Annotated in this window: 38 protein-coding genes and 1 tRNA gene; 22 read left to right on the forward strand and 17 right to left on the reverse strand. The window is 61.4% G+C overall.

The window, feature by feature from the left end:
* Positions 1 to 235 precede the first annotated feature (235 nt).
* Genes IGW03_RS28940 through yjgA form a run of 3 tightly spaced genes read right to left on the reverse strand, consistent with a single transcriptional unit; the run spans position 236 to position 2156 of the window.
* The gene (locus IGW03_RS28940; RefSeq protein ID WP_194725965.1) at positions 236 to 910 is read right to left on the reverse strand and encodes an alpha/beta hydrolase; all 675 of its coding nucleotides are present in this window, start codon (positions 908 to 910) and stop codon (positions 236 to 238) included.
* Between the two features lie 45 nt (positions 911 to 955).
* Complete coding sequence (mog, locus tag IGW03_RS28945) at positions 956 to 1573, reverse strand: molybdopterin adenylyltransferase (RefSeq protein WP_194725966.1); 618 nt, start codon at positions 1571 to 1573, stop codon at positions 956 to 958.
* A complete protein-coding gene (yjgA, locus tag IGW03_RS28950) occupies positions 1551 to 2156 on the reverse strand; it encodes a ribosome biogenesis factor YjgA (RefSeq protein WP_194725967.1) in 606 nt (201 codons plus the stop codon). Before yjgA ends, mog begins: the two co-directional genes overlap by 23 nt.
* A gap of 71 nt (positions 2157 to 2227) precedes the next feature.
* Here yjgA and pmbA point away from each other — a divergent pair, with 71 nt between their 5' ends.
* A complete protein-coding gene (gene pmbA / locus IGW03_RS28955) occupies positions 2228 to 3592 on the forward strand; it encodes a metalloprotease PmbA (RefSeq protein WP_194725968.1) in 1365 nt (454 codons plus the stop codon).
* Between the two features lie 130 nt (positions 3593 to 3722).
* Here pmbA and IGW03_RS28960 read toward each other — a convergent pair whose 3' ends face one another.
* A complete protein-coding gene (locus IGW03_RS28960; RefSeq protein ID WP_194725969.1) occupies positions 3723 to 5063 on the reverse strand; it encodes a dicarboxylate/amino acid:cation symporter in 1341 nt (446 codons plus the stop codon).
* Positions 5064 to 5509: 446 nt separating this feature from the next.
* Here IGW03_RS28960 and IGW03_RS28965 point away from each other — a divergent pair, with 446 nt between their 5' ends.
* Positions 5510 to 6589 (forward strand): TRAP transporter substrate-binding protein, encoded by a 1080-nt coding sequence (locus IGW03_RS28965; RefSeq protein WP_194725970.1) that lies wholly within the window; start codon positions 5510 to 5512, stop codon positions 6587 to 6589.
* Between the two features lie 242 nt (positions 6590 to 6831).
* Complete coding sequence (locus IGW03_RS28970) at positions 6832 to 7911, forward strand: TRAP transporter substrate-binding protein (protein ID WP_194725971.1); 1080 nt, start codon at positions 6832 to 6834, stop codon at positions 7909 to 7911.
* A gap of 219 nt (positions 7912 to 8130) precedes the next feature.
* Here the strand turns inward: IGW03_RS28970 and IGW03_RS28975 are convergent, their stop codons facing one another.
* From IGW03_RS28975 to ppc, 4 genes are all read right to left on the reverse strand, one after another.
* Positions 8131 to 9852 (reverse strand): TRAP transporter large permease, encoded by a 1722-nt coding sequence (locus IGW03_RS28975; RefSeq protein ID WP_194725972.1) that lies wholly within the window; start codon positions 9850 to 9852, stop codon positions 8131 to 8133.
* A 17-nt stretch (positions 9853 to 9869) separates the two neighbouring features.
* A complete protein-coding gene (locus tag IGW03_RS28980; RefSeq protein ID WP_194725973.1) occupies positions 9870 to 10454 on the reverse strand; it encodes a TRAP transporter small permease subunit in 585 nt (194 codons plus the stop codon).
* Positions 10455 to 10924: 470 nt separating this feature from the next.
* Entirely contained in the window at positions 10925 to 12319 is a 1395-nt protein-coding gene (argH, locus tag IGW03_RS28985; protein ID WP_194725974.1) for an argininosuccinate lyase, read from the reverse strand.
* 95 nt (positions 12320 to 12414) lie between these two features.
* Positions 12415 to 15330: a phosphoenolpyruvate carboxylase gene (gene ppc, locus IGW03_RS28990; protein ID WP_438943682.1), complete on the reverse strand. Its 2916-nt coding sequence runs from the start codon at positions 15328 to 15330 to the stop codon at positions 12415 to 12417.
* A gap of 59 nt (positions 15331 to 15389) precedes the next feature.
* Between ppc and hemC the strand changes: the two genes are divergently transcribed.
* From hemC to ppa, 5 genes are all read left to right on the forward strand, one after another.
* On the forward strand, positions 15390 to 16340 hold the full coding sequence (hemC, locus tag IGW03_RS28995; protein ID WP_194725976.1) for a hydroxymethylbilane synthase: 951 nt from the start codon (positions 15390 to 15392) through the stop codon (positions 16338 to 16340).
* Positions 16341 to 16419: 79 nt separating this feature from the next.
* Positions 16420 to 17202, forward strand: a complete 783-nt coding sequence (locus IGW03_RS29000) for a uroporphyrinogen-III synthase (RefSeq protein ID WP_194725977.1) — start codon at positions 16420 to 16422, stop codon at positions 17200 to 17202.
* Positions 17199 to 18362, forward strand: a complete 1164-nt coding sequence (locus IGW03_RS29005; RefSeq protein ID WP_194725978.1) for a uroporphyrinogen-III C-methyltransferase — start codon at positions 17199 to 17201, stop codon at positions 18360 to 18362. The genes IGW03_RS29000 and IGW03_RS29005 overlap by 4 nt, the downstream gene beginning before the upstream one ends.
* A 2-nt stretch (positions 18363 to 18364) precedes the next feature.
* On the forward strand, positions 18365 to 19558 hold the full coding sequence (locus IGW03_RS29010; protein WP_194725979.1) for a heme biosynthesis protein HemY: 1194 nt from the start codon (positions 18365 to 18367) through the stop codon (positions 19556 to 19558).
* 184 nt (positions 19559 to 19742) lie between these two features.
* Positions 19743 to 20285, forward strand: a complete 543-nt coding sequence (gene ppa, locus IGW03_RS29015; RefSeq protein ID WP_194725980.1) for an inorganic diphosphatase — start codon at positions 19743 to 19745, stop codon at positions 20283 to 20285.
* A gap of 81 nt (positions 20286 to 20366) precedes the next feature.
* Here the strand turns inward: ppa and IGW03_RS29020 are convergent, their stop codons facing one another.
* On the reverse strand, positions 20367 to 21251 hold the full coding sequence (locus IGW03_RS29020) for an EamA family transporter (protein ID WP_194725981.1): 885 nt from the start codon (positions 21249 to 21251) through the stop codon (positions 20367 to 20369).
* Between the two features lie 104 nt (positions 21252 to 21355).
* On the opposite strand from IGW03_RS29020, the gene IGW03_RS29025 reads away from it, so the two are divergent.
* Both IGW03_RS29025 and IGW03_RS29030 read left to right on the forward strand, forming a co-directional pair.
* Entirely contained in the window at positions 21356 to 22255 is a 900-nt protein-coding gene (locus IGW03_RS29025) for a LysR family transcriptional regulator (protein WP_194725982.1), read from the forward strand.
* A 142-nt stretch (positions 22256 to 22397) separates the two neighbouring features.
* Positions 22398 to 24014: an HDOD domain-containing protein gene (locus tag IGW03_RS29030; RefSeq protein WP_194725983.1), complete on the forward strand. Its 1617-nt coding sequence runs from the start codon at positions 22398 to 22400 to the stop codon at positions 24012 to 24014.
* Between the two features lie 27 nt (positions 24015 to 24041).
* Here the strand turns inward: IGW03_RS29030 and IGW03_RS29035 are convergent, their stop codons facing one another.
* Both IGW03_RS29035 and IGW03_RS29040 read right to left on the reverse strand, forming a co-directional pair.
* Positions 24042 to 25097, reverse strand: coding sequence for a serine/threonine-protein kinase (locus tag IGW03_RS29035; RefSeq protein ID WP_194725984.1), 1056 nt, complete (start codon positions 25095 to 25097; stop codon positions 24042 to 24044).
* Positions 25098 to 25179: 82 nt separating this feature from the next.
* Positions 25180 to 26316, reverse strand: a complete 1137-nt coding sequence (locus IGW03_RS29040; RefSeq protein ID WP_323745040.1) for a GNAT family N-acetyltransferase — start codon at positions 26314 to 26316, stop codon at positions 25180 to 25182.
* A gap of 70 nt (positions 26317 to 26386) precedes the next feature.
* On the opposite strand from IGW03_RS29040, the gene IGW03_RS29045 reads away from it, so the two are divergent.
* Both IGW03_RS29045 and IGW03_RS29050 read left to right on the forward strand, forming a co-directional pair.
* A complete protein-coding gene (locus IGW03_RS29045) occupies positions 26387 to 26590 on the forward strand; it encodes a hypothetical protein (protein WP_194725986.1) in 204 nt (67 codons plus the stop codon).
* Positions 26591 to 26600: 10 nt separating this feature from the next.
* The gene (locus IGW03_RS29050; RefSeq protein WP_194725987.1) at positions 26601 to 26939 is read left to right on the forward strand and encodes a P-II family nitrogen regulator; all 339 of its coding nucleotides are present in this window, start codon (positions 26601 to 26603) and stop codon (positions 26937 to 26939) included.
* Positions 26940 to 27048: 109 nt separating this feature from the next.
* Here IGW03_RS29050 and IGW03_RS29055 read toward each other — a convergent pair whose 3' ends face one another.
* The 3 genes from IGW03_RS29055 to trxB form a co-directional block, all read right to left on the reverse strand.
* A complete protein-coding gene (locus IGW03_RS29055; RefSeq protein ID WP_194725988.1) occupies positions 27049 to 27651 on the reverse strand; it encodes a trimeric intracellular cation channel family protein in 603 nt (200 codons plus the stop codon).
* 135 nt (positions 27652 to 27786) lie between these two features.
* Entirely contained in the window at positions 27787 to 28425 is a 639-nt protein-coding gene (locus tag IGW03_RS29060; RefSeq protein ID WP_194725989.1) for a Smr/MutS family protein, read from the reverse strand.
* Positions 28426 to 28571: 146 nt separating this feature from the next.
* Positions 28572 to 29528, reverse strand: coding sequence for a thioredoxin-disulfide reductase (trxB, locus tag IGW03_RS29065; protein WP_194725990.1), 957 nt, complete (start codon positions 29526 to 29528; stop codon positions 28572 to 28574).
* A 235-nt stretch (positions 29529 to 29763) separates the two neighbouring features.
* Between trxB and IGW03_RS29070 the strand changes: the two genes are divergently transcribed.
* From IGW03_RS29070 to serS, 4 genes are all read left to right on the forward strand, one after another.
* The gene (locus IGW03_RS29070; RefSeq protein WP_194725991.1) at positions 29764 to 32103 is read left to right on the forward strand and encodes a DNA translocase FtsK; all 2340 of its coding nucleotides are present in this window, start codon (positions 29764 to 29766) and stop codon (positions 32101 to 32103) included.
* A gap of 16 nt (positions 32104 to 32119) precedes the next feature.
* Positions 32120 to 32779, forward strand: a complete 660-nt coding sequence (gene lolA / locus IGW03_RS29075; RefSeq protein ID WP_228536168.1) for an outer membrane lipoprotein chaperone LolA — start codon at positions 32120 to 32122, stop codon at positions 32777 to 32779.
* 99 nt (positions 32780 to 32878) lie between these two features.
* Positions 32879 to 34174, forward strand: a complete 1296-nt coding sequence (locus tag IGW03_RS29080; protein ID WP_194725992.1) for a replication-associated recombination protein A — start codon at positions 32879 to 32881, stop codon at positions 34172 to 34174.
* A 181-nt stretch (positions 34175 to 34355) separates the two neighbouring features.
* The gene (gene serS / locus IGW03_RS29085; RefSeq protein ID WP_194725993.1) at positions 34356 to 35651 is read left to right on the forward strand and encodes a serine--tRNA ligase; all 1296 of its coding nucleotides are present in this window, start codon (positions 34356 to 34358) and stop codon (positions 35649 to 35651) included.
* An 86-nt stretch (positions 35652 to 35737) separates the two neighbouring features.
* Here the strand turns inward: serS and IGW03_RS29090 are convergent, their stop codons facing one another.
* The gene (locus IGW03_RS29090; protein WP_228536171.1) at positions 35738 to 37507 is read right to left on the reverse strand and encodes a GGDEF domain-containing protein; all 1770 of its coding nucleotides are present in this window, start codon (positions 37505 to 37507) and stop codon (positions 35738 to 35740) included.
* 432 nt (positions 37508 to 37939) lie between these two features.
* On the opposite strand from IGW03_RS29090, the gene IGW03_RS29095 reads away from it, so the two are divergent.
* From IGW03_RS29095 to IGW03_RS29110, 4 genes are all read left to right on the forward strand, one after another.
* Positions 37940 to 38030, forward strand: a tRNA-Ser gene (locus tag IGW03_RS29095).
* A gap of 620 nt (positions 38031 to 38650) precedes the next feature.
* Complete coding sequence (locus IGW03_RS29100) at positions 38651 to 40105, forward strand: Ppx/GppA phosphatase family protein (RefSeq protein WP_194725995.1); 1455 nt, start codon at positions 38651 to 38653, stop codon at positions 40103 to 40105.
* A 98-nt stretch (positions 40106 to 40203) separates the two neighbouring features.
* A complete protein-coding gene (locus IGW03_RS29105; protein ID WP_194725996.1) occupies positions 40204 to 40680 on the forward strand; it encodes a hypothetical protein in 477 nt (158 codons plus the stop codon).
* Between the two features lie 183 nt (positions 40681 to 40863).
* Complete coding sequence (locus IGW03_RS29110; protein ID WP_194725997.1) at positions 40864 to 42111, forward strand: DUF445 domain-containing protein; 1248 nt, start codon at positions 40864 to 40866, stop codon at positions 42109 to 42111.
* 69 nt (positions 42112 to 42180) lie between these two features.
* Here the strand turns inward: IGW03_RS29110 and IGW03_RS29115 are convergent, their stop codons facing one another.
* Both IGW03_RS29115 and ppk1 read right to left on the reverse strand, forming a co-directional pair.
* On the reverse strand, positions 42181 to 42648 hold the full coding sequence (locus tag IGW03_RS29115; RefSeq protein ID WP_194725998.1) for a SixA phosphatase family protein: 468 nt from the start codon (positions 42646 to 42648) through the stop codon (positions 42181 to 42183).
* A 26-nt stretch (positions 42649 to 42674) separates the two neighbouring features.
* A complete protein-coding gene (gene ppk1, locus IGW03_RS29120) occupies positions 42675 to 44768 on the reverse strand; it encodes a polyphosphate kinase 1 (protein ID WP_194725999.1) in 2094 nt (697 codons plus the stop codon).
* A gap of 207 nt (positions 44769 to 44975) precedes the next feature.
* Between ppk1 and pstS the strand changes: the two genes are divergently transcribed.
* Both pstS and pstC read left to right on the forward strand, forming a co-directional pair.
* Positions 44976 to 46019, forward strand: coding sequence for a phosphate ABC transporter substrate-binding protein PstS (gene pstS / locus IGW03_RS29125; RefSeq protein WP_194726000.1), 1044 nt, complete (start codon positions 44976 to 44978; stop codon positions 46017 to 46019).
* A gap of 154 nt (positions 46020 to 46173) precedes the next feature.
* Positions 46174 to 47126 (forward strand): phosphate ABC transporter permease subunit PstC (gene pstC, locus IGW03_RS29130; RefSeq protein WP_438943683.1); only part of this gene is annotated, 953 nt, incomplete at its 3' end.

Genomic DNA, 47126 nt, shown 5'->3' on the forward strand with positions numbered 1-47126 from the left:
TTGCCTGGCTTAACAAGTTCAAGCGTGTCATTACACGTTGGGACCGCTGCATCGAACATTACACCGCCTTTGTTCATCTCTCACTCATCATGATTCTGCTTCGCCGCCATTTATGAAATGAGTTCTAATCACCTCTGCTGGCCATCGGCCGTCGGGCATAAAGAAAGGCGGCTCCGCATTGCGCGGAGCCGCCTTTTTCACATGTCAGTCAGTGAGTCAGACCGGAGCAGCCGATTCACTCTGCCAGTATGCGCTTGAGCCACGCGCTGATATCGTCGATCTCTTCCTTGCATACCGAGTGCGGCATCATGTACTCATGCCATTCGACCTTGTAGCCCAGCGAGCTCAGGATGCTGTGCGATTTCTCGGCGAGGGTGATCGGCACCACCGGGTCGCTGCGGCCATGGGCCAGGAAAATCGGCGTTTCGTGATTTGCACTGTGGCGCTCGTCCGGCACGGCCTGATGCAGGGGCAGATAGCCCGACAGGCAAAGCAGTCCGGCAAGCTTCTCCGGATGCCGCAAGCCGGTCTGCAGCGTCATCGCACAGCCTTGCGAGAAGCCGGCGAGGATGATGCGGTTCGCGGGAACGCCGCGCGCCTTTTCGTTGGCGATCAGCGCCTCCACCAGCGCCTGGGACTTGCGCAGGCCGGCCATGTCTTCCCGTTGGCCGATATCAAGGCCGATTATGTCGTACCAGGCGCGCATCACATAACCGTTGTTGATCGTCACCGGCATGGTAGGAGCATGCGGGAAGACGAAGCGGATCGCCGGGCAGCCGTTCAGATCAAGCTCGCGTACGATGGGCGCGAAGTCGTTGCCGTCGGCACCCAGGCCATGCAGCCAGATTACGGACACCGAAGGATCCGGTGCGGTTTCGATTTCTATGGCTTCCAGTTGGTGTTCGCTCATGCGCTTGCTTTCTTGCTTTTGTCGCTGCATCCAGTGGATGCAGCATCATTTTTGCCGGATCGCGGATTTGGGCCGGAATGCCTTGCAGACCGCCTCGTTCGTTTCGATGTAAGGGCCGCCGATCAGGTCGATGCAATACGGCACGGCGGCGAAGATGCCGGGCACGATCTGCTTGCCGTCGGCATCCTTGAGTCCTTCCAGCGTCTCCTTGATGGACTTCGGTTGGCCAGGGAGGTTCATGATCAGCGCCGCATGATCTTCCGTTTCGCGAATCACCGCCACCTGCCGGGAAAGGATGGCTGTCGGCACGAAGCGCAGGCTGATCTGGCGCATCTGCTCACCGAATCCGGGCATTTCCCTGGTGCCCACCGCTAGCGTGGCTTCGGGGGTGACGTCGCGCCGCGCCGGTCCGGTGCCGCCGGTTGTCAGCACCAGGTCGCAGCCGGCATTGTCGACCAGGTCGATGAGCGCCTGCTCGATCTGCGAGCGTTCATCCGGAATCAGCCGGGTTTCCATCTGCCATGGACTGGTCAGCGCCGACGCGAACCAGTCGCGCAGCGCCGGGATGCCCTGATCTTCGTAGACGCCGGAAGAGGCGCGGTCGGATACCGACACCAGCCCAATCAGCAGTTCGTCGGGATTACTCTTCTTCCGTGTCGTCATCTTCATTCCCGTCCGCGGCTGGCGCCGCTGCAGAAGACGCTGCGCCAGCCTGCAGCTGCTTGAGAATCTGGAAAATTTCGCGATAGGCCTTGGGCGGCTTGTTTTCCGCCTGCTCCTTGCGGGCATTGCGGATCAAGGTGCGAAGCTGCTGCACGTCGGCCTGAGGGTATTGTTCCTTGAGCTCGGTCAGCGCCTTGTCGTCGGCCAGCAGCTTGTCGCGCCGCTTCTCCAGCGCGTGCATGGCGGCGGTTTCCGACTTGGAAGCGCCTTTCCAGCTGTCGATCACTTTCTGTATCGCCGTGACTTCGTCTTCTTCCAGCGTGCGCATTTTCTTGCCGACGAATTGCATCTGGCGGCGGCGGCCCTCGTGATCCTTGATCTTCTGGCATTCGAGAATCGCTTCCCGCACATCTTCCGGCATGGGGACCCGCATGACGCGGTCTTTGGGTTGGGAAACCAGTTCTTCGCCCAAGTCTTGCAACGCGGTCATTTCGCGCTTGAGTTGGGATTTTGACGGGCGATCGTACTGCTGTTCGAATTCGCTCGACTTGAAGCCGACCGCACCTCGATTTGGATTAACCATGATGAACCTGAGCCATTCTGTAAACGGCTGATATGATAACTGTTTTAAAACGAACTCCAAAAAAACAGCCTATGAGCACCTCCGACTTTACCCATGGTCATGATCAGCTGAAGCAGCTTGCCGAAGACGTACTGCGTTTCGCCAAGGAAAAAGGCGCTTCGGACGCCGTGGTGGAGATCAGCGAGGGTAGCGGCCTGTCGGTTTCCGTGCGCAAGGGCAATATCGAGACCATCGAGCAGAACAAGGACAAGGGCATCGGCGTCACCGTTTATCTTGGCGAGGCTGGCCACATCCGCCGCGGCAATGCCAGTACCTCGGACTTTTCGACGCAGTCGCTCAAGGATACCGTCGAGGCGGCGTACAACATCGCCCGTTTCACCGCCGAGGATGACTGCGCCGGCTTGCCCGACGAGGACATGCTGGAGATGAATCCGCGCGACCTGCAGTTGTTCTATCCGTGGAACGTCTCCACCGAGGAGGCCGTGGAGCTGGCGAAACGCTGCGAAGCCGCTGCCTTTGCGGTCGACAAGCGCATCTCCAACAGCGAAGGCGCCAGCGTGTATGCGCAGCAGTCGCACTTCGTTTCCGCCAACACGCGCGGCTTCATGGGCGGCTATCCCTATTCCCGCCATACGATCTCGGTCGCGCCGATTGCCGGCAAGGGCGGCAATATGCAGCGCGACGACTGGTATTCCTCCTCGCGCGATCCGGCCAGGCTGGCCCGGCCAGAAGATATCGGCCGCTATGCCGCCGAGCGCGCGCTTGCGCGCCTGAATGCGCGCAAGCTCGATACCCGCAAATGCCCGGTCCTGTTCGAGGCGCCGCTGGCGGCCGGCCTGGTCGGCGCCTTCGTGCAGGCGATTTCCGGCGGCGCCCTGTACCGCAAGTCCAGCTTTCTGCTCGATTCGATGGGGCAGCGGGTCTTCGCTCCGCATATTCAAGTGCTGGAAGATCCGCATGTGATCGGCGCCGTCGGTTCGTCGCCGTTCGACGAGGAAGGCGTGAAGACCCTCCGGCGCGAGGTCGTCAGGGACGGCGTCGTGCAGGGCTACTTCCTGTCTACCTATTCGGCGCGCAAGCTGGGCATGAAGACCACCGGGAACTCCGGCGGCTCGCACAATCTTTACTTCACCTCGGCGCTGACGACGCCCGGCGACGATTTCAACGCCATGCTGCGCAAGCTCGATACCGGGCTGCTGGTGACGGAACTGATGGGGCAGGGCGTCAACTACGTTACCGGCGATTATTCCCGCGGCGCATCCGGCTATTGGGTGGAGGACGGCGTGATTCAGTATCCGGTCGAGGAAATCACGATCGCGGGCAACCTGAAGGAAATGTTCCAGCAGATCGTGGCGGTGGGGGCGGATACCCTGGTGCGCGGTACTCGCGAAACAGGCTCCATCCTGGTTGCGAACATGACGGTGGCGGGTAATTAAAGCTCGTCGGTAACAGCAAGGCAGGAATAGAAAAAGGCCGCGAACAACCAGACGTTGTTCGCGGCCTTTTTACTCGGGCCATCATGCGCAGTCCGGCATCAGGCTGCCGGACCGCGGGAACATGAGAACATCAGACGGAGGGCTTGCGTACCGTATTCAGGTGCACGGCGGGCTGCTGGTCGAGAACCTGTTCCGGCGCGTCGGCTTCCTCATCCGATTCCTGGTTCAGATGCTTTTGCAATCGTGCCATGTCCACGTCGCCGGTCCACTTGCCCACCACGACGGTCGCCACGCCGTTGCCGATCAGATTGGTCAGCGCACGCGCTTCGGACATGAAGCGGTCGATGCCAAGAATCAGCGCCAGGCCCGCAACCGGCACGCCGCCCACGGCGGACAGCGTCGCCGCCAGGACGATGAAGCCGCTTCCGGTAATGCCGGCGGCGCCCTTCGACGTCAGGAGCAGCACCGCCAGCAGGGTTATCTGCTGGGTCAGGGTCATCGGCGTATCGGTGGCCTGGGCGATGAAAACCGCCGCCATCGTCAGGTAGATGGAGGTGCCGTCGAGGTTGAAGGAGTAGCCGGTCGGAATCACGAGACCGACCACCGACTTGCGAACGCCGAGGTTTTCGAGCTTGGCCATCATGCGAGGCAGGACCGATTCCGACGATGATGTGCCGAGAACGATGAACAGTTCTTCCTTGATGTACTTGACGAACTTCCAGACCGAGAAGCCGTGAAGCCTCGCAATCGTGCCCAGCACCACGAAGATGAAGACCACGCAGGTCAGGTAGAAGGTGGCCATCAGCTTGCCGAGCGACAGCAGCGAGCCGACGCCGTACTTGCCGATAGTGAACGCCATCGCGCCGAAAGCGCCGATCGGTGCAAACTTCATGATGATGCCGACGATGCCGAACAGGACATGGGACAGCTTTTCAATGAAGTCGAATACGAGCGTGCCGCGGCCGCCGAACTTGTGCAATGCGAAGCCGAACAGCACCGAGAACAGCAGCACCTGCAGGATGTCGCCCTTGGCGAAGGCATCGACCACGCTGGTGGGAATGACGTTGAGAAGGAAGTCCGTGGTCGACTGCATCTTGCCGGGGCCGGTATAGGCCGCGATGCCCTTGGTGTCCAGGGAATTGGGGTCGACATGCATGCCGCTTCCGGGTTGGACCAGATTGACGATGATCAGGCCGACGATCAGGGCGATGGTGCTGACGATCTCGAAGTAGAGAAGGGCGAGGCCGCCGGTCTTGCCGACCTGCTTCATGTCTTCCATGCCCGCGATGCCGATCACCACGGTACAGAAGATGATCGGGGCGATGATCATCTTGATCAGCTTGATGAAGCCGTCGCCGAGCGGCTTCATTTCTGCGCCCAGCGACGGGTAGAAGTGGCCGAGCAGGACGCCGATGACGATGGCGGTCAGCACCTGCACATACAGGGATTGGTAGAGAGGTTTCTTTTGCATTTGGAGTCTGGGTGAAGAAGCGGGGAGACGGCTCACGGAGGACTGGCAGTGCTATCGGGCATGGCGGGATAACGCGCTGAATGAGAGCCGTGGACTTGACCGCGATTTTGCTTTTTCTTACGCCGTCCTTACAATTGTGGATATCCCGCACATAAGGTCAACCCGCTGTGCATGAAAATTTTGGTTTGTTTCCATACAAAATTATTCATACGCTGCCACGATCCCGCCTTCCCGCGTTTTCTCCCGCAATAGCACGGTTTGCGGAGATTTTCCCGGGGCTGCGCCTTTCTCAGTATTACTACTTAAACCCACGCGCTTCGATGTCGGTTTAGTATTGCACCCAGCGTATTTGATCACCTGGAATTGCCAGGCTCGCCGCCCGGCCATCCTCCGGGCACGGAACGCAATCAGAAACAATCCGAATATTCCATCCACCAGGAGACTAAATGGAACGTCGTTCGTTTATCAAAAAGGCTGCTGTCGGCGCGTCCGTCGGCGCAGTGGCCGCTCCGGCGCTGGCGCAAACCCAGCCCACCATCAACTGGCGTCTTGCTTCCAGCTTCCCGAAATCCCTCGACACGATCTACGGCGCTGCCGAAGTGTTTTCCAAGCGCGTCGCCGCGCTGACCGGCGGCAAGTTCAACATCCGTGTCTTTGCAGGCGGCGAAATCGTCCCGGCACTGCAGGTGATGGACGCAGTCCAGGCCGGCACCGTGGAAATCGGCCACAGCGCTTCCTATTATTATTTCGGCAAGGATCCGACATTCGCCTTCGACGGCGTGGTGCCCTTCGGCCTCAACTCCCGCCAGCAGACCGCATGGTGGGACCAGGGCGGCGGCAAGGCGCTGACCCGCGAGTTCTTCAAGGATTACGGCATCATGAACTTCATGGGCGGCAATACCGGTGCGCAGATGGGCGGCTGGTTCCGCAAGGAAGTCAAGACCGTCAATGACATCAAGGGCCTGAAAATGCGTATCGGCGGCTTCGCCGGCCGCGTGATGCAGAACCTCGGTCTCGTACCCCAGCAGATCGCTGGCGGCGACATCTATCCCGCACTTGAAAAGGGCACCATCGACGCAGCCGAGTGGATCGGCCCGTACGACGATGAAAAACTGGGCTTCAACAAGGTTGCTCCGTTCTACTACACGCCGGGCTGGTGGGAAGCCGGTCTGCAGGTGTCGTTCTACGTCGGCATCAAGGAATGGGAAAAGCTGCCCAAGGAATACCAGGCAGCCATTGAAGCGGCTTCCTATGAAGCGCACGTCACCATGCAGGCGGAATACGATGCGCGCAATCCGGCTGCGCTCGCCCGGCTGCTGAAGAACGGTGTGAAGCTGCGCCAGTTCTCGAAGGAGATCATGGAAGCCTGCTACAAGGCGACCAACGATGTCATGGAGGAGGAAGCTTCGAAGAATGCGAAGTTCAAGAAGATCTATGAGCCTTGGAAGCGTTTCCGTCAGGATCAGAACCAGTGGTTCTCGGTCGCGGAAGTGCCACTGCAGAACTTCATGATCACCCGCAAGTAATCGGCAAGCGACCCGGCCGTGGATCAAATGCCATGGCAAACCCGCAGCAGGCAATGCTGCGGGTTTTTTTATTTGGAAAAATTGCATTTCGGTAAGCCAATCCGGAGCCTAAACAAGGTTTTTATGGCATTCTTCGGGGTGGCTTGGTTACGAACAGTACCAGCGTGAAATTTCGTGGCGGTACCGGCAGCGGGCCGTCCGCGACGTGTTTTTGTTTGATGCATCATCCAACAGGAGACAACATGGAACGTCGTTCCTTTCTAAAAAAAGCAGCGGTAGGTGCCTCCGTCGGCGCCATGGCTGCTCCGGCCCTCGCTCAATCGCAGCCCACCATCAACTGGCGTCTGGCTTCCAGCTTCCCGAAATCCCTCGATACCCTGTTCGGCACCGCTGAAGTGTTCAGCAAGCGCGTCTCGCAGCTGACGGGCGGCAAGCTGAATATCCGCGTATTCGCCGGCGGTGAAATCGTTCCGGCGCTGCAGGTCGTCGATGCAGTGCAGAACGGCACCGTGGAAATGGGCCACACCGCACCGTATTACTATTTCGGCAAGGACCCGACATTCGCGTTCGACTGCGCCGTTCCGTTCGGCATGCACTCCCGTCAGCAGACCGCATGGTTCGACCAGGGAGGCGGCCGCGACCTCCTGCGCGAATTCTACAAGGACTACGGCGTCATCAACTTCCTCGGCGGTAACACTGGTGCCCAGATGGGCGGCTGGTTCCGCAAGGAGATCAAGACCCTGAACGACATCAAGGGCCTGAAGATGCGCATCAGCGCCTTCGCCGGCAAAGTCATGGCGCCGCTCGGCCTCGTTCCGCAGCAGCTCGCCGGTGCCGACATCTATCCGGCGCTGGAAAAGGGTACGCTGGACGCGGTTGAATGGACCACGCCTTACGACGATGAAAAACTGGGCTTTTACAAGGTCGCGCCGTACTACTACGCGCCGGGCTGGTGGGAAGCCGGTGCGCAGCTGTCCTTCTATATCGGCATCAAGGAATGGGAAAAGCTGCCGAAGGACTACCAGTATGCGATCGAGGCCGCATCCTACGAGGCGCACGTCGTCATGCAGGCGGAATACGATGCCAAGAACCCGGCCGCGCTGGCTCGCCTGATCAAGAACGGCGCGAAGCTGCGTTTCTTCTCGAAGGAAATCATGGAAGCCTCCTACAAGGCTGCAATGACTACAATGGAAGAAGAAGCTGCGAAGAATGCCAAGTTCAAGAAGATCTGGGAGCCCTACAAGCGCTTCCAGCGCGACCAGAACCAGTGGTTCTCGGTGGCCGAAGTGCAGCTGCAGAACTTCATGACCAGCCGCAAGTAACACCGGCTTGCTTGCGGCTGCCCGCCGCAAGACCACTTCAAGCTGCTTTCATGTTTGCGCATGAAGGCAGCTTTTCTTTTGCCCTCACGTCTTTTTCAATACATCCCGTTGCCCGTGCCGTCGGCTTCGCCAACGCAGTGCGCTTCACATGGCTGTCGGACCCAATAAAAAACCCCGCAGGGCGAACCATGCGGGGTGTCCGATGCAAGACGGCGCGGGTTATTTCTTTTCCGTATCCGTCGAGAAGTTCAGCTGCGGCTCTTCGCTGCTGCTGCTTTCCTTGTTCTCTTCGGTCGAGAAGTTCAGGTTGGGCGCGCCGCTGTCGGTACCGCTGTCGGTGCCGGTGCCGCTGTCCGGGGATTCCTGGGTCGGAATGTCGATCTTCAGTTCGATCTGTTCCTTCATGTCGGTTTTCTTTTCGATGGACACGATGTTCGGGAACGCAATGATCAGGGCCACCATGATGATCTGTATCAGCACGAAGGGCACCGCACCCCAGTAGATGTCCGACGTCTTCACCTCCTTGGGCGCCACTGAGCGCAGGTAGAAGAGGGCGAAGCCGAACGGCGGGTGCATGAACGAAGTCTGCATGTTCACGCCCAGCAGGACGCCGAACCAGATCAGGTCGATGCCGAGCTTTTCCGCTACCGGGCCCACCAGCGGCACCAGGATGAAGGCCAGCTCGAAGAAGTCGAGGAAGAAGGCCAGGAAGAAGAACATGAGGTTCACGACGATCAGGAAGCCCATCGTGCCGCCGGGCAGCGAGGTCAGCAGATGCTCGACCCACAGATCGCCGTTGACTGCGCGGAAGGTCAGGCCGAAGACGCTGGAGCCGATCAGGATGAACACCACGAAGCACGACAGGCGGGTGGTGGAATCCATCGCCTGCTTCATCAGCGACCACGACAGGCGGCGGTTCATCATGGCCAGCACGAGTGCGCCGAAGGCGCCCATGCCGCCGCCTTCGGTCGGGGTTGCGATACCGACGAAGATCGTGCCCAGCACCAGGAAGATCAGCGCCAGCGGGGGAATCAGCACGAACACGACTTTTTCAGCCATGCGCGAAAGCAGGCCGAGCTTGAAGAAGCGGTTGACCAGCGCAAGCACAAAGGCGCCGACAATACCCACGCCTGCCGAGTAGATGCCGACTTCGTCAGGTGCCGCGTTAGGGTGCTTGGCGCCGTAGTAGGACGCGAAGGCGAACGAGGCGGCCGTGGCCAGTACTACCAGCGCCAGCAGCGACACGACGCCGCTGTTGCCGTTCGGTTCGCGCAGGTTGCGCGCTTCGGGCGGCAGGGCGGGCACTGCGTGGGGCTTGAAAATCGATACGGCCAGCACGTAGCCGCCATACATTGCAGTCAGCAGCAGGCCGGGCGCGAACGCGGCCTTGTACATGTCGCCGACCGAACGACCAAGCTGGTCGGCCATCACGATGAGCACCAGCGAGGGCGGAATGATCTGCGCCAGCGTGCCCGATGCGGCGATGACGCCGGAGGCAAGGCGCTTGTCATAGCCGTAGCGCAGCATCACCGGCAGCGAGATCAGGCCCATCGAGATCACGGATGCCGCGACCACGCCGGTTGTCGCTGCGAGCAGCGCGCCGACGAAAATCACCGCATAGGCGACGCCGCCGCGGATCGGGCCGAACAGCTGGCCGATCGTGTCGAGCAGGTCTTCCGCCATGCCGGAACGCTCAAGGATAAGGCCCATGAAGGTGAAGAACGGAATCGCCAGCAGGGTGTCGTTGGCCATGATGCCGAAGATGCGGTTCGGCAGCGCCTGCAGCAGCTCGGGCTTGAGCAGGCCGAGCTCGATGCCGAGCAGGCCGAAGAAAAGGCCGTTGGCGGCCAGCGCGAATGCTACCGGAAAGCCCGATAGCAGGAATACCACCAGGGCGCCGAACATGATCGGCGCCATGTTTGCAATAAGGAACTGCTCCATTTGAATGTCTCCGACGATCAGTTGAGTTTGTTTGCGGCTTTGATCGCCTCGATTTCTTCTTCAGGCGTGGTCGCTTGCTTTTCGAATGCGCTCGCATCCACGTCGCCGCGCAGGAAGCCGATGCGCTTGATCAGTTCGGAGATGCCTTGCAGGGCCAGCAGCAGGAAGCCAACCGGAATCAGGAGTTTCGCGGGCCAGATGATCAGGCCGCCAGCGTTGCTCGAGACTTCCTGGTTCTGAATGGAAACCCATGCGTAAGGAATTGCATAGTACAGAATGATCAGGGTGATCGGCAGCAGGAACAGCAGGAAGCCGAAGATGTCGATCCAGACTTGGGTGCGCTTGGAGAATCGGCCTGCGATGACGTCGATGCGGACATGTTCGTTGCGGCGCAGCGTGTAGGAGGTCGCGAGCAGGAAGATGGCAGAGAACAGGTACCACTGGATCTCCAGCCAGGCGTTGGAACTGGTGTTGAAGGTGTAACGGACCAGCGCATTGCCTGTGCAGATCAGTACCGAAACGAGAAGAGCCCAGCTGATGCCGTTCCCTATTTTTTCATTGAGGGTATCAATGAATCTCGATAACGAGAGTAAAAAAGACATGATTGTGTCTCCATGAATGAAAAATCATTGCTGTCGGCCGCTTTGTTTTTGTAGGCGCGGTCCGTGGCGCGTGAGTGTCGATTTGTAGCTAAAAGTAAGGCTACTTTCAGGCTCGGGCAGTATATGTCATTTCAACTTGCGAACGAACACTTCCCCGCTGCGGGCGCAATACTTTTCATGTTGCGCGGCAAAAGCGGCCCGTTTTTTTCATTAATCGAGTATTAGCGCCTACGTGGTACTACTGAAGTTGGGCGGCTGGAGAACGAGAAGGAGGATGGAGAGGAGGGCAAGGCGTAAAGCGACAGAGCGCAGTCGCAAGCTTATCTCGTTTTACGGGACGAGCATTGATTTAAGCCGTTTTCGAGCGTGTGCCTGCACAGGATCGCGGCAAGTGTGCAACAGGGTGAAGCATTGAACCGGTGACGGCGGTGCCCGCGCTGCGAGCGCCGCCGATTTTACCCGGGTTGCAGTCAGCCCAACTGGCTGCGGACGTGGGCGATCGCCGCGCGCACCTGCGCAGGCGCGGTGCCGCCGATGTGGTTGCGTGCCGCCACCGAACCTTCCAGCGTCAGCACCTCGAAAACGTCTTGTTCGATCAATGAGGAGAAGGCGCGCAGCTCGTCCAGGCTGAGGTCGGTGAGATCGCAGCCGCGCTGCTCGCAGGCGCGCACCGCATGCGCCACCGCTTCATGCGCATCGCGGAAAGGCAGCCCCTTCTTCACAAGGTAGTCCGCAAGATCGGTCGCCGTGGCATAGCCCTGCAGCGCGGCTGCGCGCATGGCTTCCGGCTTGACGGTGATGCCGCGCGCCATGTCGGCGAAGATGCGCAGCGTATCGGTCAGCGTGTCGACGGTATCGAACAAGGGTTCCTTGTCTTCCTGGTTGTCCTTGTTGTAAGCCAGCGGCTGGCCCTTCATCAAAGTCAGCAGGCCGATCAGGTGGCCGTTGACGCGGCCGGTCTTGCCGCGGGCGAGTTCGGGAACATCCGGGTTTTTCTTCTGCGGCATGATCGAGGAGCCGGTGCAGAAGCGGTCGGCGATGTCGATGAAGCCGACGCGCGGACTCATCCAGATCACCAGTTCTTCCGACATGCGGGAGATGTGCGTCATCACGAGTGCGGCGGCGGCGCAGAATTCGATGGCGAAGTCGCGGTCGGAGACGGCATCGAGCGAATTGCGGCAGACGTCGTCGAAGCCCAGCGTCTTCGCCACGCGCTCGCGGTCGATCGGGAAGGTCGTTCCGGCCAGCGCGGCGGCGCCGAGCGGCAGGCGGTTGACCCGCTTGCGGCAGTCGGCCATGCGTTCGGCGTCGCGGTTGAACATTTCCACATAAGCCAGCATGTGATGGCCGAAGGTGATCGGCTGCGCCACCTGCATGTGGGTGAAGCCCGGCAGGATGGTGTCTGCATGCTGCTCGGCCAGGTCCACCAGAGCCAGGCGCAGGTCGCGCAGCAGGGCGGCGATGTCGTCGATCGCGGAACGCAGGTAGAGGCGGATGTCGGTCGCTACCTGGTCGTTGCGGGAGCGGCCGGTATGCAGGCGCTTGCCGGCGTCGCCGACCAGTTCGGTCAGGCGTTTCTCGATGTTCAGGTGCACGTCTTCCAGGTCGAGCAGCCATTCGAACTGGCCGGAGGCGATTTCCGACTGGATCTGCGCCATGCCGCGCTGGATGGCGGCGTAGTCCTCGGCGCTGATGATGCCCTGATGCGAGAGCATCTCCGCGTGCGCCAGCGAGCCCTGGATGTCGGCGTCGGCCATGCGCTTGTCGAAGAATACGGAGGCGGTGTAACGTTTGACCAGGTCGGAGACCGGTTCGGAAAAGCGCGCCGACCAGGCTTCGCCCTTTTTGGAAAGTTGTGCTGTCATGATGTGGATTCCGGTGAATCCGAGATTATAAAACAAGCGGGGACGCGCGGACATGCGGGCGCCCGGCAGCGCCGCATGTCTTCGTCCGGTCCGGGTCAGCCGGTGTTGCGCAGGCCCGCCGCAATGCCGTTGATCGACAGGTGGATGCCGCGCCGCACCCTTTCATCGGTCGTGCGGCCGTCCGCGACGGAAGCACGGTGCCGCTTGATCAGTTCCACCTGCAAATGATTCAGCGGGTCAAGATAGGCAAACCGGTTCTTGATGGAACGGGCCAGCAGCGGATTGCCGGCAAGGCGCTCCCTGGCGCCGGTGATCGCGCCCAGGCAGGCGGCGACGCGTTCGTGCTCTTCGACGATGCGCTTGAAAATGCTGTTGCGCAGCCGCTTGTCGCTGACCAGTTCGGCATAGCGGGACGCCACCGCGAGATCGGTCTTGGCCAGCACCATGTCCATGTTCGACAGCAGGGTGGCGAAGAACGGCCATTCCTTGAACATGGTGCGCAGCAGGTTGATGCGCCGCTTCTGCTCCTTGCCGTCTTCGCTGTCGTTGAGCCAGGCGTCGACCGCGCTGCCGAAGCCGTACCAGCCCGGCAGCAGCAGCCGGCACTGTCCCCAGGAGAAACCCCAGGGAATGGCGCGCAGGTCTTCAATGCGCCGGCTTGCCTTGCGCGAGGCAGGGCGGGAGCCGATATTGAGTTCAGCGATCTCGGCGATCGGCGTGGCGGCAAAGAAGTAGTCGGTGAAGCCGGGCGTGTCGTAGACGAGATTGCGGTAGGCGCGGTAGGCGCGATCCGAAAGTTCTTCCATGACTTCCTCGAACACCGCCTGCTTGCGCGCCTGCCTGCCGGCGGATTCGTTCGGCATCAGGCTCGCTTCCAGCGTCGCCGCGACCAGCAGTTCCAGGTTGCGGCGGCCGATCTCGGCATTGGAGAACTTGGACGCGATGATCTCGCCCTGTTCGGTGAGGCGGATCTGGCCGTTGACCGTGCCCGCCGGCTGCGCCAGGATCGCTTCATAGCTGGGGCCGCCGCCCCGGCCCACGGTGCCGCCGCGGCCGTGGAAGAGCCGCAGCTTGACGCCGGCGGTGTCGAACAGTTCGATCAGCCGGGTTTCCGCCTTGTACAGCTCCCAGTTTGAGGTGAGGAAGCCGCCGTCCTTGTTGGAGTCGGAATATCCCAGCATGACTTCCTGCAGTTCGCCCTGCTGCGCTATCAGGCCGCGCACCTGCGGAATGGCCATGTAGCGCTGCATGATGTCGGCCGCGCAGCGCAGGTCGGGGATGGTTTCGAACAGGGGAATCACCATCAATTCCATGCAGGACGCCTTGCGGCCTTCCGCAGAGTTTTCCCAAGTGCCGTGCAGGAGGCCGGTTTCCTTCTGCAGCAGCAGGACTTCCAGCAGATCCGACACCGTCTCGGTATGGGAAATGATGTAATTGCGGATGGCCCGCTGGCCATAGCGCTCGCGCACTTCGCGTGCGGCGCGGAAAACGGCGAGCTCGGATTCGGTCTCGTCGGTGTAGGCGAGGTAGGGCGAGTGCAGCAGGCGTGGCTTGCCGAGTTCTTCCAGCAGCAGTTCGACCTTGGCCTCTTCCGCAAGGCCGGCATAATCCGACGCCACCTGGGCGCGCGCGAACAATTCCGCCAGCACCCGCTCGTGCACGTCGGAGCTTTGCCGCAGGTCGAGCGTGGCCAGATGAAAGCCGAAGATTTCCGAGGCGCGCCTGAGTGCCGCCAGCCTGGGCTTGATGAGGGCGGCGCCGTGGTGGCTTTTGAGCGAATCCGCCACCACCTGCAGGTCGGCCGTGAATTCGGCCGGCGTCGAGTAGGGCGCCGCGCCGCCGATTTCCTGGCGCAGCACGTGCGCCGCGCCGAGCGTGCGCGCGGTGGCGGCCAGGCGGGCATACAGGCCGATCAATGCGCGCCGGTAGGGTTCATCCATCCGGTGCGAAGACTGGTCGGGCGACTTGCCGGCAAGCGCCTGCAGCTCGTCGCTGACGCTGACCAGGAGTGTCGACACCGACAATTCCGCGCCCAGCGCATGGACTTCATCGAGGTAGAAATCGAAGATGGCGGTGGACTGGCGCACCAGCGCATGCTGCATCGTGCCGGCGTTGACATTCGGGTTGCCGTCGCGGTCGCCGCCGATCCAGCTGCCCATCTGCACGAAGGCAGGCAGCTCGCGGTCGGCCGCATGGCGCTGCGGGAACTGGGCCGCGATCTCGGTCTCGATGTCCTCGTACAGGCCGGGAAGTTCGCGCAGGAAGGTGATGCGGTAATAGGACAGCGCGTTCTCGATTTCGTCGGCTACGGTGAGCTTGGTATAGCGCAGCATCCTGGTCTGCCACAGTGTCGCCACCCGGGCATGCAGCAGCTGGGTGTTGCGCGCCAGTTCCCGCGCGGTCAGCGGCAGGTCGCGCTCGGCAAGCAGGCGGGCGATTTCACGCTCCGCATCGAGAATGCTCTTGCGCTGCACCTCGGTGGGATGGGCGGTGAGCACCGGCGAAATCAGGGCTTCCTTGAAGAAGCTGCGCACCGCGGAACCGGGAATGCCGGCATCGTCCAGGCGGGACAGCGCCCAGGCGATGCTGCCGCGCTGCGCCGCCGAGCCGGCCAGCAGATGGGCGCGGCGGCGGCGGTTGTGGTGCTGGTCCTCGGCAATATTGGCCAGATGGGAAAAATACGAGAAGGCGCGCACGACGGAGACGGTCTGGTCGCGGGTCAGCTTCTTCAGCATGCGGTTCAGCTCGGTGCCGGACTGGGCATCCGACTCGCGCCGGAAGCGCACCGCGGTCTGGCGCACCGTCTCGACCACCTGGAAGACTTCGTCGCCTTCCTGCTCGCGCAGCACGTTGCCGAGAAGACGGCCGAGCAGGCGGATGTCTTCCTTCAACGGTGCGTCCTTGTCAATCACTTGCTTCGCCGGACTCGCCGGGATATTCGCTTGTCTTGCCATGTTGAATGCTTGTCTGAGAGAAGAATTGGCGGCTGTCCGCCGAGGGTTCGCCCGCATGCGCATGATAGAATCTGCGCGCTGGCCCGGCCAGCGTCCATGAATTGAAAGAGCCCGTCGTGAAAGTTTCCCTTCCGTCCAAATTAGTGATCGCCTCGCGCGAGAGCCGTCTCGCCATGTGGCAAGCAGAATATGTCAGAGCAAGGCTGTCGGCATTATATCCGCAGTGCAGCATCGAAATTCTCGGCATGACCACCAAGGGCGACCAGATCCTGGACCGCACCCTGTCCAAGGTCGGCGGCAAGGGGCTGTTCGTCAAGGAGCTGGAAGTGGCGATGGAAGAGCGGCGCGCCGACCTCGCCGTCCATTCGCTCAAGGACGTGCCGATGGAGCTGCCCGAGGGCTTTGCGCTAGCCGCCGTGCTTGAGCGGGAGGACCCGCGCGACGCCTTCGTCTCGAATGATTACGCCTCGCTCGACGAACTGCCCGACGGCGCCGTCGTCGGCACCAGCAGCCTGCGCCGCCAGGCATTGATCGCGAGCCGCTACCCCAGGCTGGAAATCCGGCCCTTGCGCGGCAATCTCGACACCCGGCTCGGCAAGCTCGACCGCGGCGAATATGCGGCGATCATCCTCGCTGCCGCCGGCCTGAAGCGCCTCGGCCTGCCGCAGCGCATCCGTTCCCTGCTCGAGCCCGAGCAAAGCCTGCCGGCACCGGGGCAGGGCGCCATGGCCATCGAAGTGCTCGCCGGCCGCGACGACTTGATGGAACTGCTGGCACCGCTCAATCATGAAGCGACCGCGCAGGCGGTGCGCGCCGAGCGCATGGTGTCGCGCGTCTTCGGCGGCAGCTGCCAGATACCGCTTGCCGCCTTCGCCACCGTCGACGGCCAGGGTGCAATGCATCTGCGCGCCATGGTTGGCACGCCCGACGGCAAGCGCATTGCCAATGCCGAGGTGAGGGGCGACAGCGCGCTTCCGGAAAGCCTCGGGCAGCAGGTGGCCGATGCGCTCGGCGCCAAGGGCGCGGAAGACATTCTGGCCGCATGCAAGGCAATGGACGCTGGCTGAAAGCGCGGTTTCCCTGCAGGCGGCGCATCCGCGCCTGCATTGCAATGACTGAGCTCTCCATCCAAACAAACATCGAGCCATGAACGACTCACGGCATCATCCTGTCGTCATCACGCGCCCGCTGGAACAGGCGGAACCGCTTGCGCAGCGCGTCGCCCGGGTCGGACGCAGGGCCGTGGTTTTCCCTTTGCTGGAAATCCATCCGCTCGATGACGAGTCGGCACTGCGCAAGACGCTGTGCGCGCTCAACGATTATGCGATGGTGGCCTTCGTCAGTCCCAACGCCATTCATGCGGCCATGCGCCATGTCGCCGAGTGGCCGCAGCAGGTGGCCATCGCCGTGGTGGGAGAAGGCAGCAAGGCGGCGCTCGCCGGATACGGCATTACGCCCGCGAACCGTGCCATCTTCAGTCCCAGGGATGTGCGCCGCACCGATTCGCAGACCTTGCTCGACGTGCTCGACATCGAAGCCCTGCGCGGCCGGCGCGTGCTGATCGTGCGCGGCGAAAGCGGGCGCGAGCTGCTTGCCGATGCGCTGCGTTCGCAGGGAGTCAGGGTCGAACAGCTCGCCGCCTACCGGCGCACGGCGCCCCGCCTCGATGTGGCGGCAAGAGAGCAGCTGCGGTCGCTGGTGACGGAGCCGGCCGACTGGGTCATCACCAGCTCGGAAGCCCTGCGCATCCTGCTGCAGCTGGTCCGAAATGACATGGGTGAAGAGGGAGTGGTTAAAATGCAACAGCAAAACATCTATGTGCCGCATGTCCGCATCGCGGAAACTGCGGACGCGTCAGGTTTTCTTCATGTCGTCGAGACAGGTTCCGGCGACGATCAGTTAATAGCCGCGTTACAATCCCGAGCATGAACGAATTGCCTTCCTCCGACAGCGGCGCATCCGCATCCACGAATTCATCTGCCCGGCCCGACATGGTCCCGCAGCATGCGCCCGTGCGCGGCGACGGCGCCAGGGTAGAGCAGGTCCGCAAGCTCGTCTTCGCCGGCCTCGGCGCCCTGGCGCTGCTGCTGCTGGCCCAGTGGTGGGCCAGCCAGCGCGAGATCACCAGCCTGCGCGAGGAAGTCGCTCAGCGCCTCAAGACGGGCGACAGCCTCACCACCGAAACCCGTGTGATCGCCAAATCCGCCCAGGATACGATCAAGGAACTGCAGGCCAAGGTCAATGTGCTGGAGAGCCGGCAGACCGAATCGCAGAGCCAGCAGCTCGCGCTCGAACAGCTCTACCAGGAACTGAACCGCAATCGCGACGACTGGGCGCTGGCCGAGATCGAGCAGGTCCTGTCGACGGCCAGCCAGCAGCTGCAGCTGGCCGGCAATGTGCAGGGCGCGGTGATCGCCCTGCAGAATGCGGACAACCGCCTGTCGCGTTCGGACAAGCCCCAGTTCATCATCATCCGGCGCGCAATTGCGAAAGACCTGGAGCGGCTCAAGGCGCTGCCGGTGGTCGACCTGACCGGCATCGCCCTTCGCCTGGACAGCATCATCGGGCAGATCGACGCCATGCCTCTGCTGTCGGATGAAAAACCAGTGGTCAGCGCGACCCAGCCAAAGACTTCCCGCCGTGCGCAGCAGCAGGCTGCAGCCGGAGTACCTGCAGGTGCCGCAGCGAAGGGCAGCGCCGGCTCCGACTGGATCGCCGGTCTCGAAAATGCCTGGTACAGCTGGACCAGCGAAATGTGGAGCGAGGTGCGCCAGCTGATCCAGGTGCGCCATGTCGAGTCGCCCGACGCCCTGCTGCTGTCGCCAACCCAGTCGTACTACGCCCGCGAAAACCTGAAGCTGCGCCTGCTCAATGCGCGCCTTGCCCTGCTGACGCGCAACGAGGCGGCATTCCGCAGCGACCTGATCGCAGCCCAGGACGCCATCGGCAAGTTCTTCGATACCCGCGCCCGGCAGACCCAGACCACGCAGGCCCTGCTGCGCCAGGTCCAGGCGAGCAACCTCTCGATTGAATTGCCGACGCTGGCGGAAAGCCTGAACGCGGTGCGCAACTACAAAGCCAAGCCATAACAATGCGCATCTTCATCACCATCGTCATCCTGTTCGCGGTCGCCATCGGACTGGCGGTCGGCGCCCGCTTCAATCCCGGCAATGTGGTGTTCTTCTATCCGCCATATCGCATCGACATGTCGCTGAACCTGTTCCTGGCGCTGGCGCTGGCATTGTTCGCGGTGCTGTACACGATCATGAACGCAATCCGCAGCACCCAGCAGATGCCGCAGCGGGTCGCCGCCTACCGGCGGGAAAAGCGCGAGCGCGAGGGCAACCGTGCGCTGCGCGATGCGCTCAAGTCGCTGTTCGAAGGACGCTTCGGCCATGCGGAAAAGGCTGCCATGCGCGCTGCCGAGTCGGAAGAAAATGCAGGCCTGTCGGCGTTGATCGCGGCGCGTGCCGCCCACCGCATGAGCCAGACCGACCGGCGCGATGCCTGGCTGTCCAGGACTCAGGACCCGTCCCTGAAAACCGCCCGCCTGATGACGGCGATCGAACTGTCCACCGACGAGCACGATCCGGCTTCCGCGCTGGAAGCGGTGCGCGAACTCAACTCCAGCGGTACGCGCCATATTCATGCGCTGCGGCTCGCATTGAAAGCCAACCAGCGCGCCAAGGACTGGCCGGAAGTGCTGCGCCTCGTGCGCCTGCTCGACAAGCGCAATGCGCTGCATCCCGCGCTGTCGCGCCGCCTGCGCGAACTGGCTTACGAAGACCTGCTGTCGACGCAGGCGCATGACGCGGAATCGATCCGCCGGGTCTGGTCCGGCATTCCGGCGGAGGACCGGGTGCAGCCGTATGTGGCGGTGCGCGCCGCCAAGGCATTCAATGCCAAGGGCCTGCATGACGAGGCGCGCGGCGTGGTTGAAAAGGCGCTTGCCGTCGACTGGGACGAGCGCCTGGTGCGCGCCTACGGCGAATCGGCCGCGGCCGAAGGTTCGGCGGCCTTGCTGACGCAGATCGAACACTGCGAGCAATGGAGCAAGGCGCATCCTACCGACCCGGAACTGGCGCTGACCCTGGGCACGCTATGCCTGCGCCAGAAACTCTGGGGCAAGGCGCAGCGGCACCTGGAGCAGGCGCTTTCCCAGGCCAGCGACATGGAAACCGTCCGCCAGGCCCACCTCAAGCTCGCGCAATTGCACGAAGCATTGAACCAGCCGGATGAAGCCGCTTCGCACTATCGTCAGTGCGCACTCGTGACGATGCTCTAAACGCGGAGTCCAAGGGTTGAGTCCAATCACATGGTCGACCCTGTATTCAGCCCGGTGTAAGGTCGGGAGGGTAGGCTTTCGACCTTTGATGCCGCACAGGAACGATCCTTCGGCGCGCGCGACCACGTGATGAAGCCGCTATAATTCGCGGATTCCAGATTTTCCAACCTTTTGAGAGTGCAACATGAGCCTGAAGCAAGTGCCCGCCGGCCGCAGCCTGCCGGACGACTTCAATGTCGTCATTGAAATCCCCATGAATGCCGATCCGATCAAGTATGAAGTGGACAAGGATACCGGCGCCATTTTCGTCGACCGCTTCATGGGCACGGCGATGCATTATCCCTGCAACTATGGCTACATCCCGCAAACCATTTCCGATGACGGCGATCCGGTCGACGTTCTGGTGGTCACGCCGTTCCCGCTGATCCCCGGCGTCGTCGTGCGCTGCCGTCCGATCGGCGTGCTGAAGATGGAAGACGAAGGCGGCGGTGATGCCAAAGTCCTCGCGGTGCCGGTCGACAAGGTGCTGCCCATCTACACTCACTGGCAGAAGCCGGAAGACATCAACGACCTGCGCCTGCAGCAGATCCAGCACTTCTTCGAGCACTACAAGGATCTCGAAAAGGGCAAGTGGGTCAAGGTCGACGGCTGGTACGGTCCGGAAGAAGCCAAGAAGGAAATTCTGAATTCGGCCGCAGCTTACGAAAAGCTCAAGAAGGACGAGTAATCGGTTCTCCTGGATAACCGGGAGTCACCCTGACAAGGGGCGACAAGCCATGAAGAAAAGCGCACCCCAAGGTGCGCTTTTTTATTTTGCGAAGCTGAATCTGGCGGCAAAGCGCGGGCCGAACTGGTTCAAGGCCAGCCCGCACATGACCAGCGCCCCGGCCATCATTTTCCACCATGGAAGCGCTTCGCCGAGTACCAGCGCCGCGCTGAACATGCCGGCAACCGGCACCAGCAGGCTGAATGGCGCAACGGTGGCCACAGGGTATTTTCGCATCAGCAGGGACCAGATGCCGAAGCCCAGAACCGTGGTCGGGTAAGCCTGGAACAGCACGGCGCCGATCGACATCCAGTTCAGCTGTGCAATCGCTGAAGTCACTGCCGACGGACCTTCGATCAGCAGGAGGGAAACGAGGAGTAGTGGCGGAGCAGCCAGCAGCGATCCCCAAGCCACGAGGGCAAGCACATCGACCTTGCCCATGCGCTTGGTGAAAATGTTGCCGATGCCCCAGGAAAAGGCCGCTGCGATCACCAGCATGAAGCCGAGCAGGGTGGCGCGCGCATCAAGTTGCGACGCTACCAGCGCCATGCCGGAAAAAGCCACCGCCGCCCCCGCAATCTGTGTTTTCGAAGGGCGCTCGCCGAGCACGGCAACCGCCAGCCCGATAGTGAAGAATGCTTGCAGCTGAATCGCCAGCGACGCCAGGCCGGGCGGAAAGCCGAGCTTCATGCCGCAGAACAGCAGGCTGAACTGGATGGCAAACTGGAAGGCCGCATATCCCGCAAGCAGCCGCCAGGGCACCGCCGGACGCCTCAGGAAAAAGACCAGCGGCAGCGCAGCAAAGAGGAGGCGCAGAGCCGTGAACAATATCGGCGGCAGGCCCTGCAGGCCGAGCTTGATGACCACGAAGTTGAAGCCCCAGATCAGAACGACCAGCAGGGCAAGGCAGATATCGGATGGCTTCATGATCAGGCTCGCTGAAAATGGTTTTGTGATTGTCTTTGCATTCTATTGTTTCTGATTGTTGATTAAAGTAGGCTTTGGAAACGGATTGTTTTTATGAAGAAAAAATGTTCGATCTCCAGCGCCTTGCCGTCTTTGCCGCCGTCGCCGATACCATGAGCTTTTCCCTTGCCGCTGCGCGGCTGGGCGTATCAACGTCCCATGTCAGCAAGCAGATCGGCGCACTGGAGCAGGAGCTGCATGCCAGGCTGCTGCACCGGACCACCCGCAGCATCAGCCTGACGGAGGCGGGCCATATCTTTCACCAGCGCTGCAAGGCGATCCTGTCTGATATTGCATCGGCCGAGCAGGAAGTGCTGCGCCGTCACGAATCACCCCAGGGCCTGCTGCGGGTGACGGCGCCGCCCAACCTCGCCAATGCCCGGCTGGGCGACATCGTGCAGGATTTCATGGCGCGCTATCCCGACATCCAGCTCGAACTCATCCTGTCCAACCGGTTTTTCGACCTCGCCGAAGAGTCGATAGATATCGCGCTGCGCGTGGTCGACGAGATCCCGATGAACGTCTATGCAAGACGGCTGTGCCGGGTCGGCTGGAGCCTTGTCGGCAGCCCGGAATACCTGAAGCGGCGCAGGCTGCACGACCTCGACGATCTGGCGAAGCTGGATTGTCTTTTCGATACCGCAATGTCGCCGCGCGACTTGTGGCTGTTCAGGCAGACCGGCGAGAACGGGCAGACGCGGGAGGTGCAGGTCGCGCCGCGCGTCCGCTGCGGCAACAGCGAATGGCTGCGCCAGTGCGCATTGCGCAGGATGGGCGTGGCGCTGCTGCCGGATTTCATGATCGAGGACGACATCGCGCAGAAGCGGCTGGTCAGGATGCTACCCGGCTACCAGGCGCTTCCCCAGAAATGGCTGTACGGGATCTATCTGCCCAACCGTTATCTCGCGTCCAAGGTGAGGCTGTTTCTGGATGCGGTGGAGCACGGCCTGCAGCAGGCAGCATGAGCGGCGTCGAGCGCTCAATTTTATGCCGATCGCGCCGATAAGAGTGTTGGAAGCGTCGTTCCGGCATGCAATCCGGCATCGACAATTCCAGGGCTATGGGTCATCATAGATTTATCGGCGTACGCATACTCAGGAGCCTCAAGTGGTTTTCCAAAATACGGTCCAGGGACGCTCCGACCCTGCCGCGCACGGCAGTCAGGAAGACACCGCGCTGATTGCACGCGACCGTCTGCTGAAAAAAATCAGCGCCGAAGCGGATCTGCCGGCGCTGGGCAGCTCCGTGTCGAAGGTTGTGCAGATGACATCGTCGGACGACGAAGCGGTACGCAACCTCGCTCACTTCATCCTTTCCGACGCGGCGCTGACGCAAAAGATTCTGCGCATCGCCAACACGGTGTCCTACCGGACCGCTTCCGGCGCCACCGTCACCACGGTTTCCAAGGCGATCTTCCTGCTTGGTTTCGAAGTCGTGAAAACCAGTGCGCTTGCCATGGTGCTGGTGGAAGGCATGTCATCCAGACATGCGAAGGATGTCCGCACCGAACTCAATCACGCCCTGTGCGCCAGCATCGTCGGCCGCGAGATGGCCAAGCGCAGCCAGTTCAAGGATCCCGAGGAAGCCGCCATCGCGTCGCTGTTCAAGAACATCGGCCGCCTGCTGGTGGCTGCCCATGACCACAAGCTCTACAACGACATCGCGAAACTCGTCGAGAGCGGCAAATTCACGCCTGCCCAGGCCTCGATGCAGGTGCTGGGCTGCAGCTTCGACCTGCTGGGCGAGTCCGTCCTGCGCGAATGGAATATTCCCGATTCCATCGTGCATGCGCTTGCGTCGCCTCCGTCCGGCGTCCTGAAGCCGGCCAAGGCGCGTCAGGAATGGCTGCAGCAGGTTGCCGCCTTCAGTTCCGCATCGGCCCGCCTGATCCCGGCGATGAACGATCCCGGACAGGAGGCGGCCGGCAAGGCGGTGCTTGCGCGCTTCGGCCAGGCGCTCAATCTCGATCATGCCAAGCTGATCCAATTGTTTGCCAGCGTCGCCGAACAGACCCGCACACTCGCCAGCAATGCAGAGATGCCCATGCAGTCCGAGGAAGAGCGCGGCATGACGGAACCGGGCAGCGGAAGTGACGATGTGCCGGCGGATGACGCCGATGCCGGCTTGCCGGGCGAGCTTCTGCTGCAGGTGCTGGGCGACGTCCCGCCCTTGCAGGCCATCCAGCGCCATGCCAGCGGCAAGCCCGTCAATGCACGCGATCTCCTGCTCGCAGGCGTCCAGGATGTGACCCAGATGATGGCTTCCGGACGATGCAAGGTCAACGACCTGATGCTGCTGGTGCTCGAGACGCTGTACGGCAGCATGGGTTTCCGCTTCGCGACGATCTGCCTGCGCGATGCGCAGGCCAATCAGTACCGGGCCCGCATTTCCATGGGCGACAGGCATGCGGAGCGGCAGGCCGGTTTCAGCTTTCCCTGCGCATCGACGCGCGACCTGTTCCATCTGGCGATGGAAAACGACGCGGATCTGATGATCTCGGACTCGAGCGCGCCCAAGATACGCAATCTGCTGCCAGACTGGCACCGCCGCCTGTTGCCGGATGCGCGCAGCTTCATCGTGCTGCCCATGGTAGTGAGCAAGAAGCAGATCGGGCTGTTCTATGCCGACCGCGAACAGCCTGCGCCGGAAGGGGTGCCGGCGGATGAAACGGCATTGATCAAGACATTGAAGGGCCAGATTCTTACTGCGCTGCAGGTGCGGTGATACGGCGCCGCTTGACTCGCTGCCGTGTCAATGCGGCAGCAGGTACGCTGCGGCAGCGGCCGCGATGCAGAGTGCGGCTGCCGCTGCGATGCCGATGCGGCGCAGGCCGAACGCGTCTGCTGCTGCCTGCTGCATCGGCGGAATTTCATCGGACGCATGCGGTTCCCGCGTGCGTCGCCTCGCCTGCTTTTCCTTCAGAAGGTAGCGCTTGATGTCGCGTGCCATCTCGTCAGCGTCTTGATAGCGTTTCTCGGCGCGCTTGTGCATGGCCTTCACGACGATGGCCGCCAGCCGTTCCGGCACGCGCGCATTGATGTCGCGCGGCGAAGGGGCCGCCTTGTGGATGATCTGCTGCAGCAGCTTGTCTGCGCGATCGGCGTGAAAGGGCGTCCTGCCGGTCAGCATCTCGAACATGACGGCGCCGAGCGAATAGATGTCGGTACGGTGGTCCACCGCTTTTCCCGCCGCCTGTTCCGGCGACATGTAGTGCGGCGTTCCCAGAAGTTCGTTATCGCGCACCATCGTAAAGGGCTCGTACTGCGGGGACTGCCGGTCGGCCAGCCGGTTCGGCGCGCGGGCAATGCCGAAGTCGATCAGCTTCGGCTGATCGCCGTCGACGAGGAAGATGTTGGACGGCTTGATGTCGCGATGGATCACGCCGCGCTGATGCGCATGATGCAGGGCCGAGGCGACTTTCCAGGCGATGGCCGCGGTTTCGTCGGCGGAAAAGCGGCGGCCGTTTTCAAGCACCCGATGAAGTTCCTTACCTTCGATGTATTCCATGGCCAGATAGGTCGAGCCGCCCTCGCTGGACGCTTCATGGATCGTGACGATATGCGGATGCGAAAGACGCCCCGCGGCGCGGGCTTCATTGATGAAGTGCTGTTCGAAGCGCGCTCTGTCGGCCAGGCTGAGGCGGGGATTGAAGGTCTTGACCGCGACGTCGCGGTCGATCACCGGATCATGCGCAAGATAGACGCAGCCGGCCGTGCCGCGACCGAGCTCGCGCACGATGCAGAATCGGCCGATACGGCTGTTGGCGGGCAGGCTGTGCGCAAAGGCTGCGGAAGAAGGCGGCGGCATGAGGCGACAGCATGCCGTGAAGCGCCGTTTTCCGCAAGAGCGGCCGCCGTCGCTAAACGCGCTTCGATGGAGTGATGACGACTCAGGCCTGCCGGAACGGATTATGTTCGTTCAGTTCATCGATATAGGCATCGATGCCATCGGCTTCCTGTGCAAGAAAGCGCGCGATCGCATCCGCGAACGCGGGATGCGCGAGCCAGTGCGCCGACCAGGTTTTTTGAGGCAGGAAGCCGCGCGCCATCTTGTGCTCGCCCTGCGCTCCACCTTCGAAACACGCAATCCGGTTGGCGATGCAGAACTCAAGCGGCTGATAGTAAGCCGTCTCGAAGTGCAGGCAGGGCAGATGCTCGATGCATCCCCAGTAGCGTCCGTAGAGCGTAGTGTCGTCGTGGATCAGCAGCGAAGAGGCGATCGGCCTGCCATCGTGCTCCGCCTGCACCAGCAGGATGTTTTGCTGCATGTCGGCGCCGATGCGGCGGAAGAAGTCGAGGTTCAGGTAAGGCGTCGAATAGTGCTCGGCATAGGTGTGGTCGTAGCAGCGCTTGAAGAAGCGCCAGTCGGCGTCGGTGGCGTCCGCACCGCGGATATGACGGAAGCTCACGCCCGCTTCCGCGACCTTGCGGCGCTCGGCACGGATGTTCTTGCGCTTCTTGCGGTCCAGCGTCGACAGGAATTCCTCGAAGTCGCGATAACCCTGGTTCAGCCAGTGGAACTGCACGCCGGAGCGGAGCATGAAGCCAGCCTTCTCCAGCACCTGTGCCTGCTCCTCGGGAGGGAACAGGACATGGGTGGACGAAAAGTCGTTGGCTTGCTGCACCTCGAGCAGCGCCTGCACCAGCGCGGCGGCGGCTTCCGGCGTGCGCGCCATCAACCGGCTGCCGGATACCGGCGTAAAGGGAATGGCGGACAGCAGCTTCGGATAGTAGGGAAGGCCGTTGCGCCGGTAAGCGTCCGCCCATGCCCAGTCGAATACGTATTCGCCGTAGGAGTGCGACTTCACGTACAGCGGCATCGCGGCTTCCAACCTGTCGCCTTTCAATACAAGCAGGTATTGCGGCTGCCATCCCGCCTTTGCCGACGCCGAGCCGGATTCATGCAGGGCGTCAAGAAATGCAAAGGAGAGAAAGGGGTTGAATTGCTCCTGGCTCGCAGCCAGGCTGTCCCAGGCATCCCGTCCTATTTCCGAGAGAGAAGAAACTATTTGCGTGCGATAATTCACTATGAAAATTTCAATATTTCGCTTGTCGGAAGCCTGGCCGCCGGGCTTTCCTGCTGCCGGCGGCAAGTGCATGGCACCCGACCAGCAGCATGGCATGCGCCGGGAGCTTGCCGTCAAGAAAGTAACGCGATTGACGTTGGATCATTGTACGCAAAAAGCATTCCGCGGTTTTGCGGGTACGCCGGCATCAAGGACGCCGGAGCGCTGCTGGTGTATCGTCGCTGAAAATATCCTGGACGACCTGATTCGCCGTTTTCAAACGATTTATTCATGAAGGAGCTGTTATGAAGCTGGTTACTGCAGTCATCAAACCTTTCAAGCTGGATGAAGTGCGCGAGGCACTGGGCGAGATCGGCGTCACGGGCCTGACGGTTACCGAAGTCAAGGGCTTCGGGCGGCAGAAGGGGCATACCGAACTCTATCGCGGCGCCGAGTATGTGGTCGATTTCCTGCCGAAGGTGAAGATCGAGGCCGTGATCGACGACAAGCAGGTCGATCAGGCAGTGGATGCGATCATCAAGGCCGCGCGCACCGGCAAGATCGGCGACGGCAAGATCTTCGTGCGGGAAGTGGAGCAGGTCATCCGCATCCGCACCGGCGAAACCGGTCCGGACGCAGTATAAGTCCTGCAAAGGACTCATTTGCAAGCGCCTGTCTGGAGTTTGGAAGTCTGACGACTGCAGCAGGCGTTTTCTTCTGGCGCGGGAGTGCGATACTCCCCCGAGCGGCGGATCAATCCAGCCGCACCCCTCTATGCCAGGTGAGGATGCGCGCAAGCGAAATCGCCATCGCACTCGCCCATAGCGAGAAGTCCGGCGGAATGCCGACCTTCTGCATCAGCAGATACATCCAGCATCCTCCGAACGAGCAGATCGCATACGGCCTGCCGTCCCTGAGCACCATCGGAATTTCATTGCAGACGACATCGCGCAGGATGCCGCCGAAGATGCCTGTAATGACGCCCATCATGGAGGCGATGAAGATCGGCATGCCGGCCGCCAAGGCCTGCGACACGCCGACAATCGAGAACAGGCCGAGGCCGAGCGCATCGGCAACGATGATGAGTCGCTCGGAAATGACCCTGCGCAGGGTCCGTATGGCCGGGGCTGACACCAGGGCAAGGACGAAGATCAGAATCGCGTATTCTTGGTGAGTCACCCAGAACAGCGGCCTCTTGTCGAGCAGGATATCGCGCAGGGTGCCGCCGCCGAATGCCGTGATGAAGGCAATGGTGAAGATGCCGACCACGTCCATGCGCTTCCTGCGCGCTTCGATGAAGCCGGAAAACGCTCCCACCAGAATGGCGAGGATTTCTAGTACCTTGATGAGTGACATGCGCGCATTCGAAATAGGCGATGTCGGCATGATAATGGCGCGGCGGGGGAATGCAAGCAGGAAAAATTCCGGCGTGCAGGCATGATGCGCATGTTGCACCGCCGGGCGGGCGGCGTATCCTGATTTGCCCCGATATCAGGCCTTGAGCAGCACGACCAGCGCCCCGGCGCCGCCGTCGGCGGCACGCGCCTGGCAGAAGGCGATGACTTCCTCCTTCTGGATCAGCCAGTTGCGTACCTTGTTCTTCAGCACCGGCTCCTTGTTCACCGACCCCAGGCCCTTGCCGTGGATGATGCGCACGCAGCGTATGCCGCGCTTGACGGCCTGGCGCAGGAATTCGGCCAGCGCTTCGCGCGCTTCCTCCCGCCGCAGGCCGTGCAGGTCCAGCTGCGACTGGATCACCCATTGGCCGCGCCTGAGCTTGCGCAAGGTATCCTGCCCGATATTGCTGCGCGCATAACTCAGCGCTTCATCGGTATCGAGCAGGGTATCGACATTGAATTCGTCCGACCACGATTCCTCGAGTGCGGCCTGCTCGTCGGCAAGATGCTGGTTCGCAATCGGCAGGGGGCGAGGCGGAGAGAGTTCGGCCTTGTTCGGTTTGGGAAGCGGGGCGACGTCGCCGATGGCTCGCCGGAACAGTTCGGCGTCGCGGCGGCCCTCCTTTTCACGGCGCAGGCGTTCTTCTTCCGCCGCCTTGCGCGCTTCTTCCTGGGCCTTGATTTGTGTGCGCAGCGTTTTCAACGCCGCGAAATCCTTGATAGGTCCAGCCATGATGGGTCATTCCTTGTCCGTGTCCAGTCATTCGAGTGCGCAGGCCTGCAATTGTTGCAAGGCACTGGGTGGATACGGGCTCTGGTGCCTGCGGCAAATGTCCGCAATGCCAAGCCCCCCGAACGGGCAGGGGGCTTGGCGGGAGATTACGCTTCCAGGCTTTCCAGGTAGCGCTGGGCATCCAGCGCGGCCATGCAGCCGGTGCCGGCGCTGGTGATGGCTTGACGATAGACGTGATCCTGCACGTCGCCCGCCGCAAACACGCCGGGAATATTGGTCGATGTCGCCATGCCCTCCAGACCGGTCTTGGTCTTGATGTAGCCGTTGTACATGTCGAGCTGGCCTTCGAAGATGCTGGTGTTGGGCTTGTGGCCGATGGCGATGAACAGGCCGTGCACATTGACCTTGCTGACTTCGCCATCCTTGGTGGACTTGATGCTGATGCCGGTTACGCCGCTGTCGTCGCCCAGCACTTCTTCAAGCGTGTGGTCCCACTTGACCTCGATCTTGCCTTCCGCAACCTTGGCCATCAGGCGGTCGACCAGAATCGGTTCCGCGCGGAACTTGTTGCGGCGGTGAATGACCGTCACCTTGGTCGCGATGTTCGACAGGTAGAGCGCTTCCTCGACCGCGGTATTGCCGCCGCCGACCACGGCCACTTCCTGGCCCTTGTAGAAAAAGCCGTCGCAGGTCGCGCAGGCCGATACGCCCTTGCCCATGAAAAGCTCTTCCGAAGGCAGGCCGAGATACTGTGCCGAAGCGCCGGTGGCAATGATCAGCGCGTCGCAGGTGTATTCGCCGGAATCGCCGATCAGCCGCATCGGCTTCTCGTTCAGCTTGGCGGTATGGATATAGTCGAAAATGATTTCAGTATTGAAACGTTCCGCATGCTGAAGCAGGCGCTGCATCAGTTCCGGACCCTGTACGCCCATGGGATCGCCCGGCCAGTTTTCGACATCGGTGGTGGTCATCAGCTGGCCGCCTTGCTCGACGCCGGTGATCAGCACCGGTTTCAAGTTGGCGCGCGCCGCATAGACGGCAGCGCTGTAGCCGGCGGGGCCGGAGCCGATAATCAGTACATGGGCGTGTTTGGTGGTTGCCATAGCAGTGTGCAGAGTAAGGAATTGAGGACGGGCTTCGAGTCGCCGGAGACGCGCAGGAGTCGCCACCGGGCAGCTCATGGCACGGATATGTCGCCAAAAGGCAAAATTTCAATGGCGTATCAGTATTGCACTCGAAAAACTGGTTAAGATTATAGACGAACCTGCCTTGCGGGTCCGAGCGCCGACCCATTCCGCGACTCCCCGCCCAGACGGCATTCCAGAATTGTCCCGTGTTATGACCAGAACAAGCCAAGCCTATACCCGCAACACCAAACCCCAGGCAAGCCCTCCGATGCCCAACCGGCTGGTACGGCTGCTGTCCGAAGCGCGCTGGTTCCTGCTGACGGTCGTCACCGCTTACCTGATCATTATCTTTCTGACATATTCCAAGACCGACCCGGGCTGGTCGCAGGCCAATGTCGTACCCCATCTGCACAACTGGGGCGGGCGTATCGGCGCCTGGCTGGCCGACCTGATGCTGTTCATCTTCGGCATGTCGGCCTGGTGGTGCTGCGTCTTCCTGTTGCGTTCCGTATGGAAGGGATACCGCCGCCTGTCGCAGCGCTTTCTCCTGCAGATCGAACCCGAGCCCGAGCATCATCACGAAGTCTGGGTGCGCGCCATCGGTTTCGTCCTGATGCTGCTCGGCAGCGTGGCGATCGAACATCTGCGCATGTATTCGATCAAGGCGCAGCTGCCGCGCGCGCCGGGCGGCGTGCTGGGCGAACTGATCGGCGGCGCGTCCCAGGCCGCATTCGGTTTCACCGGCGCGACGCTGTTCCTGCTGCTGCTGTTCGGCGTCGGATTCAGCCTGTTTTTCCAGGTGTCCTGGCTGAATGTCGCAGAGCGCATCGGCGCCGCCATCGAGATTGCCGTCACCCGCTTCCAGACCCTGTATGCCGCAAGGGAAGACCGCAAGGCCGGCCAGGTGGCCGCCGAAAAGCGGGAAGAGGTGGTGGTGCAGGAGCGCGCCAAGATCGTGGAAGCGGCGCCGATCCGCATCGAGCCGCAGGTGGTCGCGGTGCCGAAGTCGGAGCGGGTGGAAAAGGAAAGGCAGGTATCGCTCTTCGCCGATCTGCCGGACACCAACCTGCCGCCGCTGTCGCTGCTGGACGAACCGCCGGCCGCCCAGGAAACCGTCAGCGTCGAGACGCTGGAATTCACCAGCCGCCTGATCGAGAAAAAGCTTTCCGATTTCGGCGTGGAAGCCAAGGTGGTTGCTGCCTATCCCGGCCCTGTGATCACCCGCTATGAAATCGAGCCGGCCACCGGCGTCAAGGGCAGCCAGATCGTGAACCTTGCGCGCGACCTTGCGCGCTCCCTCTCGCTGACGTCGATTCGCGTGGTCGAAACGATCCCGGGCAAGAATTACATGGGCCTGGAGCTGCCCAACCCCAAGCGCCAGATCGTGCGCCTGACGGAAATCCTCGGTTCCAAGGTCTACAACGACAGCGCATCCAGCCTGACGGTTGCGCTCGGCAAGGATATCGCTGGCCATCCGGTCGTCGCCGACCTGGCGAAGATGCCTCACCTGCTGGTGGCCGGCACCACCGGCTCCGGCAAGTCGGTGGGCATCAACGCCACCATCCTGTCGCTGCTGTACAAGTCGGACCCGAACAACGTGCGCATGATCCTGATCGATCCGAAGATGCTGGAGATGTCGGTCTACGAAGGCATTCCGCACCTGCTGGCGCCGGTGGTCACCGACATGCGCCAGGCCGGCCATGCGCTGAACTGGGCGGTCGCCGAGATGGAGCGCCGCTACAAGCTGATGTCCAAGCTGGGCGTGCGCAATCTCGCCGGCTACAACAACAAGATCGCCGAAGCCGAGAAGGCCGAGCAGAAGATTCCCAATCCCTTCAGCCTGACGCCGGATGCGCCCGAGCCGCTGGAGAAACTGCCGACCATCGTCATCATCATCGACGAACTTGCCGACCTCATGATGGTGGTCGGCAAGAAGGTCGAGGAACTGATCGCCCGCATCGCCCAGAAGGCACGGGCGGCCGGCATCCACCTGATTCTCGCGACCCAGCGTCCGTCGGTCGATGTCATCACCGGCCTGATCAAGGCCAACATCCCGACGCGCATCGCATTCCAGGTCAGCAGCAAGATCGACTCCCGCACCATCCTCGACCAGATGGGCGCCGAGACCCTGCTCGGCATGGGCGACATGCTCTACATGCCGCCGGGTACCGGCCTGCCGGTGCGCGTGCACGGGGCATTCGTCTCCGATGATGAAGTGCACCGCGTTGTCGAACACCTCAAGGCGCAGGGGGAACCGAATTACATAGAGGGAATCCTAGAGGGAGGCGTAGCCGAAGAGGGCGGTGATGCTGCCATGGGCGGCGAAGGCGCAGGTGCAAGCGGTGAGTCCGACAATCTCTATGACCAGGCCGTCGCCGTCGTACTGAAGAACCGGCGTGCATCGATCTCCCTGGTCCAGCGCCATCTGCGCATCGGCTACAATCGCGCAGCCCGCCTGCTGGAACAGATGGAGCAGAGCGGCCTGGTTTCCACGATGCAATCGAACGGCAACCGCGAGATCCTCGTGCCGGCGGGAGCAACCCAGGAATAAAGGGATAGGAAAGACATTGAACAGATCCGATACATCCTCATTTCAGCAGGTAAAAAAGGCCGCCCGCCTGCTGGCGGCTTTTGCTTTTGCGCTTCCGGCATTCGCCCATGCCGCCGCGCTCGAACAATTCAAGTCCTTCGTCGGCACCACCAAGTCGGCGAAAGGCGAATTCATGCAGCGCCAGGTCAAGATGGCCGACGGCAGCGCGAAGGTGTCGAACGAATCCACTGGCACTTTCATGTTCGCCCGGCCGGGCCGCTTCATCTGGACCTACCAGAAACCGTACGAGCAGCTGCTGCAGGCCGACGGTGAAAAGCTCTACATCTATGACAAGGACCTGAACCAGGTGACGGTCAGGGCGCTCGGCAATGCGCTCGGTTCCTCGCCGGCCGCCATCCTGTTCGGCAGCAATGATCTGGAAAAGAATTTCAACCTGAAGGAAGCCGGCACCAAGGATGGCCTGGAGTGGCTGGAAGCCACGCCGAAGTCCAAGGACACCACCTTCGAACGCATCGGCATCGGCCTGAAGGATGGCGTGCCGGTGGCGATGGAGCTGCGCGACAGCTTCGGCCAGGTTTCGCTGCTGTCGTTCAAGAAGTTCGAAAAGAATCCGCCGATGGCTGCCGACCAGTTCCGCTTCACGGTGCCCAAGGGAGTCGACGTCTTCCAGCAGTAGATCACCTGATCCCGGCGGCCGATGGCATTGATAACCAGACCTGAATGACCAGAAGCCGCCTTTGACAAGAAGAAAGGCGGGCCCGACCCGTCCCGACCCATGAACACCACTCCTCTCGCCGAAAGGCTCCGGCCCCAGACCCTGGACGATGTAATAGGCCAGCAGCACCTGCTCGGCCCGGGCAAGCCCCTGCGCGTCGCCTTCGAATCGGGCGAGCCGCACTCCATGATCCTGTGGGGTCCGCCGGGCGTGGGCAAGACCACGCTCGCCCGCCTGATGGCCGACAGCTTCCAGGCGGAATTCATCGCCTTGTCCGCTGTGCTGTCCGGCGTGAAGGATATCCGCGAGGCCGTCGAGCGCGCCCAGGTCGTGCGTGCGAACTCGGGCCGCCGCACCATACTCTTCGTCGACGAGGTGCACCGCTTCAACAAAAGCCAGCAGGATGCCTTCCTGCCCCATGTGGAAAGCGGTCTGTTCACCTTCATCGGGGCGACGACCGAAAACCCTTCCTTCGAGGTCAACGGCGCGCTGCTGTCGCGCGCAGCGGTTTACGTGCTGAAGTCGCTGAGCGACGAGGACCTCGACGCGCTGGTAGACCGCGCCTGCATCCAGGAATTGGATGGACTCGACTTCACGCCCGAGGCCAAATCGACGCTGATCGCCAGCGCCGACGGCGACGGACGCAAGCTGCTGAACAACCTTGAGATCGTCGCTCGCGCCGCCGCTGCCAACGGCCAGCCGGAGGTCGATGAAGCGCTGCTGGCGACCGCGCTGGCGGAGAACCTGCGCCGCTTCGACAAGGGCGGCGACGCATTCTACGACCAGATATCGGCATTGCATAAATCGGTGCGCGGCTCCAATCCGGACGCATCGCTGTACTGGTTCGTGCGCATGCTCGACGGCGGCGCTGACCCGCGCTATCTCGCGCGGCGCATCATCCGCATGGCGGCGGAAGACATCGGCCTGGCCGACCCGCGCGCCCTGCGCCTGTCGCTCGATGCCGCCGAAACCTATGAGCGCCTCGGCTCGCCCGAGGGCGAACTGGCGCTGGCCGAAGCCGTCGTCTATCTGGCCTGCGCCGCCAAGTCGAATGCAGTCTACAACGCCTACAACGCAGCCCGAGCCTTTGTCGCCAAGGACAAGTCGCGGCCTGTGCCCGAGCATCTGCGCAATGCGCCGACCAAGCTGATGAAGGAACTCGGCTACGGCAAGCTCTACCGCTATGCGCATGACGAGCCGGATGCCTATGCGGCGGGCGAGACCTATCTGCCCGACGGCATGCGCGAGCCCAACTGGTATCAGCCGACGCCGCGCGGCCTGGAAGGAAAAATCGGGGAAAAGCTGAACTTCCTGCGCACGCTGGACCGCGAAGCCAGGAAGAACGAAAAGAAATAAGCGGCCTGCTCCTCGGAACGCGCCGCACCGTCCCTCATGCCGGCGCAGGGCAGGAGAGTGGAGAGTGAGCCTTGCTTGGCGGGGCTCAATGCCAATGGCGCCAAATACCCGCCGACCTGGCGGGAAAACCTTGCCCGCTTGGTACAATGGCGGTTTTCGCATCCAGATTCCCGCACTTCCCATGATCGACATCCAACTTCTCCGCAAAGACATCGACAATGTCGCCGCCCGGCTTGCCGCCCGAAAATTCCAGCTCGATACGGCAGCCTTCAACGCGCTGGAAGCCGAGCGCAAGCAGATCCAGACCCGAACAGAAGAACTGCAGGGCAAGCGCAACACCCTGTCCAAGCAGATCGGCATGCTCAAAGGCAAGGGCGAGGATGCGTCAGCGGTAATGGCGGAAGTTGCCGGCATCGGTGATGAACTGAAGACATCCGCCGAACGCCTCGATGTCATCCAGGCAAAAATGGGCGAGTTCATTCTTGCCGTTCCCAACCTGCCGCACGAGTCGGTTCCGGTCGGCCAGGACGAGAGCGGCAACGTGGAGGTGCGCAAGGTCGGCACGCCGCGCAGTTTCGATTTCGAAGTCAAGGATCATGTCGACGTCGGCGCCGGCCTGGGGCTGGATTTCGATGTCGCCGCCAAGCTGACCGGCTCGCGCTTCGCGGTCATGAAGGGCGGCATCGCCCGTCTGCACCGCGCGCTTGCCCAGTTCATGCTCGACACCCATACCGGCGAACACGGCTATACCGAGTGCTACACACCGTATATCGTCAATGCGGATTCGCTGCGCGGCACCGGCCAGCTGCCGAAATTCGAAGCCGACCTGTTCGCCGTGAAAAAGGGCGGACAGGAGGGAGAGGGCGAATCGCTCTACCTGATTCCCACCTCTGAAGTGCCGCTGACGAACATGGTCCGAGATGAAATCGTTGCCGCCGATGCGCTGCCCATCAAAATGACCGCACATACGCCCTGCTTCCGTTCCGAAGCAGGGAGCTACGGCCGCGACACGCGCGGCATGATCCGCCAGCACCAGTTCGACAAGGTGGAAATGGTGCAGGTGGTGCACCCCGAGAAGTCCTATGACGCGCTGGAAGAGATGGTCGGACATGCCGAGAACATCCTGAAGAAGCTCGGCCTGCCGTACCGCCTGATCACGCTCTGCACCGGCGACATGGGCTTCGGCGCCGCCAAGACCTATGACCTCGAAGTCTGGCTGCCGGCTCAGAACACCTACCGCGAGATTTCCTCGGTATCCAACTGCGAATCCTTCCAGGCGCGCCGCATGCAGGCGCGTTTTCGCAACGCCCAAGGCAAGCCGGAACTGGTGCATACCCTCAACGGTTCCGGCCTCGCGGTCGGCCGTACTCTGGTAGCCATTCTCGAAAACTACCAGCAGGCCGACGGCAGCGTCGATATTCCTGAAGCGCTGCAGCCCTACATGGGCGGTCTCAAGCGCCTGAGCCGCGCGGCATAAGCAAGGCCTCAGTCTCGATTTCGTTTCGATTTCGTTTCGGTCATGCTCCTCCCGCTGCATATCGGGGGAAGGAGCATGGACAGGAATCAGGCTTCCAATCCCAATCCCTGGCGACGTTCGATGAACAAGGCGTTGCCGGGGATTTTTTTCGCCTGCTTCTTTGCATCAGCCGCCGCTGCCGCAATCCGGTGATGCGAGAGGAAATTGCCCGGCTCGACCCTGACCACGCCGAGCGAGAGGCTGATCAGCGGATGAAAGACCTTGTGCCCGCGCCGGTCTTCGCCGACATAGCCGCCACGGTCTCTGTCCGTTGGGCTGTAGTGGTCCCCGACTGCGATGCCGAAGGATTCCAGCATGCGCCGGCAGCGCTCCTCCCAATCCTCGCTCTGGAAAAGGATGATGAAATCGTCGCCGCCGATGTGGCCGATGAAATCCCGGTTGGGATCGCAATGATCCGCCAGGATTCTGCCGGTAAGCTGGATCACGTCGTCGCCCTTCCGATAGCCATAGACATCGTTGAAGGGCTTGAAGTGGTCGAGATCGGCATAGCATGCGTAAAACCGCACGCCGTTCTGCAGCAGCCTGTCGATGTGCTCGTTGATCGGGACATTGCCCGGCAGGAGAGTCAGGGGATTGGCATAGCGCGCCGCATTGATTTGCATCTGCGTGATCTCGCGCATCAGGTCCTGCCCGGTGCCCATGCCGATATAGCGGCCTTCGTCTGTAATGATGAAGCCGTTGGACAAATGGTGGTGATCCGCTTCCACCATCATCCGGCTCAGTTCCTGCAGGCTGGTGTTCCTGTCGACAATCAGGGGATACGGGTCCATGAAGGTGGCGCAGGGCTTCTTGCCGTAGACGTCGCGCGAAAAAAGACGTGCGAACCGGTCGATCAGGTTGGCGCGCATGATCAGACCCACCGGTACGCCGTTCTGCACCACAGGCACCGTCTGCAGGTCCGATGCGGCGTTGAACATCTCGTAGACTTCGGTATTGGTCATCTCCGGGCTGGCCGTGGGAATGGGCCGGAGCAGTTTGGCCGCGGTGACGACGTTGTATTCGAACGCACCCTTGTGCGGATAGACGGCGACGCCGTTGCGGTGCAATGCGGAGGCCACTTCATTCGGTACTTCAGCGCCCGGATGCGGATTGGGCCGGGCGATATGGTAGCCCTGGCCGTAGGCAATGCCGAGGTCGCGCAGCAGGAGCAGTTCCGCCTGCGTCTCGATGCCTTCGGCGATCGTGATGCTGCCCGACTCCTGCGCAATCTCCTGGATCGAGCGCACGAACTGCAGCTTGACGGGATCCTGGTTGATCCCCTGCACGAAGTGCATGTCGATCTTGACGTACTCGGGGCGCAGTTCCGACCACAGCCGCAGGCTGGAAAAGCCTTCTCCCAGATCGTCGATGGCGATCTCGAAGCCCATGCCGCGGTAGTGCATGACCGCTTCGCGCAGGAGGTCGTAGTCATAGGTGGGCTGGTTCTCGGTCAGCTCGATAATGACCTTGTCCGGGTTGATGCCGAGTTCATCGATATAGCTCAGCGTCTCGCCGTGGCGCGCATGCGGCAGCAGCAGCATTTCCGGGCTGACGTTGAGGAACAGCTTGCCCGGCAGGCCAAGCTCGGCGAATCGTTCGAGTACGATGCGCCGGCACATGTGCTCGACCTCGACGCTCAGGTTGTTGGCGCGCGCCACCTTGAACAGATTCATCGGCGAATGCAGCGGGCTGTCGGAGGGGCCGCGGATCAGGCCTTCGTAACCGACGATCGCACCGCGCCGCATGTCGATGATGGGCTGGAACAGTGCGGTGAGCTGGCGCTGGGTGAGGATCTCATTCAAGCGTGATAACAGCATGGCATCCCTGTTTTCCGACTGTTTGCCTGCTTCGTTGCCTCGCTCTTTGGCGGCTTGGCGCTGCACGCGCGACAGCCCATCGTCGATGAGCGTCGCGGTGCCGGCAATTCCGGATGCGAGAACTGTCATGGTCGAATATCCCTGTCCCATTGCCTTACTTGGCGCGATGGAGTTTGAAAGCATGCTCAAAACAGTCTTTCTTTTTCTTTGATCGTGAAGAGGTTGTCTTTTCCTCTTTTTCTCTTGCCGGAAGAATAGTAGAGACCATTTATGACAACACGATGATTAAGAGAAAGGACGAGGCGCAATGGACGCGGAACCGGTCGCGTTGGGAAATTTCCCAGGCACACATAAAATCTATACCGTTCGCAAGAAGTGTCTGCTATAATTTTGTGCTCTGCGGCTCTTGCCCGCCGCAGAACGACCCAAAACGGAAAGGTGGCAGAGTGGTCGAATGTACCTGACTCGAAATCAGGCGTACGGTATCCCCGTACCGAGGGTTCGAATCCCTCCCTTTCCGCCAAATCTACAAGAATAAAAGCAAGAAAGTCATGAAGCCGCTTGAAGCGGCTTTATTTTTTCCAAGGCCGATTCCGGGATCTATCCCGGTACAGGACCGGGGCCAGTGAGTCTCGCGTCAATCCGACTTCCCCAGCAGCCTCCAGTTCTTCCTGCACTAAAACTGAGTTCCTTGCAGTCTCGCGCATTGGGCATTGCGCTCACCATGACAACCATCCATTTCTATGCCGATGATCTGCGTCGAGGCAAGGAGCATCCCGCTGGTCTCCAGGGCCACCTGAAATCAGACAACAAGGGGTTGGGAAGCGGGTGTAGTGCACTCGGCATACAGGCATGCAATTATCTATTCCGGGAAGAGGCCTGACGGAATCCCGAACCGGCGGAATTCTGATTCCGAAGCGGAACAGGCAGGGAAGTTCGTTAAAATTCTGTCATGATGCCTGGTTCCGGAACGGATGATGCAATTTCATTGTCGGACCGGTTACCCGGCACACCAGCGGCGGGGCGTCAATGTCATGTCAGCGTCACATTCCATGAATATCGTTTATACCGTTTTCGGTGTTCATGCATTGCATGCCACGCAACTCGGAAACTCCAGAACGCAGTTCAGAAAAGGAACAAGAAATGTTTGCTGCGGTAGATCTCGGCTCCAACAGCTTCCGGCTGCACATCGGCACGCATGACGGGGAATCGATACGCATCCTGAAGACCGCGCGCGACCCGATACGCCTGGGTGCCGGTCTGGACAAGGACGGCAATCTCACGCCGCAAGCGATGCAGACGGCGCTCTCCTGCCTGCGCAATTTTCGGGTCATTCTCTCGGAATTTTCTCTCGATGCGGTGCGTGTCGTCGCGACCAATACCCTGCGCATCGCCAAAAACGCAGCGGAGTTTCTGCCGCGCGCCGAAGAAGCAATCGGCTATCCGATCGAAATCATTTCCGGGGAGGAGGAGGGGAGGCTGATCTACATGGGCGTGGCCAGTACCCTCGCAAGCAAGGAAAAACGGCTTGTCATCGACATCGGGGGCGGCTCGACCGAACTGATTCTCGGCCACGGCGCCGAGATACTGCATGTCGATTCCTACGGCGTGGGCACCGTACGGCAGAGCGAAACCTTCTTTCCCGGCGGCCGCATCGATGCCGCGTCCTACGATGCCGCGATTCTGGCGGCGCGCACCTACTTCGAAGATGCCGTCACGCCGTATCATCCCAGGCACTGGAATGCGGCCTATGGCTCTTCCGGCACCATGCGCGCCATTTCGGACGTGGTTGCGAAGAACGCCATCGGCGACGGCAGCATGTCGCTGCACAATCTGGAAATGCTCAAGAACATGCTGATCGGCTTCGGCCATGTCGGCAAGATCAATCTGCTCGGCATCAAGCCGGAGCGCGTCATCGTCATGATCGGCGGCCTGTCGGTGCTAATCGGTGTCATGCAGGAAATCGGAGTGCCGTCCATGACCGCGGTGGATGCCGGATTGCGCATGGGCGTGCTGTGGGATCTGCAGCTGCGTGCCACGCGGCGCGACCGGCGCGACCAGTCCGCGCATGAATTCATGCGGCGTTTCCAGGCCGATGAAGGGCGCGCCGTCCGGGTCGCCAACACTGCCGCCACCTTGTTCCAGCAGCTCAAGCCGGAATCCGATGTCTATGCGCGCTATCTCTACTGGAGCTCGCTGCTGCATGAAATAGGACTGACGGTATCGCATACCGGCTTTCACAAGCACTCCGCCTACATGGTGGAAAACGCCGATCTTCCGGGTTTCACGACGCGCGAACAGCATTTCATGAGCATGCTCATCGTCGCCCAGAAGGGCAATCTGAGAAAAGTCGGCGAAGCGCTGCATGATCCCGATTTTGCAAAGGCCGTACTGGCGCTCAGGCTGGCCGCGATGCTGATGCATTCCCGCATCGATGCCGATGTCAGCCACTTGCGCGTGAAGATGAAAAACCGGATCGAACTCGAGATGGACAACGCATGGCTTTCCGAACACAGGACGCTTTCCTACTGGCTCGACAAGGAGCGCGGCGCCTGGAATGAGGTCGGTGTGGAGTTTAACGTCAAGGTCAGCGGTTGAGGGATGCTGCGCTGAGCTGGCCTGCGGGCAGTGGATGTTGCGCAAAAGGTATAAACGGTATAAATTATTTACACCGTTAAAATTTCCAAGGGACGACAATGACAAAAAAAGCAGCCTCACCCTCCGCGCCGACCGTCAAGCCGCTGGCAAGCGGCGCCAGCAAAGGCAAGACCGAATTGTTGAAGAAGCCTGCCGGCGCGCTGCTGGCCGTGCCGCCAGCCGCTGGAACTGCTCCCGCATCCAAGCCGGTAAAGACTGCCAAGACAGCCAAGACCGACAAGGCTGCAAAACCTGCCGCAAAGCCGACCTCCAAGGAGCCGGCCGCCAAGCCCGAAGAGAAGGAAAAGGCGAAAAAGCCCAAGCTGGTCAGGGACAGCTTCACCATGCCCGAAGCCGAGTATGCGGTGCTGGGACAGGTCAAGAAGGACTGCCTGAAAGCGGGCTTCGAGGTCAAGAAAAGCGAATTGCTGCGCGTCGGGGTCGCACTGATCCGCCAGCTCGACACAACCAGGCTGAAGGAAGTCCTGGAAACGCTTCCCGCGCTGAAGACCGGGCGTCCGAAGAAAGCGAAATAAACGGAAACACCGCAGTTTGCCGTGCCGCCGATTCCGGCAGCACGCCGCGCCGGGGGGAAATCTGAATCGGGGTTGGATGAAACCGCCGCATTCAACGTTCCTCCGGCTGTTGTCAAAGATGAACCAAACCGTGCCGGCGATGCTCGAACTCCAAAGTTCGACATGGGTATAGGCATTGCATCGATGACAGAATCAGAACAGGCACAACAGTTATCCAGAACACGACGGCTGGCGACCGGCTTGCTTCTTGCGATGGCTGCGCTGTTCGTCCTGTCGAGGCTGTTTCAGCCGAGATACCCCTTTCTTTCCTTCGTTTCCGCCTTCGCCGAAGCCGCGATGGTCGGCGCCCTGGCCGACTGGTTCGCCGTCACGGCCTTGTTCCGCTCGCCGCTGAACCTGCCGATTCCCCATACCGCCATCATTCCGCGCAATAAGGACAGGATAGGCGACAGCCTGTCCAACTTCCTCGAGCACAATTTCATTACGCAAGAGATCATCCGCGAGGAGTTGCGCCCCATGGATTTTGCAGGCGCGGCCGCCGGCTGGCTCTCCACGCCGGAGAACAGCCAGGCAGTATCGCGGCAGATCGTGCGCAGCGTGCCTACCTTGCTGAAGGTCATTGAAGACGATGACGTGCGGCACTTCATGCACAACCGGCTGGTTTCCGCACTGGAGCGGACCGAGATTGCGCCGCTGTTTGCGGAGCTGCTGTCATCGCTCATTGCGAGCGGGCATCACCGTGCGCTGTTCCATCATCTGATCGGTATGGCCAGTTCGGCCATAGAACACAACAAGCCCTACATCCGTTGGAAGATTCACGAGAGCAGTCCGCGCTGGATGCCCAAGGCCGTCGATGAAAAAGTCTACGAGCGGCTGCTCGAAGCCATCCAGAGCACGCTGGATGAAATGCGCGATGAAGACAGTGAATGGCAGACCCGCTTCCAGCGCGTTGCCGACGACTTCGTTGGAAAGCTGCGCACGTCGCCGGACTACGAGAAGAGAATCGATGCGGTGCTTGGGGATATCCTCGGACATCCGATGGTGCGCGACTACGCGGTGCAGGTCTGGCACGACATCAAGGCGCGGCTGGTGGCCGATGCGGCGTCGCCCGACTCGGCGCTGGCCGCCAAGCTGGAGCAGGCGGTCGGCGCATTCGGCACCGAACTGCTGGGCGATGAAAAAGTGCAGAAGAAGCTCAACCAGTGGATCCGCATCTTCGCCACCGAGACGATCGTCGGCCGGCGGCAGGACATCGCCGATCTCGTGGCGCGCGTCATCCGGAAATGGGATGCGGAAACCATGTCGCGCAAGCTGGAACTGCATGTCGGCCGAGACCTGCAGTACATCCGCATCAACGGCACCCTCGTCGGCGGTCTGGTCGGGCTGGTGCTGCATGCGATCACGCTGCTTCTGTGGCAGAGCGGCGCCTGAACGACTGCCGCAGTCTTATCTTCAACTCGTGTCGCCTGCAGTCGCCTGCACACCTGATCTTTCGCCGGTTTACTTTCCTGCCAGGTCCGCTCCGAGTATGGCCTTGATATAGGGTGCCTCGACTTCATCATCCGCTTTCCGGGCGATCCAGCAGATGCTGCCCTTGCGCATCGTCCAGTCTTGGGCGGTGCCGTTCAATAGAAGGGTGATCACATGCCCGAGCGTAGGCTGGTGGCCGACCACGAGCACCGGTTCCTTGCTGTTCGGCCAGTTTGCGGCTTCCAGGATGGCTTCGGCAGTCGTGTCGGTCGAGAGCGAGACATGGGTCTTGAATTTGCGGCGCAGCGCCTCGGCCGTCTGCACCGTGCGCACCGCCGGGCTGGACAGAATCCGGCAGTTGTCGGGCAGATGGCGGTCCAGCCATTCGCCCATTCTCGCGGCCTGCTTCTTGCCCTTTGGCGTCAGGGCGCGCTCGGCATCGGGCTTGGGCGCTTCATGCGGTTCGGCTTCGGCGTGCCGCCACAATATGAGTTCCATGTTCGCTCCTTGGTGAGTGGCGAAAATCAGTGGCGAAGCTCCGGACCGCCGAGCAATTGCGCCAGGTATTGCTGGGCACAGAAAGCATGCTGCTTTCCGCGCGGCTTGCGCCTGTGATACTTGCCGTCGGCGGCCAGTTCCCAGGCATTCATATTGTCCTTCAGGTAGGGATTGAGCCCATGCGCAATCACCTGTTTCTTCAATGTCTTGTCCAGCACGGGAAAGGCCACTTCCACCCGCCGGAACAGATTGCGGTTCATCCAGTCCGCGCTGGCGAGATACACGTCGTGCGCGAGATTGTTGCGGAAATAATAGATGCGGCTGTGTTCGAGGAAACGTCCGACGATGGAGCGGACCCGAATGTTTTCCGACAGGCCGGGTACGCCCGGACGCAGTGCGCAGGCGCCCCTGACAATGAGGTCTATCTTCACGCCGTCGGAGGAGGCCGCATAGAGCGCCCGGATCACGGATTCGTCGAGCAGCGCATTCATCTTGGCGATGATGCGCGCCGGCTTGCCCTGCTTGGCGATGTCCGCTTCGTTCTTGATGGCGCGGATGATTTCCTTCTGCAGGTCGAACGGCGCCAGCCACAGGTATTGCAGCTTCTTCGGCTTGGTCAGGCTGGTCAGGTGGATGAAGACTTCATTGACTTCCGCCGTCAGCCCCGGATGGGCGGTCAGCAGGCCGAAGTCGGTATAGTGCTTGGTCGTGGTCGGGTGGTAATTGCCGGTGCCCAGATGGGCGAAGCGCTGCAGTTCATTGTCTTCCCGCCGCAGCACCAGCGCCAGCTTGGCATGCGTCTTCAGGCCGACCACGCCGTAGACGACCTGGGCGCCGGCACGCTCGAGTTTCTCCGCCCAGTTGATATTGGCTTCCTCGTCGAAGCGGGCCATCAATTCCACGATGACGGTGACTTCCTTGCCCCGGTGCGCAGCCGCGATCAGCGCTTCCATCAGGTCGGAATTCATGCCGGTGCGGTAAATGGTCTGCTTGATCGCCACCACATTGGGATCGAAGGCCGCGGTGCGGATGAATTCCACCACCGGCTGGAAGGACTGGAAGGGATGGTGCAGCAGCACGTCCTGCTGCTTGAGCGCGGTGAACATGTCGCCGTCCGCCAGCCGCGGCAGGATGCCGGGATGAAAGGGCGGAAAATGCAGATCCGGCTGCTTCACGCCGTTGATCAGCTCCAGCAGCCTGACCATGTTGACCGGACCGTCCACGGCATAGAGCCTGCTGCGCGGAATCGAGAACTGGCCGAGCAGGAAATCGGCAAGGTGGCGAGGGCAGTTGCGGGAGACTTCGAGGCGTACCGCAAAGCCGAACTGCCGGCTGTGCAATTCGCTTTGCAATGCCTGGCGCAGGTTTTTCACTTCCTCCTCATCCACCCAGAGGTCGCTGTTGCGGGTCACCCGGAATTGGGAATAGGCAATGACTTCGCGGCCGGTGAACAGATCGGCGATATGCGCATGAATGACTGAAGACAGCAGGCAGAACGACGCGACGCCTTTTTTCGACAGGCGATCGGGCAGGCGGATGACACGCGGCAGAACGCGCGGGGCTTTCAGAATGGCGATGCCGGCGCCGCGTCCGAAAGCATCCTTGCCGGAGAGCTCGACAATGAAGTTCAGGCTCTTGTTGACGACCTGCGGGAAGGGATGTGCCGGGTCCAGTCCGATGGGTGTCAGCAGCGGGCGCACCTCGCGGTCGAAATAATCCTTGACCCAGGCGCGCTGTTCCTCATTGCGGTCGGTGTGCCGCAGCAGCTCGATGCCTGCTTCGGCCAGCCGGGGAAGAATCTCATTGTTCAGCAGATTGTATTGCCGCTCGATGATGGCATGGCATTCATCGCCGGTGCGTTCCAGCGCCGCCGCCAGTGACGGAGGCTCGGTCTGGGCGCCCTGCATCCGGTTGTGGGCGAGCAGGCTTGCGATCCGCACTTCAAAGAATTCATCCAGGTTACTGCTGACGATACACAGGTACCGGAGACGTTCGAGCAGAGGAATGCTCTTGTCTTCCGCCTGGGCAAGTACGCGGCGATTGAAGGCGAGCTGGGACAGCTCGCGGTTCAGGTAAATGCTTTCGGGAATCTCTGCTGCGGTCTCTTTCGCTTTTGGCATCTCACGGTTCGTCTTCTTATTCATTAGCGGTAAACCGTTTCATAAGTCAGTTTTGCGGCAGTGTAGTCGTGCAATATGACAAGTTAATGACAGAATTACAGCCCCTTCCGCCATTTATGACATAGCTTTCTAGTACTGTCATAAAGATGTCACAATTGTTGGCTACAGTTCGCCGTGTCTGATTTTGACGAAACTCATGGAGCAGATATGCGACTGAATAAATTCATCACGGCGATGATGATTGCGGCGGGCAGCGCCACCCTGTTTTCCAGCGCCAAGGCAGCTGACATCACTGGCGCCGGCGCGACGTTCCCCTATCCGATCTATGCCGCCTGGGCGCAGGAGTACAAGAAGGCCACCGGCAACGGCCTGAATTACCAGTCCATCGGCTCCGGCGGCGGCATCAAGCAGATCAAGGCCAAGACCGTGGATTTCGGCGCCTCCGACATGCCGCTCAAGGCGGAAGACCTGGATGCGGGCGGCCTGATGCAGTTCCCGGCCATCATGGGCGGCGTGGTGCCGGTCATTAACGTCGAAGGCGTCACCCCGGGCCAGCTGAAGCTGACCGGCCAGGTTGTTGCCGACATCTATCTCGGCAAGATCACCAAGTGGAATGCGCCTGAAATCGCCGCGCTCAACCCGGGCGTGAAGCTGCCGGCGGACGACATCACCGTGGTGCACCGCGCCGACGGCTCGGGTACGTCCTTCCTGTTCACCGACTACCTGTCCAAGACCAGCCCCGACTTCAAGGCCAAGGTGGGTGCAGGCACGGCGGTCAAATGGCCGACCGGCGTGGGCGGCAAGGGCAATGAGGGCGTTGCCGCCAACGTACAGCGGATCAAGAACTCCATCGGTTACGTCGAGTATGCGTATGCCAAGAAGAACAAGATGTCGCATACCCAGCTGAAAAACAAAGATGGCCAGTTCGTGCAGCCCGACGATGAAACCTTCAAGGCAGCCGCCGCCGGCGCCGACTGGACGAAGACGCCCGGCTTCGCCGTGGTGCTGACCGACCAGGCTGGCAAGAACAGCTGGCCGATCACCGGCGCCTCCTTCATCTTGATGCACAAGAGCCAGGCGGATTCCGCCAAGGGCAAGGAAGTGCTGAAGTTCTTCGACTGGGCTTACAAGAACGGCGGCGCGATGGCTGCGGACCTGGACTATGTGGCGATGCCCGCACCAGTGGTGAAGCTGGTGCAGGACGCCTGGAAGAACCAGGTCAAGGATGCCGCCGGCAAGGCGCTCTGGTAAGACCCCGGGCCAGGCTGAGTCCTGGCACTGAACCGCTGCGGCCATGCCTGTTTGCATGGGCATTCCGGCCGCAGCCTCATCTGCCCTGAGGGCACACCGCATTATGAATGCACACATTTCTACGATGACCTCGTCCGGCACCGGTCAGCTGCAGATGACGAAAGAGCAGGAAGCGGCTTCCAGAGCCATGGTATCGACCATGCGCAGGCAGCGGATCCAGGATTTCCTTTTCCACAAGGTGACGCTGGCCTTCGCGCTGAGCGTGCTGATCGTCCTGGTCGGCATCATCGTCTCCCTGATCATCGGCGCCTGGCCGGCGCTCAAGGAGTTCGGCCCGGCCTTCGTCACCACCGTCGAATGGGACCCGGTCAACGACCAGTACGGCGCCCTCATCGCCATCGTCGGCACCCTGGCCACGTCGCTCATCGCGCTGCTCATCGCCTTCCCCATCAGCTTCGGCATCGCGCTCTTCCTCACCGAGATCTGCCCCGCCTCGCTGCGCCGGCCGCTCGGCACCGCCGTCGAACTGCTCGCCGGCGTGCCCAGCATCATCTACGGCATGTGGGGCCTGTTCGTCTTCGCACCCCTCTTCGGCGACCACGTCCAGCCCTTCTTGAAGAGCACCCTCGGCCAGCTGCCCCTTATCGGCCACCTGTTCCAGGGCCCCATGATGGGCATCGGCATCCTCACCGCCGGGCTGATTCTGGCCGTCATGATCATCCCCTTCATCGCCTCGGTCATGCGCGACGTCTTCGAGATCGTCCCCGCCGTCCTCAAGGAATCGGCCTACGGCCTGGGCTGCACCCGCTGGGAAGTGGTGCGCAAGATCGTGCTGCCCTATACCAAGACTGGCGTCGTCGGCGGTGTCATGCTCGGCCTGGGCCGCGCGCTCGGCGAAACCATGGCGGTGACGTTTGTCATCGGCAATGCCCACAAGCTGTCCTGGTCGCTGTTTGCCGCCGGCAACAGCATCGCTTCCACGCTGGCCAACGAGTTCGCCGAAGCCGAATCAACGCTGCACGTGTCGTCGCTGTTTGCGCTCGGCCTGATCCTGTTCGTCATCACCTTCATCGTCCTGTCGGCTGCCAAGCTCATGCTCATGGGCAT

This window comes from Noviherbaspirillum malthae (assembly GCF_015352985.1).
Classification (GTDB): domain Bacteria; phylum Pseudomonadota; class Gammaproteobacteria; order Burkholderiales; family Burkholderiaceae_D; genus Noviherbaspirillum; species Noviherbaspirillum malthae.

Bases quoted from the DNA above. Each gene is read 5' to 3' on its own strand.
- IGW03_RS28940 (WP_194725965.1), bottom strand. From the start codon at position 910: ATGAGCGAACACCAACTGGAAGCCATAGAAATCGAAACCGCACCGGAT.
- mog (WP_194725966.1), bottom strand. From the start codon at position 1,573: ATGACGACACGGAAGAAGAGTAATCCCGACGAACTGCTGATTGGGCTG.
- yjgA (WP_194725967.1), bottom strand. From the start codon at position 2,156: ATGGTTAATCCAAATCGAGGTGCGGTCGGCTTCAAGTCGAGCGAATTC.
- pmbA (WP_194725968.1), top strand. From the start codon at position 2,228: ATGAGCACCTCCGACTTTACCCATGGTCATGATCAGCTGAAGCAGCTT.
- IGW03_RS28960 (WP_194725969.1), bottom strand. From the start codon at position 5,063: ATGCAAAAGAAACCTCTCTACCAATCCCTGTATGTGCAGGTGCTGACC.
- IGW03_RS28965 (WP_194725970.1), top strand. From the start codon at position 5,510: ATGGAACGTCGTTCGTTTATCAAAAAGGCTGCTGTCGGCGCGTCCGTC.
- IGW03_RS28970 (WP_194725971.1), top strand. From the start codon at position 6,832: ATGGAACGTCGTTCCTTTCTAAAAAAAGCAGCGGTAGGTGCCTCCGTC.
- IGW03_RS28975 (WP_194725972.1), bottom strand. From the start codon at position 9,852: ATGGAGCAGTTCCTTATTGCAAACATGGCGCCGATCATGTTCGGCGCC.
- IGW03_RS28980 (WP_194725973.1), bottom strand. From the start codon at position 10,454: ATGTCTTTTTTACTCTCGTTATCGAGATTCATTGATACCCTCAATGAA.
- argH (WP_194725974.1), bottom strand. From the start codon at position 12,319: ATGACAGCACAACTTTCCAAAAAGGGCGAAGCCTGGTCGGCGCGCTTT.
- ppc (WP_438943682.1), bottom strand. From the start codon at position 15,330: ATGCGGGCGAACCCTCGGCGGACAGCCGCCAATTCTTCTCTCAGACAA.
- IGW03_RS29000 (WP_194725977.1), top strand. From the start codon at position 16,420: ATGAACGACTCACGGCATCATCCTGTCGTCATCACGCGCCCGCTGGAA.
- IGW03_RS29005 (WP_194725978.1), top strand. From the start codon at position 17,199: ATGAACGAATTGCCTTCCTCCGACAGCGGCGCATCCGCATCCACGAAT.
- IGW03_RS29010 (WP_194725979.1), top strand. From the start codon at position 18,365: ATGCGCATCTTCATCACCATCGTCATCCTGTTCGCGGTCGCCATCGGA.
- ppa (WP_194725980.1), top strand. From the start codon at position 19,743: ATGAGCCTGAAGCAAGTGCCCGCCGGCCGCAGCCTGCCGGACGACTTC.
- IGW03_RS29020 (WP_194725981.1), bottom strand. From the start codon at position 21,251: ATGAAGCCATCCGATATCTGCCTTGCCCTGCTGGTCGTTCTGATCTGG.
- IGW03_RS29025 (WP_194725982.1), top strand. From the start codon at position 21,356: ATGTTCGATCTCCAGCGCCTTGCCGTCTTTGCCGCCGTCGCCGATACC.
- IGW03_RS29035 (WP_194725984.1), bottom strand. From the start codon at position 25,097: ATGCCGCCGCCTTCTTCCGCAGCCTTTGCGCACAGCCTGCCCGCCAAC.
- IGW03_RS29045 (WP_194725986.1), top strand. From the start codon at position 26,387: ATGGCACCCGACCAGCAGCATGGCATGCGCCGGGAGCTTGCCGTCAAG.
- IGW03_RS29050 (WP_194725987.1), top strand. From the start codon at position 26,601: ATGAAGCTGGTTACTGCAGTCATCAAACCTTTCAAGCTGGATGAAGTG.
- IGW03_RS29055 (WP_194725988.1), bottom strand. From the start codon at position 27,651: ATGTCACTCATCAAGGTACTAGAAATCCTCGCCATTCTGGTGGGAGCG.
- IGW03_RS29060 (WP_194725989.1), bottom strand. From the start codon at position 28,425: ATGGCTGGACCTATCAAGGATTTCGCGGCGTTGAAAACGCTGCGCACA.
- trxB (WP_194725990.1), bottom strand. From the start codon at position 29,528: ATGGCAACCACCAAACACGCCCATGTACTGATTATCGGCTCCGGCCCC.
- IGW03_RS29070 (WP_194725991.1), top strand. From the start codon at position 29,764: ATGACCAGAACAAGCCAAGCCTATACCCGCAACACCAAACCCCAGGCA.
- IGW03_RS29080 (WP_194725992.1), top strand. From the start codon at position 32,879: ATGAACACCACTCCTCTCGCCGAAAGGCTCCGGCCCCAGACCCTGGAC.
- serS (WP_194725993.1), top strand. From the start codon at position 34,356: ATGATCGACATCCAACTTCTCCGCAAAGACATCGACAATGTCGCCGCC.
- IGW03_RS29090 (WP_228536171.1), bottom strand. From the start codon at position 37,507: ATGCTGTTATCACGCTTGAATGAGATCCTCACCCAGCGCCAGCTCACC.
- IGW03_RS29100 (WP_194725995.1), top strand. From the start codon at position 38,651: ATGTTTGCTGCGGTAGATCTCGGCTCCAACAGCTTCCGGCTGCACATC.
- IGW03_RS29105 (WP_194725996.1), top strand. From the start codon at position 40,204: ATGACAAAAAAAGCAGCCTCACCCTCCGCGCCGACCGTCAAGCCGCTG.
- IGW03_RS29110 (WP_194725997.1), top strand. From the start codon at position 40,864: ATGACAGAATCAGAACAGGCACAACAGTTATCCAGAACACGACGGCTG.
- IGW03_RS29115 (WP_194725998.1), bottom strand. From the start codon at position 42,648: ATGGAACTCATATTGTGGCGGCACGCCGAAGCCGAACCGCATGAAGCG.
- ppk1 (WP_194725999.1), bottom strand. From the start codon at position 44,768: ATGCCAAAAGCGAAAGAGACCGCAGCAGAGATTCCCGAAAGCATTTAC.
- pstS (WP_194726000.1), top strand. From the start codon at position 44,976: ATGCGACTGAATAAATTCATCACGGCGATGATGATTGCGGCGGGCAGC.